This is a genomic window from Pseudoalteromonas sp. A22 (assembly GCF_018141345.1).
GTDB lineage: Bacteria > Pseudomonadota > Gammaproteobacteria > Enterobacterales > Alteromonadaceae > Pseudoalteromonas > Pseudoalteromonas maricaloris.
This window is the reverse complement of sequence record NZ_CP047237.1, coordinates 944,043-1,001,713: the sequence shown is the minus strand read 5'-3', so window position 1 is coordinate 1,001,713 and position 57,671 is coordinate 944,043. Positions and strand designations below refer to the sequence as shown.

55 protein-coding genes and 1 pseudogene (2 of these 56 cut by a window edge) are annotated in these 57,671 nt (G+C 43.2%); 34 read left to right on the top strand and 22 right to left on the bottom strand.

Features of this window, described 5'->3' with window-relative positions; translation table 11 throughout:
- The 3 genes in view from GSF04_RS04010 to GSF04_RS04000 are tightly spaced (at most 27 nt apart) and all read right to left on the bottom strand, a layout consistent with a single transcriptional unit that may run on beyond the window.
- A protein-coding gene (locus GSF04_RS04010; protein WP_211856745.1) for a class I SAM-dependent methyltransferase crosses the window boundary here: on the bottom strand, window positions 1–808 show its 5' portion. Its footprint begins 53 nt before the window's first position; the window shows 808 of its 861 coding nt (coding positions 1–808); the start codon lies at window positions 806–808; its stop codon lies off the left edge, out of view.
- Window positions 809–810: 2 nt separating this feature from the next.
- On the bottom strand, window positions 811–1,704 hold the full coding sequence (locus GSF04_RS04005; RefSeq protein ID WP_039496296.1) for a hypothetical protein: 894 nt from the start codon (window positions 1,702–1,704) through the stop codon (window positions 811–813).
- Between the two features lie 27 nt (window positions 1,705–1,731).
- Window positions 1,732–2,505, bottom strand: coding sequence for a DNA alkylation repair protein (locus GSF04_RS04000; RefSeq protein WP_099029832.1), 774 nt, complete (start codon window positions 2,503–2,505; stop codon window positions 1,732–1,734).
- Between the two features lie 323 nt (window positions 2,506–2,828).
- On the opposite strand from GSF04_RS04000, the gene GSF04_RS03995 reads away from it, so the two are divergent.
- Window positions 2,829–3,353 carry a MarR family transcriptional regulator gene (locus GSF04_RS03995; RefSeq protein WP_099029833.1) on the top strand — a complete coding sequence of 175 codons (525 nt, stop codon included), beginning with the start codon at window positions 2,829–2,831 and terminating at the stop codon, window positions 3,351–3,353.
- 3 nt (window positions 3,354–3,356) lie between these two features.
- Window positions 3,357–3,980 (top strand): NAD(P)H-dependent oxidoreductase, encoded by a 624-nt coding sequence (locus tag GSF04_RS03990; RefSeq protein ID WP_211856744.1) that lies wholly within the window; start codon window positions 3,357–3,359, stop codon window positions 3,978–3,980.
- Between the two features lie 181 nt (window positions 3,981–4,161).
- Here GSF04_RS03990 and GSF04_RS03985 read toward each other — a convergent pair whose 3' ends face one another.
- The gene (locus GSF04_RS03985) at window positions 4,162–6,180 is read right to left on the bottom strand and encodes a S9 family peptidase (RefSeq protein WP_211856743.1); all 2,019 of its coding nucleotides are present in this window, start codon (window positions 6,178–6,180) and stop codon (window positions 4,162–4,164) included.
- Window positions 6,181–6,347: 167 nt separating this feature from the next.
- On the opposite strand from GSF04_RS03985, the gene GSF04_RS03980 reads away from it, so the two are divergent.
- A complete protein-coding gene (locus GSF04_RS03980; RefSeq protein WP_211856741.1) occupies window positions 6,348–6,761 on the top strand; it encodes a VOC family protein in 414 nt (137 codons plus the stop codon).
- Between the two features lie 43 nt (window positions 6,762–6,804).
- On the opposite strand, the gene GSF04_RS03975 is transcribed toward GSF04_RS03980, so the two are convergent.
- From GSF04_RS03975 to GSF04_RS03950, 6 genes are all read right to left on the bottom strand, one after another.
- The gene (locus GSF04_RS03975; RefSeq protein ID WP_211856739.1) at window positions 6,805–9,516 is read right to left on the bottom strand and encodes an Ig-like domain-containing protein; all 2,712 of its coding nucleotides are present in this window, start codon (window positions 9,514–9,516) and stop codon (window positions 6,805–6,807) included.
- A 108-nt stretch (window positions 9,517–9,624) separates the two neighbouring features.
- Window positions 9,625–10,161, bottom strand: a complete 537-nt coding sequence (locus GSF04_RS03970) for a GNAT family N-acetyltransferase (protein WP_211856737.1) — start codon at window positions 10,159–10,161, stop codon at window positions 9,625–9,627.
- A complete protein-coding gene (locus tag GSF04_RS03965; RefSeq protein WP_211856735.1) occupies window positions 10,158–10,691 on the bottom strand; it encodes a GNAT family protein in 534 nt (177 codons plus the stop codon). Before GSF04_RS03965 ends, GSF04_RS03970 begins: the two co-directional genes overlap by 4 nt.
- Window positions 10,692–10,753: 62 nt before the next feature.
- Window positions 10,754–11,482, bottom strand: coding sequence for a 5-oxoprolinase subunit PxpA (locus GSF04_RS03960; protein ID WP_211856733.1), 729 nt, complete (start codon window positions 11,480–11,482; stop codon window positions 10,754–10,756).
- Window positions 11,483–11,491: 9 nt separating this feature from the next.
- The gene (locus GSF04_RS03955) at window positions 11,492–12,292 is read right to left on the bottom strand and encodes a DUF1445 domain-containing protein (protein WP_211856731.1); all 801 of its coding nucleotides are present in this window, start codon (window positions 12,290–12,292) and stop codon (window positions 11,492–11,494) included.
- 12 nt (window positions 12,293–12,304) lie between these two features.
- The gene (locus GSF04_RS03950; RefSeq protein ID WP_211856729.1) at window positions 12,305–14,101 is read right to left on the bottom strand and encodes a glycoside hydrolase family 3 N-terminal domain-containing protein; all 1,797 of its coding nucleotides are present in this window, start codon (window positions 14,099–14,101) and stop codon (window positions 12,305–12,307) included.
- Window positions 14,102–14,269: 168 nt separating this feature from the next.
- Here GSF04_RS03950 and GSF04_RS03945 point away from each other — a divergent pair, with 168 nt between their 5' ends.
- The 11 genes from GSF04_RS03945 to GSF04_RS03900 all read left to right on the top strand — a co-directional run bounded on the left by GSF04_RS03945 (window position 14,270) and on the right by GSF04_RS03900 (window position 31,580).
- Entirely contained in the window at window positions 14,270–14,614 is a 345-nt protein-coding gene (locus GSF04_RS03945; protein ID WP_010603872.1) for a VOC family protein, read from the top strand.
- Between the two features lie 348 nt (window positions 14,615–14,962).
- Entirely contained in the window at window positions 14,963–17,188 is a 2,226-nt protein-coding gene (locus GSF04_RS03940; protein ID WP_249122336.1) for an EAL domain-containing protein, read from the top strand.
- Between the two features lie 110 nt (window positions 17,189–17,298).
- Window positions 17,299–17,781, top strand: coding sequence for a Plug domain-containing protein (locus GSF04_RS23300; RefSeq protein WP_249122335.1), 483 nt, complete (start codon window positions 17,299–17,301; stop codon window positions 17,779–17,781).
- Window positions 17,782–17,876: 95 nt separating this feature from the next.
- Window positions 17,877–19,820 (top strand): TonB-dependent receptor, encoded by a 1,944-nt coding sequence (locus GSF04_RS03935; protein WP_249122334.1) that lies wholly within the window; start codon window positions 17,877–17,879, stop codon window positions 19,818–19,820.
- Window positions 19,821–20,170: 350 nt separating this feature from the next.
- The gene (locus tag GSF04_RS03930) at window positions 20,171–22,456 is read left to right on the top strand and encodes a family 20 glycosylhydrolase (RefSeq protein WP_211856727.1); all 2,286 of its coding nucleotides are present in this window, start codon (window positions 20,171–20,173) and stop codon (window positions 22,454–22,456) included.
- A gap of 142 nt (window positions 22,457–22,598) precedes the next feature.
- Window positions 22,599–25,343, top strand: coding sequence for a family 20 glycosylhydrolase (locus tag GSF04_RS03925; RefSeq protein ID WP_211856725.1), 2,745 nt, complete (start codon window positions 22,599–22,601; stop codon window positions 25,341–25,343).
- An 87-nt stretch (window positions 25,344–25,430) separates the two neighbouring features.
- Complete coding sequence (locus GSF04_RS03920) at window positions 25,431–26,006, top strand: RNA polymerase sigma factor (RefSeq protein ID WP_045988918.1); 576 nt, start codon at window positions 25,431–25,433, stop codon at window positions 26,004–26,006.
- Window positions 26,007–26,029: 23 nt separating this feature from the next.
- Window positions 26,030–27,073 carry a FecR domain-containing protein gene (locus tag GSF04_RS03915; protein ID WP_211856723.1) on the top strand — a complete coding sequence of 348 codons (1,044 nt, stop codon included), beginning with the start codon at window positions 26,030–26,032 and terminating at the stop codon, window positions 27,071–27,073.
- Between the two features lie 74 nt (window positions 27,074–27,147).
- On the top strand, window positions 27,148–29,820 hold the full coding sequence (locus tag GSF04_RS03910; protein WP_211856721.1) for a TonB-dependent receptor: 2,673 nt from the start codon (window positions 27,148–27,150) through the stop codon (window positions 29,818–29,820).
- 109 nt (window positions 29,821–29,929) lie between these two features.
- A complete protein-coding gene (locus tag GSF04_RS03905; RefSeq protein WP_211856719.1) occupies window positions 29,930–30,445 on the top strand; it encodes a hypothetical protein in 516 nt (171 codons plus the stop codon).
- Between the two features lie 553 nt (window positions 30,446–30,998).
- Window positions 30,999–31,580, top strand: a complete 582-nt coding sequence (locus GSF04_RS03900; RefSeq protein WP_211856717.1) for an NAD(P)H-dependent oxidoreductase — start codon at window positions 30,999–31,001, stop codon at window positions 31,578–31,580.
- Between the two features lie 1,235 nt (window positions 31,581–32,815).
- Here the strand turns inward: GSF04_RS03900 and GSF04_RS03895 are convergent.
- From GSF04_RS03895 to GSF04_RS03885, 3 genes are read right to left on the bottom strand one after another with little or no spacing between them, the layout of a single operon-like run.
- Window positions 32,816–33,178: a hypothetical protein gene (locus GSF04_RS03895; RefSeq protein ID WP_039496341.1), complete on the bottom strand. Its 363-nt coding sequence runs from the start codon at window positions 33,176–33,178 to the stop codon at window positions 32,816–32,818.
- Window positions 33,179–33,186: 8 nt separating this feature from the next.
- Entirely contained in the window at window positions 33,187–33,729 is a 543-nt protein-coding gene (locus GSF04_RS03890; RefSeq protein ID WP_211856716.1) for a peroxiredoxin-like family protein, read from the bottom strand.
- A 9-nt stretch (window positions 33,730–33,738) separates the two neighbouring features.
- Window positions 33,739–34,335: an NAD(P)H-dependent oxidoreductase gene (locus GSF04_RS03885; RefSeq protein ID WP_017217774.1), complete on the bottom strand. Its 597-nt coding sequence runs from the start codon at window positions 34,333–34,335 to the stop codon at window positions 33,739–33,741.
- A 143-nt stretch (window positions 34,336–34,478) separates the two neighbouring features.
- Here GSF04_RS03885 and GSF04_RS03880 point away from each other — a divergent pair, with 143 nt between their 5' ends.
- The 3 genes and pseudogenes from GSF04_RS03880 (at window position 34,479) to GSF04_RS03875 (ending at window position 36,294) form a co-directional block, all read left to right on the top strand.
- Window positions 34,479–34,835 (top strand): helix-turn-helix domain-containing protein, encoded by a 357-nt coding sequence (locus GSF04_RS03880; RefSeq protein WP_017217773.1) that lies wholly within the window; start codon window positions 34,479–34,481, stop codon window positions 34,833–34,835.
- Between the two features lie 11 nt (window positions 34,836–34,846).
- Window positions 34,847–34,996: pseudogene (locus GSF04_RS23295) on the top strand (DUF479 domain-containing protein); the annotation flags it as partial.
- Between the two features lie 404 nt (window positions 34,997–35,400).
- A complete protein-coding gene (locus tag GSF04_RS03875; RefSeq protein WP_211856714.1) occupies window positions 35,401–36,294 on the top strand; it encodes an alpha/beta hydrolase in 894 nt (297 codons plus the stop codon).
- Window positions 36,295–36,505: 211 nt separating this feature from the next.
- On the opposite strand, the gene GSF04_RS03870 is transcribed toward GSF04_RS03875, so the two are convergent.
- The 5 genes from GSF04_RS03870 to GSF04_RS03850 all read right to left on the bottom strand — a co-directional run bounded on the left by GSF04_RS03870 (window position 36,506) and on the right by GSF04_RS03850 (window position 40,455).
- Entirely contained in the window at window positions 36,506–36,817 is a 312-nt protein-coding gene (locus GSF04_RS03870) for a cupin domain-containing protein (protein WP_039496348.1), read from the bottom strand.
- A gap of 304 nt (window positions 36,818–37,121) precedes the next feature.
- Window positions 37,122–37,904 carry a hypothetical protein gene (locus tag GSF04_RS03865; RefSeq protein WP_211856712.1) on the bottom strand — a complete coding sequence of 261 codons (783 nt, stop codon included), beginning with the start codon at window positions 37,902–37,904 and terminating at the stop codon, window positions 37,122–37,124.
- A gap of 275 nt (window positions 37,905–38,179) precedes the next feature.
- Window positions 38,180–38,548, bottom strand: a complete 369-nt coding sequence (locus GSF04_RS03860; protein ID WP_211856710.1) for a VOC family protein — start codon at window positions 38,546–38,548, stop codon at window positions 38,180–38,182.
- 139 nt (window positions 38,549–38,687) lie between these two features.
- Window positions 38,688–39,500, bottom strand: coding sequence for a response regulator transcription factor (locus GSF04_RS03855; RefSeq protein ID WP_211856708.1), 813 nt, complete (start codon window positions 39,498–39,500; stop codon window positions 38,688–38,690).
- Between the two features lie 79 nt (window positions 39,501–39,579).
- Complete coding sequence (locus tag GSF04_RS03850; protein ID WP_240703421.1) at window positions 39,580–40,455, bottom strand: trypsin-like serine protease; 876 nt, start codon at window positions 40,453–40,455, stop codon at window positions 39,580–39,582.
- 400 nt (window positions 40,456–40,855) lie between these two features.
- On the opposite strand from GSF04_RS03850, the gene GSF04_RS03845 reads away from it, so the two are divergent.
- The 14 genes from GSF04_RS03845 (at window position 40,856) to GSF04_RS03780 (ending at window position 52,592) form a co-directional block, all read left to right on the top strand.
- Entirely contained in the window at window positions 40,856–41,350 is a 495-nt protein-coding gene (locus GSF04_RS03845; protein ID WP_211856706.1) for a hypothetical protein, read from the top strand.
- Window positions 41,351–41,557: 207 nt separating this feature from the next.
- Window positions 41,558–42,976, top strand: a complete 1,419-nt coding sequence (locus GSF04_RS03840) for an MFS transporter (protein WP_211856705.1) — start codon at window positions 41,558–41,560, stop codon at window positions 42,974–42,976.
- Window positions 42,977–43,086: 110 nt separating this feature from the next.
- On the top strand, window positions 43,087–43,725 hold the full coding sequence (locus GSF04_RS03835) for a thermostable hemolysin (protein ID WP_211856704.1): 639 nt from the start codon (window positions 43,087–43,089) through the stop codon (window positions 43,723–43,725).
- Window positions 43,718–45,193, top strand: coding sequence for an AMP-binding protein (locus tag GSF04_RS03830; RefSeq protein WP_211856703.1), 1,476 nt, complete (start codon window positions 43,718–43,720; stop codon window positions 45,191–45,193). Before GSF04_RS03835 ends, GSF04_RS03830 begins: the two co-directional genes overlap by 8 nt.
- Before the next feature lie 13 nt (window positions 45,194–45,206).
- Entirely contained in the window at window positions 45,207–45,890 is a 684-nt protein-coding gene (locus GSF04_RS03825) for an iron-containing redox enzyme family protein (RefSeq protein ID WP_039496368.1), read from the top strand.
- Window positions 45,890–46,681, top strand: coding sequence for an SDR family oxidoreductase (locus tag GSF04_RS03820; RefSeq protein ID WP_211856702.1), 792 nt, complete (start codon window positions 45,890–45,892; stop codon window positions 46,679–46,681). Before GSF04_RS03825 ends, GSF04_RS03820 begins: the two co-directional genes overlap by 1 nt.
- A complete protein-coding gene (locus GSF04_RS03815) occupies window positions 46,678–47,334 on the top strand; it encodes a hypothetical protein (protein ID WP_045963623.1) in 657 nt (218 codons plus the stop codon). Before GSF04_RS03820 ends, GSF04_RS03815 begins: the two co-directional genes overlap by 4 nt.
- Window positions 47,331–47,993 carry a response regulator gene (locus GSF04_RS03810; RefSeq protein WP_130165751.1) on the top strand — a complete coding sequence of 221 codons (663 nt, stop codon included), beginning with the start codon at window positions 47,331–47,333 and terminating at the stop codon, window positions 47,991–47,993. The genes GSF04_RS03815 and GSF04_RS03810 overlap by 4 nt, the downstream gene beginning before the upstream one ends.
- Window positions 47,993–49,324 (top strand): ATP-binding protein, encoded by a 1,332-nt coding sequence (locus tag GSF04_RS03805; RefSeq protein ID WP_211856701.1) that lies wholly within the window; start codon window positions 47,993–47,995, stop codon window positions 49,322–49,324. Before GSF04_RS03810 ends, GSF04_RS03805 begins: the two co-directional genes overlap by 1 nt.
- Window positions 49,311–49,670, top strand: coding sequence for a cupredoxin domain-containing protein (locus tag GSF04_RS03800; RefSeq protein ID WP_010603824.1), 360 nt, complete (start codon window positions 49,311–49,313; stop codon window positions 49,668–49,670). The genes GSF04_RS03805 and GSF04_RS03800 overlap by 14 nt, the downstream gene beginning before the upstream one ends.
- Window positions 49,660–50,391, top strand: coding sequence for a hypothetical protein (locus tag GSF04_RS03795; RefSeq protein ID WP_017217753.1), 732 nt, complete (start codon window positions 49,660–49,662; stop codon window positions 50,389–50,391). Before GSF04_RS03800 ends, GSF04_RS03795 begins: the two co-directional genes overlap by 11 nt.
- Complete coding sequence (locus tag GSF04_RS03790) at window positions 50,381–51,088, top strand: hypothetical protein (RefSeq protein ID WP_211856700.1); 708 nt, start codon at window positions 50,381–50,383, stop codon at window positions 51,086–51,088. Before GSF04_RS03795 ends, GSF04_RS03790 begins: the two co-directional genes overlap by 11 nt.
- A gap of 113 nt (window positions 51,089–51,201) precedes the next feature.
- The gene (locus tag GSF04_RS03785) at window positions 51,202–52,032 is read left to right on the top strand and encodes an alpha/beta hydrolase (protein WP_102058327.1); all 831 of its coding nucleotides are present in this window, start codon (window positions 51,202–51,204) and stop codon (window positions 52,030–52,032) included.
- A 350-nt stretch (window positions 52,033–52,382) separates the two neighbouring features.
- A complete protein-coding gene (locus GSF04_RS03780) occupies window positions 52,383–52,592 on the top strand; it encodes a cold shock domain-containing protein (protein WP_010603820.1) in 210 nt (69 codons plus the stop codon).
- A gap of 128 nt (window positions 52,593–52,720) precedes the next feature.
- On the opposite strand, the gene GSF04_RS03775 is transcribed toward GSF04_RS03780, so the two are convergent.
- A complete protein-coding gene (locus tag GSF04_RS03775) occupies window positions 52,721–53,164 on the bottom strand; it encodes a hypothetical protein (RefSeq protein ID WP_211856698.1) in 444 nt (147 codons plus the stop codon).
- Window positions 53,165–53,342: 178 nt separating this feature from the next.
- Here GSF04_RS03775 and GSF04_RS03770 point away from each other — a divergent pair, with 178 nt between their 5' ends.
- Window positions 53,343–53,684, top strand: a complete 342-nt coding sequence (locus tag GSF04_RS03770; protein WP_017217750.1) for a zinc ribbon domain-containing protein YjdM — start codon at window positions 53,343–53,345, stop codon at window positions 53,682–53,684.
- A gap of 366 nt (window positions 53,685–54,050) precedes the next feature.
- On the opposite strand, the gene GSF04_RS03765 is transcribed toward GSF04_RS03770, so the two are convergent.
- From GSF04_RS03765 to GSF04_RS03755, 3 genes are all read right to left on the bottom strand, one after another.
- Window positions 54,051–54,368 (bottom strand): RidA family protein, encoded by a 318-nt coding sequence (locus GSF04_RS03765; protein WP_349251734.1) that lies wholly within the window; start codon window positions 54,366–54,368, stop codon window positions 54,051–54,053.
- Window positions 54,369–54,575: 207 nt separating this feature from the next.
- Window positions 54,576–55,301: a transporter substrate-binding domain-containing protein gene (locus GSF04_RS03760; RefSeq protein ID WP_211856693.1), complete on the bottom strand. Its 726-nt coding sequence runs from the start codon at window positions 55,299–55,301 to the stop codon at window positions 54,576–54,578.
- 19 nt (window positions 55,302–55,320) lie between these two features.
- Entirely contained in the window at window positions 55,321–56,040 is a 720-nt protein-coding gene (locus GSF04_RS03755) for a transporter substrate-binding domain-containing protein (protein WP_211856691.1), read from the bottom strand.
- A gap of 267 nt (window positions 56,041–56,307) precedes the next feature.
- Between GSF04_RS03755 and GSF04_RS03750 the strand changes: the two genes are divergently transcribed.
- Window positions 56,308–56,982: a GntR family transcriptional regulator gene (locus tag GSF04_RS03750; RefSeq protein ID WP_010370199.1), complete on the top strand. Its 675-nt coding sequence runs from the start codon at window positions 56,308–56,310 to the stop codon at window positions 56,980–56,982.
- Between the two features lie 14 nt (window positions 56,983–56,996).
- On the top strand, window positions 56,997–57,671 hold the 5' portion of the coding sequence (prpB, locus tag GSF04_RS03745; RefSeq protein WP_010603812.1) for a methylisocitrate lyase. Its footprint extends 204 nt past the window's final position; the window shows 675 of its 879 coding nt (coding positions 1–675); its start codon is at window positions 56,997–56,999; the stop codon falls past the right edge of the window.

The following is a 57,671-nucleotide window of genomic DNA, read 5'->3' as shown; positions in this document are numbered from 1 at the left end:
ACTTTCTATCCTTTGGTAAACGCTGATACATTTTAGATATTGAATTATCTAAGCTATTATTTTTCTTTTTTTTCCCGTTTGTAATAACTACAGATACTGGACTGATTGGTGTGGAAAATACTTTAAAATCACTACTTAGGTTATCACTTACAACTTTTTTGAACTCTTCTATTGAAAATGCTGCTTTAAGTGAGTAATAGTAATCTTTTGCCAGTATAGAATTTTGTTCCAAGCCAGAGCGGGATACAAAATAATCTATAGATTTTTCTTTTTTTAATTTTCCGAAATCATTTATGTATAGGAATCCACCAGGTTTTAATACTCTAGATATTTGTTTGAAAGTTTCATTTAAATGATGTAAGTCGGGAAGGTGGTGTAATGCCATTGAAGAACATAAAACATCAATACTATTATCTTTAATAGTGCTCAATTGGCAAATATCCTCCTCACGAAAACTAATGTTAAAAATCCCTTTATCATTAGCTATCTTCTTTGCTTTTTCAAGCATCGGGAGTGATAAATCAACACCTAAAAATTGACATTGCGGATTTAACTGCGCAATCATGCTTAGCAAAATACCTGAACCACACCCTAAATCTAGCACTCTATCATTAGGGGATAGTAAAGAGCATGTTTTGGATAAGTGATATAAATAAGTGCCAGACAGAGTTCCTGAATCTTTGCCACCTTCAGTGTAAGCTTCCACAGCCGGTATATTATCCATAATTAATTCAGGTTCAGCCTCTCGAACAAAGTCTGAGTGTCCAAGTAGCTCTCTATATGCTGTTTTAATAAGCCCAATGTCCATTGTTATCCATTCCTATTCAATGATTTAAAACTTTCAAAATAAAAATCTTTTATTTTCGACATGTTTTCAAAATTAATTTGAAACTCACTTAGTGCGAGTTCAGTATCCTCTTTACTCCATTGTGGTATTTTTTGAAACTCAGGCTCAAATGGAGAGCTTTCAGGAATGAAAACGTTGTCAAACTTTTTCTCACAAAAAAATTCATAAAGATTTGTGTTGCTATTTATCATAAAACCTGAGCGATTATATATTTCTTTAAATTTCTGGATTGCATTAGGTACATCGAGAGTTAGAGCTACCGCTAGAGCATTATTATATTTAGGATGATTTTTTATTTTTCCTAGCTGACTGAATAACAACACATCTCTGAAAAATCTTAGACTGCTTGGGTGAACAGATATCGCGAGGTTATCAATATATCGAGAGCGCTTAGCCCAGCGAAACATAATGTTATACAGCATCAATGAAACGCCAAATCCTTTTTTAACTGCCAATGCACCTACTTCTGCAACTCTCCTTTCAGCTTGACGAATCGACAATATCTCTTGTTGGTGAATGCTCTCCATTGGTAATCCAATGTATGAGTCCTCTATTAGAGATAAAGTACCAACAACTTCATCGCCTTTCTTTGCGATAAATACAGTCGAACTTGAACTAAGATTGAAGGCTGTAAGCTCAGGCATAGGCTGGTTCTTAGGTATAATGCCTCTCTCTTTATACATGTAATCAATTAAGTTTATCGCTTGCTTTCTTTCGTCATAACTATTTGCAAGCTTATATATGACACCATTGTTTTCTTTTATTGATTTACATATTTTTTTAAATGCTAAAGAACGATAAACTGAAGTTGGTATTAAGTTTTCTAAAGACAGCTTTTTATATTTCAACGTGTCCATGTGATACTTCCTTTGGTATAAAAATATTTAGATTTTGATAGAGCGTGTAGCTTTTTCTAGTAATCTATGAGAGATAGGTGTCTCACTTTTCTGCCACTTATTACATATATTTAAAACCCAATTTGGATTATCTTTTGCACAGTCATTTAACCAGTTAGCAACAGAGTCTATGACATATTTGTCTTGGTCAGACTTAAGGTTATTTAGAATTACTTCTGCTAATTCAGGAGCTTTCTTTAATTCAGGTATATGTTTACACCATACACCGCGGGGCCTAATACTCTCTGATGCAAATCGCCTAATTCTAGGTGAGTCGGAATATGTTAATGGTTCCAGTACGCTAATTGCTGCTGTAATATCGGAAGCTATATCCGCCCTAACAGCAAGCCAAGACCATTCACGAACACCAAAGTGATGGTCATCAATCAATGGTATAAGTGAGCCTATTTTTTGTTCTAGATTAAGGTTGTTATCACAGCCAATAGCGTAGGCAACCCACCCTCGAACTGAGTCGGAAGGATGTTTCTGTAGCGCTAATTTATCTTGCGGAGACAGTTTTGAATTTAACAACACTCCCATGGCTGACATTCTTTTCGTGATCCCTAAGTTTCTCGATTCAGATATAGAAATAAGGTCATCGGAAGTGAACAGACGCAAAGATGTTGCTAACTCTGCAAAATCAACCTCCAAGCATTCGACTAATGTCTTAGATTCCGTAATCCCATGATTTAATTTATCTAATTCTAATTGGGTTAGTTGTCCTTTTCGGCTAGCCCCTTTTTCCCTTGTTGCCGTATTCATTTTTCATATAACCTATAACTGTTTAGCCATCTAATAACTTGACATCTAACTATTTGGTGCTACAGTAAATCAAATTATCAACTCAATGTAAATAAAAAACAAAAAATGTTTCTTTGTGTGAATTTTTGTTTTATTTGATGTTGTGTTTTCGGAGGCGCCTCATCTCTTAAGTTGATTTATGCTTTAGTGTTGGTTATCCGCCGATATTTTAGCTGTTTCAAGGCTTGAATCGACTCGACTCATGGTAGAATGGGTGGTTTGTTAAAAATTTATTCTCTTTGTGATGCTTCGTGTTGTGTAAAGTTAAAAAATTGAGGTGATTTATGTCTGAAAATAAAGAGTTCAGCTTTTCTGAAAAATATAAGCTACTCCTCTCATTAGAAGGTCGAAAGACTGACATTATAAATATGCAGTCCGTTTTTATTATTTTATCGATGGCAAACTTAATTAATTTAAGTTGCCAGAAAGAATTAGGTAAATACGATATGCAGGAGAATAGACTTGTAATACTTTTAAAATTATACAAAGAAAAAAAATCTTTACAGGTCAGTGATTTTTCAAAGCTACTAGATATTTCCTCTGCTACGGCGACAAGCTTATGTAAACGTTTGGAGAGAGATGGGTTAATAACAAAAGTTCGCTCTGAAAGTGATAATAGGCAGGTTTATACCACGCTAACAAAAGAGGGAATTAGTTTTGTTGAATCAATAGCTTTTTCTCATAAAGACTGGATCGTAAATTTACTTGATGGAGTAAATAAAGACGAGCTTAGTCAGTTTTTTACTTTGGCAAAAAAAATTAGTGTTGAACTCAACAGTAATATTGAAAATATATCAAAAAAGGAATGATAGATGAAGATTCTTTATATTTCTTCAAGTGTTCGAAGCGAACAGTCACTTACTAATAAGCTTGCAAATGAGTTTATTGCGAAGTTGCAAACTCGATTCCCTGAAAGTGTGGTCGTTTCTAGGGACTTGGGAGACCATCCGGTTAAAGGGCCTGATCTGCAATGGACTCAATCAAATACAACTCCAGATTTGGATAAAAGTTCACATGATTGGGATGTGTTGGCTCAATCAGATGCGCTTATTGAAGAAATTGTAAGTGCGGACAGAGTTGTTATTTCAGCACCTATGTATAATTTTTCCGTCCCATGGACTTTAAAGTGCTACATTGACAATATCGTACGAAACGAGCGTACTTTCACAATTGACCCAGTAGAGGGCTTTAAACCAAAACTATCAGCGGATAAAAAACTGGTATTAATTACCTCAAGTGCTGGTAGCTATGAGTCAGGTACGCCAATGGAAGCCTATGATTTCTGTACACCTTATATTCGTTCTGTATTTGGGTTCATGGGACTCACGGATTTTCATGCAGTATCAGCAGTTAATCAATGGGCAAGCGAAGAAATGAGAAATGAGGCGATAAACGAAGCACATGATGCTTTGGAGGCGTTGTCGGTCTCTTGGTAATATGGATGAGTTTTGACTAGAGAAAAATTATTTAAATCTATTCACTGCTTACTCTCTAATAACTAGGCTATGAAACTGTTCTAAATTAATATTGGAAGTTATCGATATAGGTCAGTTTATTCTGACAATATCGATAACTTTATCACCCTCAGAATTGTTATGCGCCTGAGGAATAATTGTTTTATTTCTTCGGGTCGTGCTTGTCGAACCACCACTGAATATAAGCTACTTTGTTTAGCAGGTTAGATGGCCTTTTGGTTATTCCGTGTGAGGCATCTGGAATTCTGACCATAGCTGTTTCTACACCTTGTAGCTTAAGCGCTTGATAATACTGCTCAGTTTCTGAGATTGGTGTACGATAATCCGCTTCACCTGTCAGTAGCATGGTTGGGGTTTTTACATTACCCACATAGCTAATAGGCGAGCGTTTCATATAATGTTCCATGTGCTCCCATGGTTTTCCTGGGAACCAGTAGTCCGCAAAAAATGGATAGAAATCTGCTGTTAATACAAAGCTATACCAGTTGATCACCGGTTTTGCTACGACTGCTGCTGCGAATCTATCCGTGTGACCGACAGTCCACGCGGTGAGCACGCCGCCACCTGAACCGCCCGTAACAAACAAGCGGTCTTTGTCTATATAGCCTTCGCCAATCAGGTGATCTACACCTGTCATTAGGTCGTCAAAGTCATGGCTTGGGTAGTTATGGTGGATAGTTTGAGCAAACTCTTTGCCGTAGGAGTCGCTGCCTCGTGGATTCATATAAAGCACTACGCTGCCTTGGGCAGCAAAAAGCTGTACCTCGGCGCTAAAGTGTGGGCCATAGTTTGCAACTGGGCCACCGTGGATCTCAAGTACGAGCGGATACTTTTTAGATTTATCGAACCCAGGAGGGTAGGCGACCCAAGCTTGAATTGGCAGTTGATCATGTGTCGACTTTAGCCAAACTTCTTCAACTTTTGCCAGTGTTTTATCGCCAAGGGCATCTTCGTTAAGCTTTGTAATTGGTCTTGGCTCGCCGCGTTTTACAATTGCGACATCGGCAGGGCGCTGGGTATCTGCGAGTGTAAAAGCCACTAATCCACGGTCACTGATGGCATAGTCACCACCTGAATAGGGGCGACCAAAACTAACACTACCAATGGCATCCGTTATCTGCTCAAAACGCCCTTTTAACGGCTGATAGCCAAGTGTGGTTTTCCCTTCACTGTCATAACTCACATAGACGCCACGGCTGTTGGCGGCCCAAGTGACAGAGGCAAGGCTTCTATCTAAATCGGCTGCATAGGTTTTGGTTTCGCCTGATTTGAGATCTTTGACATAGAGTAGGCTATTCTCGTAATTGGTTTTTTTATCATCATAACCAAGGTAAGCCAGATAGCGGCCATTAGGTGACACCTCTGGGTGATTATCTGGGCCAACTCGGTCAGTTACTGCTGTGATTTCAAGCGAGTTTAGGTCTAGCTTATAGACTTCGCTGTTGGTTGGGTTTAATTGGTTATCCTTGTGGCGATTAGCCGAAAAATACAGCGCCTTTGCGTCATCAGCAAAACTCAGTTCGCCGCCATGATCAAAATTGCCAGAGGTTAACTGTTTTGCGTTGCCACCGTTGGCGTCAATTTTGAAAATATGATTAAAGCCCGGTTCGGTATAACCAGCACCGTCGGCGCGATAGTATACCTCATCGATAAATACGGGGGGTTTTGCCCATTCTGCCCCTTTAGGTTTCCCTGCAACAGATACCGGTGGTGCCTTTTGGCTGGGAACAAACTGGCTAAAGTATAAGCTTTTACCATCTGGTGACCAATGTAGTCCTGATGGTCCATGGGCTAAATTGCTGATCTTGGCAATGGCACCGGTTGCTAACCATTTCACATAAATTTGGCTGCTACCGTCGCGAGTAGAAACAAAAGCGATGCGATCATTACTAGGCGACAGCACAGGAGAATAATCCATGTGCAATCCAGAGGTAACTGGCTGCATTGCATTGGTAGCAAGGTCTACAGACCAGATATTACCGACTTTTCTATCACTTTTGATATCCATGCGGTTGCGTACGAAGAAGACTTTGTCACCGTCATTGGTGATGTCAATTTGATTAGCATATTCAAGATTAAATATATCGGTTGGCTCAAGCGATGCGGCTTGCACAGCGCAAGCTGAGCTTGCAATCGCGACGCCTGCTAGAAAGTATTTCATGACTCATCCTGTTTCTAATTATCATTTCCACTATGCGCCATATTGCAGCTTAATCAACTCTTTGCGGTGAACAAATTAAAAATCCATAAAAAAAGTGCTTTACCTCAACTTAGCTTGCGGTTTTATTGTTGCTACCAGTTAGCGAAATTTATAATGAAGAGGATGATATGTACTTAGAACACGTAAATTTGGTAGTTAGCGACCTAGAAGAGGTGCTTCACTTCTATCGCGCCGCATTTCCTCACTGGAAAATTAGAAGCAAAGGGCAAGGCGAGTGGTATGGCAAAGCACGAACCTGGCTGCATTTTGGTGATGACTACCAGTATATAGCGTTTAGCGATCACGGTGAGGGTCAAAACAGATCACTCGAAGGTCACCAAGTCGGCTTGGCACATTTTGCCTATGTGGTTCAAAGTATCGAGCGTGTCGTCAATAGGTTAACCGAAGCAGGTTATGTAGTCGATAAAGTCGGAGCGCAGCATCCACACCGAAAAAACGTTTACTTTATTGATCCAGCCGGATATGAAATTGAGTTTGTGGAATATATGAGTGATCTGCCCTCTGAGCGTAATAGTGACTAATGTAAAAAATAGGCCCAAACTAGGGCCTATTCGTGCGTTATATCTATTGTTGATAGTTTGACCAATGTTTAATTTGTTCAAATACCGCTTTCGGTGGTGCCGTTTCCTCATGCACTAATTGAATGTCGGTATGCATGATGGACCGTTTAGGATGCATTTCAGTCGTTTGATGCGAATGACCGCTGTTCGCACCACTCCAGAAGCGTGTAAAATTCAGTATTAAGCTTGACCATTCATCGTAGTCAGTCAAAATGGATGTGTTTTCACTGTCATCATTGAGGTTAAAGTCCACTAAAACATCAGAAGTGCTGCCATTACAGTTGAAATCAATGGCTTCTGAGTTGGGATTATTAAGGCCTTTTGATTCGTCCAATTTGGCTTCGTCTAATGGCAGGTTTTTACCATGAGAGTAGTCAATAACAAAGTTCGTAATATCATCTGTCGGGCCGTTTAAAATTGCAGTGCCTTCCGGAAAGCAGTTTTCGTTTTTACGGAACCAGCGACGTAAGTATCGATCGCCTTCGTTATTGCCAATGGTTGATAACCCACTGAGTTGATACAAATAATTCATCACGCTAAAGTGATTTGGCTTAAAGTTAGTATTTTCATTGCCGCCGTGATACAAACCGAGATTATGCCCCAATTCGTGCATAATCGTTCCTGCTTGGTAGTTGTAGGTCACATTGGTCATGAGCTCAGACTCTAAGTTCAGTCCCCAATTCCCCAGCGAGATAATAAGGTCGTTGCCAAATAACTCAGCTAAGCCAGAAGATCCGCCACTGCCGTCTGCTTCTTGACTGTTTGCCATCAGCATATAGTGAAAAATTGGCCGGCGTTTAAGGTCAAAATGCTTGGCTTTATGATCAAGAATACTCGGCGCTTGCTCTGAACTTGCAAAGGTTGTGGTTTGTACAAAGGGGATCTGCTCGCCGCCACCCAAATCATGTTGTTCAGGTGATAAGCCTTCTGTTTGGTGATACAAGTTACCTACGTCAAAGTGCACTGCTATATCTTGAGCTGCAAACGCCGCTTTTACTTTGTCTAGTGCGGGTTTGTGAGGCGTAATACCTGCATCATTACTTTCCATATAGTCAACTTCTATGAAAATATCTCTGACGCCAGCTCTTGCACCCCATTCGTATAAAGGTAAGCCTGCGAATGTGCCACCAGGCTGCTCTGAACAATCAGGGATTCCATCTAAGTCCTCATCTTTATCACAGAGCACATCATTATTGCCGCCAGGTGTAAAAAAGGCGGCAGATTGCCAATCGCTAATCGAGTTGGTATCTGTTAATAGGCTTGTTCTGACAAGGCTTTGACCTAGTTGATTTGAAACTGGTAATAACTCGGCACTTTCTTGCCATTCTGAAGGCGTTGCTGGTGCTTTATCACTTTCACCAAAACGGACAAAATCAACCGTTTCACCTTGCTTGTTTTGTAATTCGACATACCCAGATATATACCATGCTGGCGCAAACTGTCCATCGCCGACTAGCATCAACTGATTAGAGCTTGTAACGCTGCGCTGCCATGTTTGAGGTCCATGTTCATTTTGCACTACGATATATTCGCCCGGTTCAAGTAGCTGTGACTTCAACGGAAAGACTTTAGTGCCGCCATCATCGTAGTTTTCCAACTCGATGCTTTCGGCAACAAGTTGATAATTACTCAAATCGATAGTTTCGTCTGTACCGTTGTAGATTTCTACCCAGCGGTTATCATCGATGTACCTAGACGATGAAATCTCGGTGATAAGTAAATCTTTCTGTCCAGTAACAAAAGTAAGCTTTTCAGCTTGGGCGATGGCAGTCCCATAAAAGTTGGTCACCGTTTCTGAGATGGTTAATTCATATTCAGTGCCTGCTTTAAGGGGCTCCATTGGTGTTAAAGAAAAAGCGTATCCATCTTCTTGCTGTGTTTGTCCTACTGAAAATTCTACGCAAGTTTGATTACCAGATTCTCTTATATGAATTGCGCCATTACACTCTGAAGTACCAATTTCACTTGACCAAGACGCGGACATATTGTCGTCAAAGTGCAGCTGGATCTCACCTGTTAAGCTAACCCGAGTCGCTGAGGACTCTGGCAAACTTGTCATTAGTCGTGGTGCTGTTGTATCGATAATTTCTATCTGAACTTCTGCAGAGTTTGTGAGGTCGCCATCGCTCACGCCGAAGTGCAAAATCTCTTTAGTTATGTTGTTATGAGTTGGGGTATAGCTGTATGTCTGCGTTGTTGCATTAATTAATTCAACAACACCCGAAAGTGCCGGCTCGAAAGTGACCTCCAGTGCATCGCCATCTTCATCTTTTACATCCAGAGTAAATTCTAAGGTGTTGTTATATTCAAGGCTGTGTTCTGACCCTGTAATTAGAGGGGCTCTATTTATTTGTTTGATGGTGACAGAAACTTCTTTTTCTGCCTTATCACCGTCATCATCTGTAGCAGTTATCAAGAAGGCTACTTTGGTATCTTCAGTGACTTCTGGTGCAGTAAAAGAAAGACTAGAATCGCCCAAGGTAAGATCGATGACGTCTGGTCCTGAGGTTTGTTTTATTGTGCGAGACGAAATTGATCCATCACTGTCTGAAATTGTAACCCCACCACTTAGGAAGCTCCGCTCCCCAATGCTTGCTTCGATTGCGGTTACGATTTCTGGTGGAGTATTCTTATCATCACCGCCAAAAAGGTCACAAGCACTCAGGTGTACTAATCCTAAGCTGATTAAAGAGAGTTGAAATATTTTTTTATTCATTATTATTTTCTCTGATTGTTACAATATACTTACTAAAAACTTACCCTTTTTAGGGTCTTTAAGTACAGAGGTTGATGTTAATGAATGTAAAAATAGTCAACGCGGGGTTTATTCTGCTCTCAGCTTGGCTGTTAAAACATGATCTTCCCATTTTCCAGCAATGCGTAGATATTGCTTAGCATAGCCTTCTTGTTCAAAGCCTAGTTTTTGCAACACTCGTGCGCTTGCCACATTGCTGGGCATATAATTTGCCATGATCCTATGCATGTTTCGCTGATCGAACATATGTGAGATTGCAGCTTCTAAGATCTCGGTCATATAGCCTTGACCCGCAAATTGTGATGCTATGGAGTAGCCTAAATAACAAGCTTGAAATGGACCTCGTGCAACTTGGGTGAAGCTACATAGCCCAGCTATCTGAGGCCGTTCTGGTAATAATGCAATAAAGTGATAAGCGGTATCGGATCGTGCGGCATGTTCGGCTTGCTCTGTGTGAGCCAACCAATAATCCATTGAGTAGTAGCTTTCTGGTCGAGACGGCTCCCACGGTGCAAAGTAATCACGGTTCTCTAGGTGATAAGTGACAAGCTTCTCTGCATACTCTGAAGTGAGTGCAACAAGTTTTGTTCTTGCTGTACGGATCATATCCTCAATAACCCAAACTTCTCGTCATTTACCCACTCGCCGTTAATTTGGAAGTTATGTTTTAGCGTGCCTTCAAGCTCAAATCCTAGTTTTTTGAGTAAATGGTGAGAGGCTTGATTTCCTTGCGTAACGGTGGCGATGAGCTTGTGGTAATTACATTCGTGCAAGGCAAAATCAATGACGGCCTTAGAAGCTTCAAAGGCGTAACCCTTTCCTTGAAATTTGGGTGAGAGCATAAAACCTAACTCAGCCTGTTGAAATGGTGTCCACATACTTAAAAATCCGTGTAGCCCGATAGGGGTCGCTGTGGCCGTTTCTTCAATCACTAAGGTGAGCCAAGTGTTATCTTCTTTGTGCCACTGCCCAAGTCCGGCGCTTAAACCATGGTTAAACTTTTCACGCAGTGTAGCTTCATCGGTGATCTCACCGACAAAACGCATGACATCTGGTTGTTGATGAAGTTCTAACCAAAGCGGCCAGTCTGTATTAAGTATAGGTCTTAAGGTAAGTCTTGCTGTGGTGAGCTGCATGTAAAGTCCTTTCGCTTAGTTAACTTTCACTTATTAAACATGTACGGCCAGACTATCACAAATTATTGATTTATCACGTTTCTTATTTCTTCAATTAAGACAATGCTCGCCTCATTGTCACCGTGAACACATAAGGTGTCGGCGCGTAAGGAAAGTGACTTCCCGCTTGCAGTTGTAACACTGCCTTGCTGGTGTAATTGCTTAACTTGCGCAAGTAGCGCTGATTTGTCATGCACTGCGCCCGGTTCAGAGCGGGGAGTAAGTAAGCCTTCATCGGTGTAGAGTCTATCGGCAAAGGCTTCAAAAATCAGTGATACATTATAGTCGTCGGCGAGTTGTTGGTGACTTGCTTGTTGCGCAGTGGCTAGCACCATCAACTTAAGCTCACTTGGATAGTGTGAAATGGCCTTGATAACACAGCTTAATATCCTTTGTGACTTCATCATATCGTTGTAAAGTGCGCCGTGTGGTTTTACATAATTTAGTGTTAAGCCTTGCACCTTTGCCATCCCTTCAATTGCGGCAATTTGGTAATGTAAGGCGTTGATTATCTCTTGCTCAGAGAGCTGCATTGAGCGGCGGCCAAACCCTTGGCGGTCTGGATAGCTTGGATGTGCGCCAAGCGTCACTTGATGCGTGTTGACCAGCTTTAGTGTTTGCGCGAGTACATCAGGATCTCCTGCGTGAAAACCACAAGCGACATTGGCCATGTCGATATGTGGCATTACGTGTTCGTCTAACCCCATTTTCCAAGCGCCAAAGCTTTCACCCAAGTCGCAATTTAATAACATGCTTATTTCCTACTTCGTTACTGCAAGCTCTAAATCTTGTCTATCTGTCACCAATAAATGGTGTGGACTATTCATAATACAAAACTCAGGTGCCGCTTTTGCTATGGCTAACTGAGCTGTCAGGCTGGAACCCCAAAAAACCGGAAGCTGCCCCTCTTTACAAATCAATGGCTCGCCAAAATTGGGCTTGCTAAGATCTTTGATCCCAACCTCATTAGGTTCACCAAAATGAAGTGGTAACGCATAGGGAAGTCGGCTCAGTGTTGCCGCTTGAATGGCACTAATAAGATTTTGCTTGATTAATGGGCGCATCGCCAATATTTGATTTGCCTCGTACTTATCCACTGAGTTGCAAGGCAAGTTACTGATGTAAAGTGGTAAAGGCGTGGTTGGATTCGCCGATGGCGGGTTTATTCCATACTGCGCGAGTAAGTTATCAAAAGAAAGATAACTGGCAAAAGCAAAGGTAACTAAATCGTCGCGCCAGTGCTCTTCTATATTATGGCATTCTTGGGCGAGCTGGCCATGCTTTAAAATCTGATACTTGGGGAGGTGGTAGCGAATGTCTATATCTTTCCCCAAAGTGTCAAAGTTAAAATTACCCGGCTCGCTGGGCGGAATAATTAGCTTGCAAACAGATTGATTACTCTCACAAAAGCGAAAGAATGAATATGCTTCGCTTTGCGGCAAAATAATCACATTACATTGTGTGAACCCAGGCACGAACCCTTTAGTAGGGCCCGTATAATCACCATCCTTGATCATTTTTCTTATTGCATGTGGTGCACTTAAAGAAGCACTGGGATCCATAGATTCCTCCAATTAGTGGTTTACTGTAACAGGCAGTGACCCTTCCGCTTTCGCTATTCCTAAAATCACTTTGGCCAGCGCCGTGTAGGCAGGCCCAGCTACTTTTTTATCATGATTTACGTCTACATTATAAGCATAACTTGCTAATACTGCGTTACTAAGCGGGCCAAAGGTACTAATTTCGTATGGTGCTCTTAGGCTGATAAATAGCTGCTTTTTACCCAGTTTCTGACCGTATTGCAGTAATGCTTTCAGCGCCTCAGGTTGCACATTACGCGCCACCCCATGCTCTCGTAACTTTTTCACATCGTCCATGCCGCCAATCTCTACCGCACTTTGCGGTGGTGATGCATGTGCGGCGATTATCATGTCGGCCTGTTTAATTGCTTCATGTGCAATGTTTGGGTCGTAGGCTTGTAGGCTTGTACAAGAAAGTGTGAGCGAATTTTTGCTGTATGTTTGTAATGCTTGTTCAAGCGCAAAACATTTTTGCCTATCAGGCATGATAAGGTGAACAACTTGAGCGTTACCTCTGAGCGGTAATACACCATCGTTTTTTACTTCGGTGATAGCTGCTAGTGCAAGCTCTGCTTCTAAGCGACGATGGCTTGGATTACCCAGTGTTGAATTGGCAATGGCCAAAGAAGCGCTCGATTGTGGCAGCTTTGTCTTGAGCTTAGCGATACGCGCCATAGAACAGCTAAGTTGTTCTTGGTTTAGTTTATTGGTATCAAGCGCGTCAGCTAGCTGAGCCATATATTGCTCAAAGCGTTTGATGTCTGCACGATTGCGAATAGCAATAGGCATTAGCGCGATATCCACGCCGGCGTTAAACGTTTCAATTGTTGCATCGACTGGATTAAAAAAGTCGCTGATCCCAGCCATATCTAACGCATCGGTGACGGTCACGCCTTGGTATCCCAACTCGTGTCTTAGAAGTTGTGTCATGATCTGATAAGACATAGTCGCGGGCCTTATCATGCTCTCACCTTGAGAGTTAACGACTTTACTGTTGTCGAGCGCCGGATATTGAATATGGGCAGTCATTATCATGCCAGGAGGCGATGCTTTGATTATCTCGGCAAAGGGCAATAAATCTTGCTGGTTAATTTTTTCGCGGTCGTGATCAACGCGAGGTAGTCCCGTGTGGCTATCGACATGTGTATCACCGTGGCCAGGAAAATGCTTTAGCGCAGAGAGAACGCCTGCGGCCTCAAATGCTTTTACCTGCGCAAGACCTAATTTGGCGACCACTGTTGGATTTTCCGAGAATGAACGCACATTGATCACCGGATTGTTCGGGTTGCTGTTCACATCTACTGTTGGGGCGAAGTTTACGTTGATCCCTAAGCTATTTAGCTCCTTTCCAATTGCGCTTGCCACTTTGGTTGCGTATGTATCACCCTGTTTTGGATAGGTTGCTCCAATACTCATATTGCCGGTAAACGACGTTGCTTGTTCACGATTTATTCGCGCAACTCTGCCACCTTCTTGATCGATGGCAACAAATAAAGGAAGTTGACTTTTACTTTGTTGTGCCGCACTTTGCAAAGCATTGGTTAGACTGACGATTTGCGCGGTGTTTTGCACATTTTCGGCGAACAAAATAGCGCCGCCGATGTCGTATTTACTAATTAATTCGGACAGCTCAGGCGGTAAAGTTGTCATCGCTGCTCTACAATCTCCACTTGGCTTTTTGCTTTCACCGCAGTAATAGCGGAAATCGAGCATAAGCTTTTGTCCAAGCATTTGCGAAGTGGTCAGTGGCACTTGTGCTGCTGTTGCGTGAGCTGAAGTGATGAAACTCATGAATGTGATAGTTCCTAAAGTAGTGAGCAGAGATAATAATCGCACAATCAATAATAAACGCTGAATAAAATTGCCTACACTTTAACATTGATTTAGAAGCGACTACAAAATGCTTTCTATTAGGCGATAACAGCATAAATGAAGCACAGATTTTAAAAGGAATAAAAAATGAACAACCATATAAACTATGTAGAATTAGCAGCAAAAGACTTAGTAGCAACACAAGCTTTCTTCGAGCAGGTGTTTGATTGGCAATTTGAATCTTACGGGCCAGATTATATTGCGTTTGCAAATTCAGGCCTTGATGGCGGCTTTTTCCGAGCCGATGTGTCTTCTAAACAAGCGCAAGGTGGAGCGCTCGTAGTGTTATACAGCGATGAGTTGGAAGCCGTGCAAAGCAAAGTAGAGCAAGCGGGCGGAGAGATAAGCAAAGCTATATTTGAATTTCCTGGCGGTCGTCGCTTTCACTTTATTGAGCCGAGCGGCAATGAATTTGCAGTGTGGTCTAAATAACCTGAGCTTAAAAATAATTGGTTAACACATTCCTTATTCAAACCTCAGCTTAAATAACCAAACGATGTGTTGTAAAGCCCCTTTACAGCACACGTAAATACTGAGGTTTTGCTGCAATAATCTTTCGTTTTCAGAACAGATAAAAACTTGAATTCGTTGCTATTGTGAACAATAGTTATTAAACACTGATGCAAACATCTCTTTGTGTTTGATACCTACTTATTGCGTGATCAGCCAATAGACTTATCTAATGGGTTTAGGTTTAGCGTAGAAGTGCAGGTGGCAAGGGCAATCATTGTACAAAACACCGCTAAATGCATCATCACCATACTTAGGTTTGATTAGGCAATGAGACGGATATTCTTAGTTGTTGGTATTTTACTCTCCTTAACCATGCTTATGGCCGATAAATTGGGCCTATTCTTATTGTTGCCTATTACTTTTATTGCCATCAGCGCTTTAGTTTTTTTGTTTGTAGCACTGCTTTGGTGGCAAGTACAAGATACTAAAAAAATTATGGTTGATGATGGCTCTAGCGTGCCACAAATGGTGTTAGACAGCGATGGTGTTATTCTACAAGCCAATGAGCAAATGCAATCCATACTGGGTGTTGGCAGCTCAGTAATAGGGTTAAAACTTGAAAATTTAATCGCGGTGAGCGGTAACATCCATAGCGAGGGCAAGAGTGGTGCAATAAGCATGTTCGAAGCGCTTGTTATGCAAAGTTATGGTAATTGCACGACCAAACACAGTGGCAAAGTTATTACTCCTGTTGCTTTACCAATTAAAGTCGCGGATACCGTTACAGGATATCTCTGTTATTTTAATACTAGCAGCAGAGAAAACCGCCTCGCTCAGGCACTAGAAGAAGAAAAAGAATTGCTCGAAGTGACGCTGAGCTCTATTGGTGATGGCGTGATCTGTACAGACGTAAATGGCGTGATCACTTATATTAATCCAGTCACAGAAGCCATTCTCGCGATGTTAAATGAAGAAGTGGTCGGGCGGCGATTTGATGATGTTATGTCTATGTATCACGAAGAAACCAAAGCTTCGGTGAATAAATTCCCTGAGCTTTGTCTAAAGCAAGGTCATACCATTTGTTTACCTGAACTCACTTCCATTACTAATCATCTTGGCCTTACCTTTGCTATCCAAGATTCCTTCTCTCCTATTATAGCTAAAGACGGCAGCTACCTTGGCACTGTAATGGTCTTTCAAGATGTGACAGAGTCGAGATTAATGGCGAAAAAAATGAATCACCTTGCCCATCACGATGCATTGACCGGGTTACCCAATCGCTTATTGCTGCATGACCGTTTAGTGCAGGCTTGTAAACGAGCCAAGCGCATGAGTCACCAGTTTGCTTTGGTATTTATTGACGTCAACAAGTTCAAAAAAATCAACGATTCACTGGGGCACGATTATGGCGACTTATTGCTCAAAGAAATTGCGAGTCGATTAACTCAGCAAATTCGAGGATGCGACACCGTTGCCAGAATGGGGGGCGATGAATTTGTGTTACTCATTGACGGGATCCAAGATAAAAAATATGTACGTAAGGTGGTGAGTAAAGTATTGAGTAGCGTTAATGGACAATATTGTTTGCGCCAAGTTAGCCTAAAAGCCACGGTGAGTGCTGGCGTTGCAATTTATCCTGATGATGGTGACAACACGGAAGCTTTGTTAAAGCATGCTGATACCGCAATGTATCGAGCTAAAAAAGCCACACAAACGGAATTTCAATTTTATAACGCACGCCTAGATCACGAATCGGAGCAGCGTTTAGTGCAAGAAAGTCGGATCATTCAGGGGTTAGATAATCGAGAGTTTATTCCTTATTATCAGCCTATTGTCGATGCGCATACCCGCAAGATTAAAAAACTTGAAGTGCTCGCAAGGTGGCAGCAAGATGAACAATTGTTGGTACCTGAAGACTTTTTTGAAGCGGCATGTGATGGCGATCTGATGGTAGAAATTGGGCAACAGCTCAGAACACAGGCCTTTCAGGCGATGAAAACATGGTTTTACGAGTACGATAATCTCGTGGTTAGCTTTAATTTTTCGCTTGCTGAACTCACCAATAAAACCGTAATAAAAAACTTTATGGAGCAGGCTGCGCAACATCAGTTGCCATCTCGGCAAATTGAAATAGAAATCAAAGAAGTTGACCTGATAGAGCTACTTGATAAAGCACCGGAAGTGATGGCGGAATTAGAGCAAACAGGTATGCGGATCTCAATTGATCATTTTGGTGTTGGGCATACCAGCATGCTGTACTTGCAGAAGCTCACGTTTGAAACCATTAAAATTCCACCGGCTTTCCTTGCGACCCCGCAGTCGGTTGCCTCACAAAATGATATCGCAAAATTGATTGTACAGATGGCAAAGAGCTTGGATGTAGAATGTGTAGCGGTAGGTGTTGAGACCGCGTTGCAAGCTAAGTCTCTTAATCTCAATGGCTGTCACCTTATTCAAGGCAACCACCTTTTCGCTCCCGCTACAGAGTCCGAGATCACCCCAATTCTCAGTATCCACATGAGCGTAGAGCGGCGCAGATTAGGTCAAAACTAGTATTGATAAATTTATCTAAAAAATATTCCTAAAACTTTCCCTTCGTTCGTTTATAGATTTACAGAGCTTCACTCACTCGCTCTGCCAACAACAAGAATGAAGGGAATACCATGAGCAATAATACATCTCGTTATAACAAACATCTTATTGCGCTTGCTATCAGTGGCGCGTTATTGGGTTCGCACACTGCGGTTGCACAAGCAAAAGAAACGCAAGAAACTACAGAAAAAAAGAAACTACTCGACCTTGAGCGAATTGTCGTGACTGGCAGCGGTGGGCGCGGCCAAACTAAGTTGGAATCATCGGTCTCAGTGACCACATTAAACGCCGAGCAGTTGGCGCGAGAAGCACCGCTAGGTACGGCGGATCTACTGGAAAGCGTGCCAGGCTTTTGGGTTGAAGATTCAGGTGGTGAAACCAACAATAATGTTGCGCCTAGAGGACTACGTGGCGGTGAAGGCTTCCGTTACATTGGCGTTGAAGAAGACGGGCTACCTGTGGTGTACGACGGCGTATGGGTTGATTTTTATCAGCGTCAAGATATCACGATTGAACATATGGAAGCGGTTCGTGGGGCACCTCAGGTCTACTGACCACCAATGGCCCTGCGGCATTAGTAAACTTTATTACCCGTAAACCGGATGATATTGAAGAAGCGACGATCCGCCTAACTGCTGCCGATTACGGCATGTATCGCGGCGAGTTCTTTTATGGCACACCCATTAGTGACAACTGGAAAATGTCAATAGGCGGCTCTTATCGTCGTTCTGATGGCGTGAGAGACACAGAGTTTACCGCTGATCATGGCGGTCAACTTCGACTCAATTTAGTACGTGAGTTTGACAAAGGCCAACTCACGCTGACTGCCAAACACCTCAATGACCATACCACTTTCTTTGTGCCTATTCCGCTAAGAGATCAAAGCGACCCTAAAGGCATTGCTGGTGTTGACCCACAGCATGGCACCTTAATTGGTAATGGTCAGCGCTTTTTACACTATTTACAGCTTGATGGCAGTTATAAAACACGAGACCTTAAAGATGGGCAGCATACCAAGTTTAGTACGCTGGGCTATCACTTAGATTGGGAGTTAAGCGACCGTTGGCTGCTAAATACAGCTGGCCGTTACTCACAGTTTGAAAACGACATGTATATTTTGCTTAACTTCGATAACTCGACGCTCGTCAATGCCAATACCCGACTTGGGCAGCAAGATGTGCAAAATATGCTGGACCAGTTTGCCAGTGATGGCGCCGTTGCCGCACGGTATCGATACGTCGATAGTGGTGAAATACTGACAGATGTCAGCAATTTAAACGGAAACGGCTTAGTCACCACAAGCTACCCGCTTTACTCGCGCTATGATGCCGAGCAGTTTGTTAATAAGCTCAATTTTACCTATGAAGGTGATCAGCACACGCTGACCATAGGGTGGTTATTTGCCTATGTAGATGCGGACTCTTTGCCAGTTGATAAATGGGAATCGCAGTTTTTAACGGAAGTAAAAGACAATGCTCGATTACTCGATATTGTTGCAGTTAACAGCAATCAGCAAGTGGTTGGTCAATTAACCGACCACGGTTCAACAGGTTATGCTCCTGGTTGGGGACAGGCAACCGCTTTTGGTACCAGTACTTCCAACTCTTTATTTATTAATGAACAATATCAAGCAACCGATAACCTTCGTATTGACGGTGGGGTTCGGGTTGAGTGGTTGGAGCTAGATAGCACCGCCTCAGCGACCACATTTGCACAGCCTGTAGCGGGCGCTTTTGACAGCGCTGGTAATGACATAGATAACAATCTTGCCAACAATTACGTCGATATGCCGTCAAACAAATTCCTGTCAAAAACACGTAGCGAAACCGAAACTGCATGGACGGTAGGATTCAATTATACCTTCTCGGATGATGTGTCAGTATTTGGTCGTTATGCCGATGCCTTTGAAATGCCAAGGTTAATGAGCTTTGGTCAGAATATTCCCTCAGGGGTTGATGCCGACTTTAATGACAGCGTTAATCTAACCTTTAGCGAGTTGGGTACTCGATATGCTGGTGATTCAATTGGCGCATCACTGACCTTGTTTAGAACTAAATTTAATGACTTAGTGGAACGTAATTTTACCGGCAGCGATGGTGAGGTGGCGAATCAAACCATAGATACAGTCACCGATGGTCTTGAGTTTGAAACAGTGTGGCAGGCGCATGACAATTTACAGCTTGAGCTGACAGGCGTGTTGCAAGACCCAAAAATGGAAGGATTTACCGGAGCATTTGCACATTGGGAAGGCAAGCAAGTGAAGCGCACACCCAAAGTGCAGCTTAGGTTAACGCCAACCTACTACTTTGACGATGGTGATATCTATTTAACTATTCACCATTTAGGAGAGCGTTACTCAGATGGGGAGAATAAGTTTGAGCTCCCTGCCTACACCACAATCGATATGGGGGTGAATTATCGCTTTACCGACGCGGTTGCGCTGCATGTGAAAGCGACAAATATCAGTGATGAGCTCGGGTTAACCGAAGGAAACCCGCGGGCCATCAACGATGTTCAAGCAGGATACGACTATTACTATGCTCGGCCGATCTTAGGACGCACCATCAGCGCCTCGCTGACGCTGAATTTTTAGGACCTAATGTTCTTTCAAGTTTGTTTTTGCAGCAGTTTGATTGGTATTTATACAAGGCGGAGCCTGCGTAGCATAGTTATTCTATGTGAGTCTGGCGACAACATAGTAGAGATGCCAATCAAGCGCTGCCCTTCGGGTTCACCTGAGTGCGCTTAGTTCATTGTTGCTTAACTTTTTGCTCAGCCCACTATGTAGCACGTCGAGCGTCGCGACCAAAACTCACTCAGGGGAACAAAAATTAAATAGCAAAGGTCATTAGGCCCTGTATTTCCCTTGCTAATTTGCACACTGCCCAGTGCTCATTAGTTCACTCAAGCCCGCTAAAAGCGGGCTTTTCTCAGGAAGTTATTATGAACCAGAGTGTCTTTTATACATTTTTGCAAAGCAGTTTATTACTGTTTTCTTTGTTGCTCACACCACTTTGTGCAGCGCTACAGATCACCCCAAAACCACTGAGTGCTAGTGTTGGTAACGGTCACTTTAACCTTACCCATGACAGTAAAATTACCTTTAACCAGCAGCAAGCTCAAAGCGTTGCGCAGCAATTAGCGACCTTGTTACGCTCGCCTACGGGCTATCAGTTGCCAGTGTCTCAGGCTGATAGCACAACTAAAAATAGTATTGCCTTTAAGATTGTCGATATACCGCTATCTCAAGAGGGATATGCGCTGAGCGTGACGCCTGAAGGGGTTGAAATACAAGCGAATACTGCGACCGGATTATTTTGGGGGATGCAGTCGCTGCGACAATTACTCCCTGCTGAGATTGAGTCGCGTATGCCTATAAATCAGGCGAGTTGGGCAATACCTGCGGTAGAAATAAAAGATCAGCCCCGATTCTCATACCGTGGCATGCATTTAGATGTGAGTCGGCATTTTTTCGATGTGGCGTTTGTGAAGCGTTATATCGATTGGCTGGCGATGCATAAATTCAATGTCTTTCAGTGGCACCTAACCGATGATCAAGGCTGGCGAATTGCCATTGATGCATACCCTAAATTAACTGAAATTGGGGCAACGCGGCCTCATACCGTGGTTGGCCATACCTATGATTATCAACCTTTGTTTGACAATAAAACGGTGTCGGGCTTTTATACTAAGGCGCAAATTAAGGAAGTGATTGAGTACGCGCAGGCGCGACATATTGAAGTGATCCCTGAAATCGATATTCCGGGGCATAGCAGTGCGATGCTTGCCGCATATCCCGAGTTATCTTGCCACCAGCGCGCAGTAAAGGTGCAGCCGCAGTTTGGGATTTTTGAAGATGTGTTATGTCCCCGTGAAGACGTGTTTGCGTTTCTTGGTGTTGTATACAAAGAGGTTGCCGAGCTATTTCCGAGCCAATATATTCATATTGGTGGCGATGAGGTGATAAAAAAGCAGTGGTTAGAAAGCCCCGAGGTGAAAAAGTTGATGCAACAGCATCAGTTAACCACACCTGAGCAAGTGCAAAGCTATTTTATTAAACGGGTCGCTAAAATCGTCCAAAATCTTGGCAAAACGGTAATTGGTTGGGATGAAATATTAGAAGGAGGGGTGGCGGATGACGCCGTGATCATGTCTTGGCGGGGCACGGAAGGAGGCATCCAAGCTGCAAAAATGGGCCATCAGGTGATCATGAGTCCTTATCAATATATTTATTTTGATGCCTATCAATCGCGCAATCTTGATGAACCCAAAGCCATCCACGGGCTTTCAAGTCTAAAAAACGTTTATCAATATGAGCCACAGCCCAGCCACTTAAGCGCTGAGCAACAAGCCTTTATTATTGGTGCGCAAGGTGCACTTTGGACTGAATATATAAAAACACCTCGTCATGCCGAGTATATGCTGTTTCCACGCTTGAGTGCGCTGGCCGAAACATTGTGGTCGAATAAAACACAAAAGTCGTGGTCTGATTACAGCCAATATCGTTTACCCGCGCTTTTAAAACGCTACCAGCAGATGCACCTCAATACCGCTTATAGTAGCCATAAGCCTATTATTTCAAGCGAGATTAATGGGCAGCAGCTCGTCGCCACCATTACCTCTGAAATTGCCGACACGGCTATTTACTATACCTTAGACGGCAGCGAGCCAACGCTACAATCGCAGCAATATCAAAAGCCACTAGTGATAACTGACGAAACGCAGCTTCGCGCCCGCAGTTATGTAAGCGATTTGGGGCAATTGGTAGGCGATGCGCGTTTAACGCTTTCACCTCATTTAGCGCTTGGAAAAGAAATAACGCTTGCCTCGCTAGCCGCCGAAGGCTCTGCGATTAAGCTGCAGGATGGTCAATTTGCTTATGATCAATTTTACAGCGTTGATGATTATGCGATTTTTTACGATACCGATCTTGAGGCGGTTATTGACTTAGATGCGTCAACGCAAGTGCAGCAGGTTAAGCTGGGCTTTGATAGCGGGCGACATAGACAACTGCACCCGCCAACACATATTCAAGTGCTGGGTTCAAGTGATAAACAGCAGTGGCAAACGTTAGCTGAGGTTAACAATCCGCGTGGGCCAATGTCAGTGTTGTCGTTTGCTCCTGTAAGTGTGCGCTTTTTAAAGGTGGTGGCCATTAATAGTAAGCAATCTGACGATATTCAAATCCCCAAACTTCCCCTGTATATCGATGAAATAGCGGTATATTAATCACACCAGCCCTAATACTAAATACGTAATTAGGGCATTATTTATGATTCCATTCCCAACTTCCTCGGCTCAAACGTTTACATAGATAGAGTGGCAGCAGTACGCGCTCTATCCGAACAATAACAATATTTTAGGAGCCAACATGTTTGCAAAAAAACAGATAATTACTGTCTCACTGTCAGGCTTAGCCTTGTTGACTGCGAGCCACTACAGCGTCGCACATCCTCATCCAGATAACTTAGCATTACGCTGGCAAGTCGTGGATCATGGCATTGGAGAGAATATCTTTCTTGGCAGTTTGACGATTACTAATAATGGTCTTGAGCCGTTGGGTGAGTCTGGCTGGGCGCTTTATTTTAGCTCGGTAAGGCCGCCTGCAAGCGTACTACCAGACTCAGATCCAAATGGTCAGTATGCGCGCCAACATATCGCCGCGCAGAATCTAAGTTTAGAAAATGCCGATGACGCAAAAAGTGGTGATTACTTTGTACTTAAGCCCACAGCGGGTTTTGCCCCCATTCAACCGGGTGAATCTCGTACTATTGAAATCGTTGCACAGTATTGGCAAATGCTGAAAAACGACTCACCGTCGGGTTTTCACATTAGCTACAATAATCAAGCGCCTGAAGCTGTGCTGGTGGACGTGATGATGGATCCAAGCGATCCAAAACAAACAAAGCAAGCGGTTAACGATAATATGCCGGTGCAAACGTCCGCCATCCGATTCGCCGAAAACAGCGCGACGCACATGACATTGCCGCTGAAAAATCGCTTGGTTCCGCAGCCCCATTCAGTGGTCACACCGAATGATGAATTCTTAACTTTGATGAGCCAATTAACCAGTATTTCAGCGCCGACTTCATTGACCAAAGAAGCCTCCTTCTTACAAACTGCGCTGCGCGATATTCTGAGTGGCACATTTGCGATTAATAGCACTGTGCAAAATGGCCCGAACCTTATCAAGTTGCAGCTAGACCCAAATCTCGATACCAATCAAGACAATCAGCCGGACTCAAGTGGTTATAAGCTTGAGGTCGATGCATTTTCGGGGATCACCATTACTGGAAGTGACGCCCAAGGGGTGTTTTATGGCATTCAAACACTTCGTCAAATGATCCCTACCGCTGTGTATAAAACGGCTAAAAACTCAGCCACTTTGTCCGACAATGCCGTACTACCCGCTAGCACTATTTTGGATGCACCACGGTTTGAATATCGAGGCATGATGCTGGATGTGTCGCGTAATTTCCAAAGCAAAGAAACGGTATTTAAGTTGTTAGACTTAATGGCTTTTTACAAGTTAAACAAATTTGAAATTAACCTTGCCAACGATGAAGGTTGGCGACTAGAAATTCCCGGTATTCCTGAACTCACAGAGTTTGGAGCAAAGCGGGGATATGACCTGAGCGAAAGTACGATGCTGCATACGTTTATGGGAGCTGCCAATGGATTTGCGCTAGGAGATGGGATTGAAAATAAACCCACGGATGAAACAGCTGCAAACTTAGGTACCGCGCCTAGTTATCAGGGTTTTGAAATTGCTCAGCAAAACTTTCTCGGTAAAGGCTGGGGCTACTACACGGTGAATGATTTTAAAGAAATTCTTCAGTATGCCGCTGACCGTCATATTGATGTGATCATCGAATATGATTTTCCAGCCCATGCGCGCGCAGCAATCAAAGCGATGGAATATCGCTACAACAAATACAAAGATAGCGACCCAGTTGAAGCAAATCGTTTTAGATTGATTGATCCGCTCGACCAGTCGCAGTATTACACCCCACAATTTTATACCGACAACTTTGTGAACCCAGCACTTGAGAGCACCTTTACTTTCCTCAACCATGTAGTGAAAGAAACACGCGCCATTTATGATGCCGTGCCCGATGCGACATTGACTCGGCTGCATGGCGGTGGTGACGAGCTGCCACATTTAGGTCCGAATGAATGGTGGGCGCAATCTCCAGCGGTCGATCAAAACCCAGCTACAGCAGGCAAAACCGATGCAGAGCTGTTTGACTACTTCTTTTTACGCTGGAAGCAGATAGTCAATCAGCATGGTTTTGATATGGCAACTTGGGGCGATGTGTTGTCGCACAATGGTACGGGTAATGTTAGTTACGGTGAGATATTCCCCGTGTTTTGGAATAACGTGTGGGGTTGGGGTAATGAGCATCAGGCCTACAAATTTGCGAACCAAGGTCACAAAGTCGTGCTGGCCCATGCGACAAACTTGTATCTTGACCTTGCGTATAACAAACATCCTGATGAAATAGGCTATCATTGGGCAGGTTACACTGATACCAAAAAGGCGTTTGAATATCGTCCGTTTAATATGTACGCCAATGCAGAGCGTGACAAGCTGGGCAATCCAGTGCCGTGGGATCCAAAATGGGTGTTACTGAGCGAAGCGGGTAAACAAAATGTTCAAGGTATTCAGGCGCAACTATTTGGCGAAAACCAAAAGTCACCAGAAATTCTTGATTATATGACTTTCCCGAAATTACTGGGTGCTGCTGAGCGTGCATGGGTGCAAGATATGCCAGCGCAAGGCGCAGCGACTACCGAGGCTTGGCACACCTTTACCAATACCTTAGGACAATACGCTCTACCACTATTGGACTATTACCAAGTGGTCGATATTAATGCTCAAATACCACAGCAGGTAGGGGTAAATTATCGTATTCCATTACCTGGAGGCGCGATTGAAGGTGGTAAGTTAATCGTCAATACCCGGTTTGTTGGCATGGCTACGGAGTATTCGGTTGACCAAGGCGCAACATGGCATCGCTATGAAGGGCCTGTGACATTGACCGCGTCATCTAAAGTACAACTCAGAACGGTGAGTGATTCGGGCAAAGTAAGCCGAGTCGCAACGGTTAATTAAGCAAATTGGTTTAAGCAACGCCAGCGAACCTATTAATTTATGGGTTCGCTGCACGCTAACACAAATGGAAGAGTAGGATGCGTATTCATGCCACCGTTATTATCTTTTAAGCGTAAAGCCGTTGATACCACTACGGCAGCTGCAAACGACGACCTTGCACGTCGTCAGCAGGTAGAGGAGTTGTTTTTAAAACAACAGCAAAAGCTGATCCGCCACATTATGGGCAAAGGGTTAGACAAACGTGAGGCGGAAGACGTTGCCCAAGAGGCGTTTGTGAAATTGCTTGGACTTGAGCAGGATAATGTCAGCAACTACATCGCCGCGTACTTGTATAAAATTGCAACCAATTTGGCCATTGATAAGCTGCGGCGTAAAGCGCGTAGCCCGTTTGATGATCGTGAGCACGATAGCGATCAGATGCCACAGCCTTACGCAAGTGCTAACCCTGAACAAAACCACCACAACCAAGAGCTACTTAAAGAAATGGAAAAGTCTCTCGCAAGCTTACCCGACAAATGTAGGCTGGCTTTTTTGTTGTATAAAATACGTGGTCAAAGCTATGAGGAGATAGCTTTGACCTTACAGATATCCCCAAGTATGGTAAGAAAATATGTATTACGTGCAGTTCGTCATTGCTACCAGCAGTTACAGCATGAGCTATGATCATGAGTGTTAAGGATATAAACATGACTCCATTATCTGACGATTTAGCAATAATTGAAGAACAAGCCGCTGATTGGTTATTAATCTTAGACGAGCAGCAGATCTCACCTCATGACAGCACTCAATATCCACAGCCGCTTAACGTGTGGTTAGCTGAAAATCCGCTTCACAGTGATGTGTTCAACAACATGTTGGAGCTTTGGACGCTTTCAGCCCAACTTGACGATGACTATGTTACTCAGCAGCTTGCACAGCTGGATGCACAAAACGCCAAAGCTGCAACAGGCATTAAACCACAATCCAAACGCCGCGCTCAGCCTTGGTATCTTGCGATTGCCGCGACTTTACTGCTAGTTGGTTTGGTGACTTTTATGGCACCAGAGCAGCCACTACAGCAAGCACCTGTTGCCAGTGCTAAGCCAGCCCCTGTCGATACAGTGTACAGCGAGTTCTTTCAAACTAAGGTCAATGAGCATCGCACCATTACCCTTGATGATAATAGTCAGGTTGATTTAGGGGCCAATAGCCAATTAGCTGTTCGCTACAGCAACACTTCAAGAGAACTGCTGTTGTATCAAGGTGAGGCGCTGTTTAGCGTGAATAAAGACAAGCAGAGACCGTTTATCGTGCGCTACCAAAACAGCCAAGTCGAGGCGTTAGGCACAGTGTTTAATGTTCGCGCCAATCCGGCTTCAATTAGAGTCGATGTGCTTGAGGGCCGTGTGGCTGTGACTCAGCAACAAGCCATTAAATTGACCCAAGGGCAAGCGGTAGAAGTTACACAGCAAGGCGAAGTTACCCGTAGTAAAGCCCAAGGTGAAGCGTTGACCATGGCGTGGCAAAAAGGCTACTTAGTGTATCAAAACGCAGAATTAGGCAATGTGCTTAATGATGTGTCGCGATATAGCGAAATCAAAGTGAAGTTAAGCGATCAACGCCTAGCAAAACTGACCTACAACGGCACCTTTTTAACCACTGAAATAGGCGATTGGCTCAACAGTTTAGAAAAGATTTATCCGATCACCGTGATGCAAAAAGGCGAGGAATACACCCTAATCGCAAATTAGCTAAAAGTGTCATAGCAAAGTCACAATATAAGTGGTACAAAGTTTATACAATAATAAATACATTGATTTAAACTATGTTATTCAAGCTATTAATCCCGCTGTTAGCGTGGTTAATATGGTTTGGTGGCGTTGCATTTGCTACCACGGATCATCAATTTAACTTGCCTAAAGCGACTTTGCAGCAGCGTTTACTCGATATTGCTGCGCAAAGTGGCTGGCAGTTAAGTGCAGCCGAAATCCCAGATAACATTAGCGTTGAGCAGATAACTGGCCGCTACACGCTCGAACAAGTCTTGCTTACCAGCTTTCAACAAGCTGCCTACGACTTTTCCCTAGACCAAGAGCAGCAGCGTATTTTTGTGACTCCTAAAAAACTTGATTCTGCACAACACTTTGAGCGCATTATCGTAACGGGTGTAAGCGGCAAAAACCGTAGCATTTTAAACTCGTCTATTTCAATCACTCAGCTTGCAAGCCTACAACTTGAAAAACAAACGCCGTATTCCAGTGCAGAAGCGCTTAAAAATATCACCGGCTTTTGGGTTGAAGACTCGGGTGGCGAAACTAACAATAATGTTGCGCCAAGGGGACTCAGAGGCGGCGAGGGGTTTAGATTTATCAGCCTGATGGAAGATGGGTTGCCCGTGAGCTATGACGGCATTTGGGGGGACTTTTTTTTACGTCCAGACTTAACCCATCAAGCCATTGAAGCGGTGCGGGGCGGCAGTAGCGGTATTTTTACGGTGAACGGGCCTGCGGCAATGGTGAACTATATCGGCAGGCGAGGCTCAGAAAATCCTTTTAATTTAGTGAAAGTGAGTCAGGGATTGAGTTATGACTACACTCGTTTTGATGGCGTGTTTAGCGGAGCGTTGAATGATGAATGGTTTTATACGGTAGGCGGGTTTTATCGTACTTCCGATGGTATTCGGGAGCCGGGTTATCAAAGCGACTTAGGCGGCCAAGTGAGTGCGCGCATGAGCTGGTTAACCGATGCATTTGAGCTTGATTTTAGCTATAAACATTTAAACGATAAAACCAGTTTTTACGCACCTTTAGTGATGCAAAATAGCGGCGAAATTCGAGAGCTGGCGAGCCTGCCTTATGACGATGGAACGCTACTGAGCGACGATCTAAGGTCGCTCACCTTCTTCACTCCAGAAGGACGCGTGCAGCGTGACTTAGAAGATGCTCAGCAAACACGCCTAAATAGCTACACTTTACTATTTAATACGCCGCTTTTTGAACATGTTAACCTGAGCAATCGTACGCGATTTTCAAGTTTAAACAATGACTTGTATACCTTAATGAATTTGGGCAACCAAACCATAGTCGACGCCACAAGCCGATTACAACACGCCGATATCACCGAATTTAAACGCCATTTCGCAAATAGCGCATTGCGCCCTCGATACTTACGGTATTCAGATAACACCTTAGTTGCCAACCCTGCAACGCTTAATGGTAATGGTCTCGTGACCGCTAGCTATCCTTTATATTCACGTTACAAGCAACAGCAGCTGGTAAATCATTTTAGTGTGGATTATCTCGACGCGCAGTGGTCACTGACCCTCGGCCATATTTACGCTCGAAGTGATTTCGACGAGTTACCACTAGATAAATGGCTTGGCGCGTTACTAACGGATGTAAAGCATCAACCAGAACGGCTGGACATCGTACTGGTTGATGGGCAAGAAAATGTGATTGCCAATTTTACCGATCAAGGTTTTTTATCTTACGCCGGTCCCGTTTATTTAAGCGGTAGCGGCTTGTCTCAATCACATTCGCTGTATGCCAATATAGACTGGCAGCTCACTGAAAACCTTAGAGTTGATTTGGCACTTCGTAATGAACATCTGAATCTCACCAGCACGCTACTTGAAGGGGTAAAGTCGTACACAGACTCATCAAAGGCCACTTATTCTCACTACCTCCCGGCTACCACTTTACGTGATTCCTTTACGCAAAATGCGCTCAGTATTGGCGCAAATTACCAAATCGGCGACGCTATGGCGATATTTGCACGTTATTCCGACGCCTTTGAAATGCCACGGCTCATTAATTACGGCAATGGCCTCGGGTGGGCTAAAAGTGAAGAAGAGCGCGTACAACAAGACTTTGGTCAACCCATTCGCTTGGCGTTAGGTGAAGTTGGACTGCGTTATCAAACCGCTGATTGGCAGTTTAGTGGCGCGTTATTTGAAACCAAGTTTGATCCGCTCCCGCTTACGGTATATCGCGGCGCGGCTACGACTCAACAAGCCGTTTCAATCAATACCCAAACACGAGGGCTGGAGTTCGAATTTGACTATCAATATAGCCCGGCCTTGCAATTTAGAGCGATAGGTGTGTGGCAAGACGCTGGGTTTTATGGCATTCCTAAGCAATTGCCACAAAGCGAATTTAATGGCAATCAAATAACGCGAACGCCGGAGTTACAACTACGACTGACGCCGGAATACAAAGCAGGACCTATTACCGCGGCTATCACCTGCTCGTATGTTGGTAAGCGCTATTCGGATATCGCCAATCGGTTTGCCTTACCAGCCTATCAAACATGGGACTTATTTACCGAGCTGGCAATTAATGAACAGCTCAGCGCACAGCTTGAGGTTAAAAACCTCACCAATACTTTGGGATTGACTGAGGGCAATCCTAGGGACGATTTAAGCCATCAAGAGGCCATCTTTTACGCTAGACCCATTTTTGGTCGCACCATCAAACTTTCGTTAAGTTATCAGTTTTAAACAAAACCGCTATTATTCGAGCAATTCTATTCCTTGACTTAAAGCGAACTTGAAGTTGTATGCTCCTCTTAAATGAATGACAGTGAACAAACGATAAGAGGTAGAGGCAATGCAAAATAGCTTAGATAAAATCGTCAATGACATTAAAGCCAGCTGGAGCGGGTTAAATTCAAGCACCACAGTGACAGTACGTGAATTGTTAAGCGAACTTACTCAGTCTCCACCGCACGAGCCTTGGCTTGTGAGCATTATGCGTGAAAGACTAGCATCAAAAACACTCTACCAAGACCCTGACCATGGTTTTATGCTGCTAGTCCATGCCGAGGAAAAGGGCACGTACCGCCCGCCCCATGATCATGGCGCAGGTTGGGTATTTTATGCTGTGCAATCTGGCGAAATGGAAATGACAACTTACAAACCCATCACCACAGCAAACGGCGAAACCCACCTTGTATCCCGAGGAACAGACACGCTCACAGCCGGCGATTGCCGAGTGTTTCTACCCGGCGATATCCACGACACCCGCTGCTTAACAGACAACTTCGTTCAATATCGTTTAACCAGTTGTGACTTTAAAGAAGAGAAACGCTCAGGACGGATGATCCAGTATTTGAGTGAGGTGTAGTGGTTTGCCAAAACTCAAGGCGATAGTGGGTTTAAGTGTCTTCGCTGACATTTAATCAAGCTGTTTTGAAGGAGCTATAGCTGCTAAAAGCGAGGAACAGACGGTCGGCTCTGTGCCAAACTCGGATCTTCAAGGCGTGAACATGAAACTTTGTAGGGTGACGCCATCCGACAAAAATGATGAATTTACTTAGAAACAGCCCGATTTACAACGTTGAAAGTCATCGGCAGACGTTAGTGGCATCAAAACTTAACGGTGCGGCGTACTTTCTAAATTTACCTTGTCAAGTTATGCGTTGGCTTATTAGCGAGTATCTCTTTGTTGTAGGAAAAAATAAATTACGCCCTTCACTATTAGCAATGACCTATATTTTGGCGGGCTTAGAGCTGATTTAAATGATAGTGCAGACCTAAAAATGGTGCGTTCAAGCAAAGCTTTGAAAGCTAAAAAATGCTGCGAGAGGGATAGCAAATGCGTTGGTTTTTTGTGAAGCGGAAAGTAAGTAGTAGCGTTGTCTGCCTTTTAAGCAGGCGTGAATTAAAGGAGTAGTTTCATGAAATGTTTGGTTGTAGTGGCACATCCAATTAGAGATAGCTTGTGTCATTACTTATGTTCTCAGGTTGTTGAACACCTCGAATCAAAAGAGTACGACATAAGTATATTAGACCTGTATCAGCGTGAATTTGAGCCTGCTCTAACACACAAAGAGCGGCAGAGTTACTATAATAATTCATTCGATAGCAGTTTAGTTCAACAGGATATTGCACTTCTTACAGAAGCAGAGTCTCTGGTGTTGGTTTTTCCAACATGGTGGTTCGGTTTCCCTGCTATTTTAAAAGGTTGGTTTGACAGAGTTTGGGCTCCCGGACATGCTTATGACCACGACAAAGACTTGGGGGCGATTAAGCCACGACTGAGTAAACTAACAGAAGTTAAAGTCGTGACGACGCTAGGCTCCCCTTGGTGGGTGGACACTTTTGTACTTTGGAAGCCTGTCAAGCGTGTACTCAAAATAGCTTTGCTTGGAGCGTGTGTTCCCAAGTGTAGTTTTAAGTATTTATCTTTGTATAAAAGTGAAAATGTATCAAAACAAAAAGTGGAACAGTTTGTACAAAAGATAAAAGCAAGTTTCTGAACACACAGCTTTAACAAGGTGCTACGGAACAGCTCTAAGAGAAAACAAGTGACACCCATTACTATAATAATTAGTGGTAGGTGTCAGCGATTTACAATCCCTAATCAAGCATTCCCTCCTTGGCTAATATCAAAGCGCATCCATGCGCTTCTCGTTCATTCTTTTTAAACGACGAAAAAGAACGAACCAAGAAAACGTCGCCCCAGCATCACACTTAATCCTCAAATCCTAAGCCGATATAGTGCAACCGTCTTGTAAGGCACGTCCTTGTGCCTGACAAGACTTAGCCAACATCCTGTCGGCACATTGCATATCGGCTTATGCTTTTCGGGTGTGATGGAGGGGAAATCGCGCTGTCTGTTAGTTCTGGTTTTATCTCCTGAAGCAGCTAAGTCGCTTACAAGCACCACAAGAATTTATCAGCGCCTTGTGTCTCCCTCATCACACCCGAAAGTAAAGTGCCAATGAGTCATCTCAACGCATGGATGCGTGAAAAGCTGTGACAGGGACAGGGATGTCCCTTACACAGCGGTGACGTTCATATTGGCGATTTGCTTGAGGAGTCAGTGTGATGTTGGGAGTGCCCTTTCTTTTGCATACTTGTTCTTTGGGCATCAAAGAAAAGTATGTCGTAGCCCATGGATGGGCGTCGAAACCAGTCAGGAGGACGGGCTGACTTCACGATACATTTCGAGCTACCAGCCGTTAGCAACATAAACCTCCATGTTTAATATCAAAGCGCATCCATGCACTTCTCGTTCATTCTTTTTAAACGACGAAAAAGAACGAACCAAGAAAACGTCGCCCCAGCATCACACTCAATCCTCAAATCCTAAGCCGATATAGTGCAACCGTCTTGTAAGGCACGTCCATGATGCCAGACAAGACTTGGCCGACATCCTGTCGGCACATTGCATATCGGCTTATGGCTTTTCGGGTGTGATGGAGGGGGAATAAGTTGCTTGTAAGATCTTCTACGATTTTTACGATGAAGCTGTTTGCAAGGGTTACAAAAACTATCAGCATAGCCTCCTAATTAGCAGTGCGGATAGCTTTGTGGGAGATGTATGGACTCCTCCCCCTTATCGGGAGCAAGAGAAAATAAGTGACCCCCATCACTATAGTAATTAGTGGTGGGGGTCAGCGGTTTGCTTTTAAGCGACCATAGTCAATTACACGCTAAGGACAAACCACATCAGAAACGATATCAATGTTGATTTGTGTCTTTGACATGATTATTTCTTCTCCACGATAATTGCAGTGATTGTTGTATCACCAACATTTTTAACTTGATGTTCCCATTGGTCATGCCACATCACGTAGCCATCCGGGATCTCCAAGGTCATGTCTTTTTCACTCGTTGTTATCGTCGCCTTGCCACCTTTTTCGAAGTAAACAGTCTCAGCATTGTGTTTATGCCAGTTATCCTGTTCCCCTGGTTTGAGTGTCATTTTAAGTACAGTAACCTCTTCGTTCTCTAGCAGTAGTTGATATTGGTTTGGAGATGCAATGTGTGCAGCCTCGACCTTCGTGTCTTGTGCAAACGCATTTCCAAACAATAGGACTGAAGTAACAGCAGTAAATACAACCTTTTTCATAGGAATTCCTATTTATGCATACCACGAATAGGGTAGTTGTTTGCAGGATTTCGTATCCAACCTAAGCCACTAATCAATGACTGAAGTTCAGGTCTTACAAACGGGTTGTTTGAAATATCTACTACATGAACTTTTCCTTCATTATTGACAACAAATAGCCCCGGCTCAGCAAATGGATGATCAGTTTCTTCAGGCGATCTTGGAGCTGATATAAACAACCCAAGTTCTTGCATTTGTTCAACAGTAAGACCGTATGCGATAGGGAAAGTCACATTAAGTCTTTCCATATGACTTTCGAGTTGTTCTTTACTGTCACCAGAAACGGCTATCAAATCTACGCCTGTTTGAGCGAGTTGGTCTTTCGCACTTTCTAACTGGTTTAAGTAGCGAGTACAAAGTGGGCAATGCTGCCCTCGGTAAACAACAACCATCTTCCAATCCAAACCATTTTCAGGCGTAGACAACTTTTTAATATCACCATTTAGAAGTTTGGTTTCAATTGCAGGAAAGTCTGAACCTGCATGAAGTTTATTGGTATAATCAATGCTCATGACTGTTCCTTAAAAATGCTTGTTAATGTGCGTTTCGAAACGTTTGAAGTCGTTTTCAACATCTGCGTTTTTCATCACATCAAAGCACGCAAATGTTTCCATTGGCTTCATTCCAAAGAACTTGAAGTTCATGTGCATAGGGAACATTAAATCGTCGATTGATTTCCCATCGAAGAATTCTTCTGGATCATTAAAGGCTTCTTCCGGCGCATTAAAGGTGAGAGACATCATGTATTTGGTGTTGGTTAACGTGCCGCCCTTACCATAGTTTTTCTTTGGTGATTCTGCTGTGCGACCGTCGCCAACGCATAAAGCTCCTCCCATGCCTGCTGTGTATACTTCATCCATATACTTTTTGAATGACCAAGACACGCCCATCCAATTGCTTGGTGTTTGCAAAAATACAATGTCTGCCCATTGATGAAGTGCTAATTGCTCCTCCACATCGTACCCGTCACTCATTGTTACTACGCGCGTGTTATAACCTTTATCTTCCAGCATGGTTATTGCCTTATCAATCAAGGCTGCATTTAGCTTACCTTCAGAGAATGGGTAATATTGGTGGGCATTAATAATTAATACGTTTTTAAGATCAGTAGTGCTCATAAAACAACTCCAAACTAAATTTCAGCAAAAATAAGTAAGAGAGACACTCTCCTACTCAATCAATGTGTGGTATATTTTAGTAACCTGATTTAAGTTATCAATTAGTATACTTTTAGTAACCTAGTTGTTTTTTAGGAAAACTGATGGAAAGTGTCGTAAAAACAGACAGTAAAGGTAGAAAAAAAGTTTTAAATGCATGCACTGAACCCTGTGCTATCGAAAAAGGCATGCGTTTAATTGGCGGAAAGTGGAAAGGTTCCATTATTTATCACCTTAAAGATGAACCTGTAAGGTTTAATGACTTAACCCGTATGCTTGGCGGTGCCAGCAAAAAAATGGTCGACCAACGCCTAAAGGAACTAGAAAGTGAAGGGATGGTTCGTAGAAAAGTGATAAGTGACAGACCTGTCGCTGTAACTTATGAATTAACCGATTTTGGCAAAACCGCACTGAGTATTTTAGATGAACTCAGGATCTGGTCAGAGTCCCATCAAATTTAACAGTAGCTACTTTGAATTATTTAGCACAGCCCAATGCAGATTCTTATTTTGGAAATCTGCTTGGCGATTTTGGCGGAACAAGGCATGTAAAAAACTTGCCACTCACAGTGAAAAAGGCATTGGATAATCATTATCTAGTCGATAAATTTATAGATAACCATACAAAAATAACTGACACCCATCACAATTAGCAAGCGGCGATTGCCGAGTGTTTCTACTTGGCGATATCCACGACACCCGCTGTTTAACAGATAACTTCGTTTAATATCGTCTAACTCATTTATGCTACAAAATCCGTTAACATAAATGAACTAAGGGTCAGATTTGAGCAATGAACGGGCATTCAAAATATCCCTTCGTGTAGTTCACTTAGGCATGGGCTTACATTTTCAAAAAACGACCAATTTCAGACGGGTTTTCAATAGATGGTCAGTATAACTAATTAGTGGTCATATTGAGTACTCTAGTCGAAAATGAGAATATTAAAGAACTGAAATCATTGGTTTTTATGTTGGCGCAAACCTTGCTGTCTCAAGGTTTCTTTAATTTCATAATGGATTAAAAAATGAGAAACCTCGGATATTTTTTGTTTTTACTAATTTTTGCGTCAGGTTGTACTACAAACAATAGAGACCAAAGTCACACTCTCAACGAAGAAAAACACCAACCAAATGACGTTACTATTGTAGAAGAGGTCGTTTTTGAAAGCGAAGGTGTACAATTATCAGGGAGCATGTATATACCTAAAGATGCGCGAGCTGCAGTAGTATTAGTGCACGGCTCTGATCCTGTCCCACGAATGACTAAGTTAGCACAGTCACTGGCTAAGAGAGACTTACTAGTTTTGACGTATGACAAGCGTGGAGTTGGTGAATCTGGTGGCGTTTACGTAGGGCCTCAGGTGGGAACCAATAATATAAGTGTTGATAATTTAACTTTGCTTGCGAAAGATGCAAGTGCTGCGGTAGATGTGGTTCATGGCTATGACAAAGAGTTATCGATTGGACTTATTGGCGCGAGTCAGGCTGGCTGGATTATTCCAATTGCCGCACTCAATAATCAATCAGTAGAGTTTATGGTTCTCTTCAGTAGCCCTACAATCACAACTCTGGAACAACTTAGATTTCAGTTTTATACAAATGGTAGAGAAGACTTTTGGGAAACTCATACTGATGAAGAATCGCGTGAACATACGTTAAATGATCCTGACAGATATGATTTTAAAGCAACGGACCCGAAAATTTCTTTGAATTCTTTATCGATACCTGGGCTCTGGCTCTTCGGAGAGCAGGACATACAGGTCCCAGTCAAAATGTGTATCGAGCAACTGAATAGGATGAAAGCTAAAGGCAAGCCTTTTGAATATGTATTATTTCCATCGCTAGGCCACAATACTAATAAAGCAGAGCCTCTAGATATTGCGATACAATGGATAAAGCAAAATAATTTTTCCCGCTAATTCGCAATTGTTGTTTTGCTGATGTTGATCAAATAGAAGAGCGTAGTTAACTAATGGCTCAAATGTGACGAAGCGGCTATGCCGAGCGTCACTGAGCTCTCTTGCTGCTAGGTCGACTTTATGAGCACCCTAAATGAATCTCCGCTTCTGACAGTTCAAGTTTAGACTTGTCCAGTTTAACGGATATCGGTGTTTAACACCGACCCAAACCTTATACGCTACCTTCTGATTCTATGACCAAAATTCTCGCCTCGCCACGAGGATGGGCAACATGCTCAGTGCCAATTGAAGCATAAAAAATATCACCAGTTTGCAACAGGGCTGATTGCTCAACGCCATTCTCTTTGTAAAACATGTCAACCTCGCCGTCTAACACGACAAAGACTTCTTCACCGTCATTAACATGCCACTTATAAGGTTGATCAGTCCAATGCAAGCGGGTTGTAATACCATTCATATTGGCGATGTCTTTTGCGCCCCAAGCGCGTTGAGCTGTGAATGTTTTGCTTCTAATTATTTCCATGATGCTTCTTATTTTTGAATTGCTAATATTCTCAAATTTTTGCGTTTATAGGCTTTGTTGCGTTTGATGAATAGACGGTTACGTAAGGTAGTGCTCAAAAAATCAAGAGCAGTATATTGCTTGGTGCTTTATACAATGTCCAGTTAAAGGGCTCACAAACTATAAAGTTATTTTATCCAGCATAAGCGCAAATAGTGTTGGACGTTACTGTGATCATTCAACTGAGCGATCGTTTTATCCTCTTTCTCATTGGCTAATGCCACTTTGGCTTTAAATTTAGGTGAGTGGTTTCTACGCTTTCATGTCATGGGCATACAAAAGCACTAATGTACCACCTTGTTTTTTGGCTAGTTAGTTGCTGCTTGAACACTGCAGGATAACCTTTTTCTAATAGAACATTTTCGGCCAGTGTTTCTAAAGCATTAGCTTGGACTATTTCATTTTCACTACGTCTAATTGCATAACCTGAGATTTTGTATCCCGATCGAGCATTTACGGACGAAAATAGCTCTCTAACTCTGACTCTGCCCTTTGCTCCTTCCATCTCAAGTTGTTGCTTTATAAACTCTGCTTGTTCTTTAGCGCTAGCTCCAGATGTCGTACACCAAAAGATATCATAATCCCAATCTTCCCAATCAAAAGAAGGTTTAACGCTTCTGTCTGTTCTTAAATTACTATCTTCTTCTATTTGAAATTCTTTCTCTTTTGCAATTATTTTTGCAGTTTCTTGCTTGATCATTGGTGTCCCGCCTGCTTCTAAAACGCCTAACAAGCGGCTTCTTAATTCACCATCCACCATAACTAAAACAAACTGCTTCGCTACTTCCTGCTTTCGCTCGTTTTTTTCTTCTAAAGATAGCTGAACGAGATCATAAATTTTGAAATTAAATTCTCGTTCGGCATTTATCCTCTCACGCTCATCGCGCGCCTCTTTAATTGCAATATCTACGGCAGCAACCTGCTCCTTTAACTCTCGATCTAAATTTGAGACCGAAAAATTTAAAATAGCTACCATCGCAGCTATTGTGACCGTAATAAGAGGTATAAAAACGTTTTGTAAAAATGCACTAAAAGGTTTCCAATTCACCTTTAAATCCTCCAAAAATCCCGTGTTCCTGTAGTGGGTTCTTGTTTGCGTCCTTTCGAATATCCAATCCTGACGGTACTCTTATTGGCACTTGAATACACCGAGTCAATTAGTTGAGTCAAGGTTATGCTTGTTGTCGGTTGCTTCGACCAAACACCGTAAAGCAAATATAGCCACTCTTTCGTAGTTCCGCTGTCATTCGGTGCCGACGATACTTAATTTATTCGCTTTCGGTCGTAGCAGTCTGGTTGTGCACAGCGAAAATATCACCGAATTCACTTTGGTGAGTGCAGACCTAACCTATTGCCTTCTGTATCTAAAAATAACGCGAAGAAACCGCTTTCGTCTGCATGTGGGGTTTTGGGGGTCAGTATTTTCCCACCACTTTCTTCTACTTTTGATAGGACTTGCTGTAAGTCTTCACCCGCGTTTAAATACAGAGTAACGCCAGTGCTGGAAGGTGCGTAACCTTCACCTTGAACAATCACACCTACGGTAGGTTGCCCTTCGTACGGGAAGAGTGCCATTGTCATTTCAAACATATCTATGGTTTCCATGGAGACCACAAAAATACGGCTGTAGAAATTTACGGCGCGGGTTAAGTCGGTTGCTGGAATTTCAAAAATTGATGCAAAGCTGTGCATGTTATCGTCCTTATTTTCTATGTGGGTCGGCTAGCTTTTGGTGATTAGGTTAGTGTTTACTGGGCTCGTTTAAGGCTCAACGAGTTCGACTTTAAGATAGTGTGGGGAGACAACAATTAATTGTAAAAAAGCGACAGGACTATTTATAGAAAAGCCGTGAAAGCGTCATGCCTTCGTCATCGAGAAACGCTCGCGGGTTTACCCCTGTGAGTGCTTTAAAGTCCTTAATAAAGTGAGACTGATCATAATAATTGCTTTTGTACGCGATGTTGGTGAGATTGTCTTCACGATTTATGAGGAGTGTTAAAGCGCTTTGCAAGCGTACAAGTTTACTTAAATGTTTTGGACTAATACCGACAAGGTCTAAAAACTTCCGCTCTAGTTGGCGCCTTTTGTTGGGATTTGATTTGGTGATTGCATTAACCGATATATCGCCATTTTGTGCAAAGATAATGTCTACCGTTGTTTTTACAATGTGCTCAATTGTCTGCGGGTCGCTCAGCTTGTGAAGGAGAAAGGCCTCTAAAATCTCAATCCTTTGGTTTGTGTTTCGCGCTTGGATGATATCACTTTCAAGCTTTGCGGCCTCATCTGGCTTAAATAGCTCGTAAATCGATGTTTCTTGATTTTTTAAGCTCTTTATCGGTTTCGAAATAAAGTGGGAAAAGGCATAAGGAAAGAAGCTGGCTGCAAAGGTGTGAACGTATCCGGTTGGTTGAATATAAAAAGGTGACACGGTTTGTCCAAGCACCATTGCGCGCGGTTGCAGTATGTAGTCATGTTCTGATGTATAGCGTTTAATATCGTCGCCCAATATAAAGGCCAGTTCAATGCAGCCGTCGGGGACAATGCGTTGCTTTGCGGCATCTTTATCTGCTGTAATTTCCAATGTCCAAAAGCAATTGATAAATGAGGATAAATTTTCACTAGGTAAAAATTTTTTGTAATCCATAAAGTCTCCGTATCTAGCTATGGACACTGGTAAATTTAGCAACCGTTTTATGATCTGCTTTTTAGACGCGCTATACTTGCTACTGACCTTTATTGATATGCTTATTTATCCAATCTTGGTAATAAGATACACGCGTTAATACTGCTGTTGAACCGTATTTTCCTAAAGTATAATTTTCCAAATCGCCTTCAATTTCTCGCCACGCTGCCAATCCAACCAATACTGGTGTTGAGCCTTGATAAATGATTGCTGCGCCGCCGCTATCTCCAGAGCCTATGGTGCCTTCCAACGGTAGCGCATCGGCTCCTTGTTCGAAGGTAAATCTGAGCCAGTGGGCTTTTGCTTCTGTGATCACGTTGTTGTAAACATGCATTTGATAGTCGTCTTGAGTGAAAGCCCAATCTGAGAAAAATTTGGTGACTTGATACCATGCATAGGTCGTTAGGCTTGGTCCCTCAGAGTCGTGCTCTTCACCCGTTATCCCCGTTCCGATAGCGCCGCGACCAAACCCAGTTATTTCCATGCCTAACTCTTCATTTCCCTCATATATAGCGATGGGTTGAATGTGTGTCACAGGCTTACTTAAGCGAATTAATGCAATATCTTTGGCGTTATTTAGCTGCTCCATAAGCGGTGTCGGGTCGCCTTCACTCCAATCACCTTCTACCTTTTTGTAATCCGGATGAATAATGATTTGTGCAATTTGATTTTCAACACCATGCACCATGATAGGTTTGTCTTGATAGTCATACATAAACGTATAAATGACGTGAGCTGGTGCCAACAACCAATGCTTATCAATTAACACCGAACCGCCTTGGAATGGCATATCAACATAAAACTGCGGGATGCTGTTAACCTTATACAAGTCAGGGTCAACATCATGTCTTTTGACAACCGCATGGTTCTGAAAAGAGGCAAACATGAGCAAAAAAATGGCAAGGTATTTCATCATTATTCCTTATTTATTATATTGTTATTATTTCCAAAGTGGCCAATAAATCATCATACTGAAACTTTCTTTTCAATGCATCAATAAATGTACCTATTTTCATACGGCACTCCCTCTCAAAAATATCTGCACGCTCACCAGATTAAAAGAAATAAAAACAAATGGTTATTGTCATGCTATGACGCCAAAAATAGTGCAAATTAGTTGGGAAACATGATTGATAAGAAATTTGACTGGTGCAATCAAGTTTGTGAGGTAACAGCATTAAGGTAAAGTTAATTTATGTGCTCTAGGCCAGGCTATTTGCCGTTTATGCAATCAAAAGCGAGTTGCTTGCAAGGAAATCTCTGAAAGCTAAATCGCTTTGCGGCAACCACATAAAATAAATTGAAAGGAACAACGCATGATAAGGATGATATTTGCAACTTTTCTATTGCTTTGGGGCACGCAGGTTAGCGCTCAAGAGCTTATCTTATCGAAGGTCGTCAAGTTAAAGGTTGACTCACCAATCACTATTTCGCATGTGTCTGAAACGTTAGTGTTGGCGTTTAAATACAGTAAGTTGCTTCACGAAACGTTAGATCCGAAAAGATTTATACCTGCTGTTGATTTATCTGGGCATGAACATCAATTTGTACGGAGTTTGTTTGAGGTCGATTCAAGAATGAAATTGCCAGCTTGGCTCCAGATACTTTCAGAAGAGGTCGCAAGCACCTATCAAATACAGAATGTCCAACAAAAATCTATTCAAGAAATTACGATATTTAGTAGTTACAACAAAGAGGAAACACACGGGATAGTGTTTGTTCTTGAAGCGCAAGTAATTCATAAAATAGAGGTTTTTGGACAACAATCACAGTTTCAAAATGTGATAAATAACATAGCGGCAAGGTTTTAGGGATCTAATAATCAAAGTGCTGTGGCGGAGGTCCAATCACTGCTGCTCAGCACGTTAAGTTACTGGCTTTCGATTCGCTAAAACTATCTAAGGCTTTGCTGTTAATCCAATCAATCTTCTAACCTAACCACACACTTGACCTCAAGTTCACTTGAAGTAGTACAGTCACCACTTATTGGCATGGCGCAATGGTAGGAGTGGTAACGCATGTTAGAAGATACGGTAAATACAGAGGATCAAACTGCTCTGGGAGCCGGACAAAAGCGGGTGTTGTTCAGCTTGGCTGTGGTACTCATTTTGCCAACGCTTGGCATGAGTAGTATCAATGTCTTGTTGCCAACACTTGCTGAGGAGTTTGGCGTGGGGCAGGCATTGGTGAATTGGGTCGTTGTGGCATATTTGCTTTCGCTTACCGCGTTTATTCTTGGTGCTGGCGCTATTGGAGATAGCGTTGGCCGAAAAAGGGCACTTCGCATTGGGATCAGCGTCTTTTGTGTGGGCTCCATTGTCGCTGGGCTGAGCGTAAATCTTTGGATGTTGATTGCTGCTAGACTGTTTCAAGGCATTGGCGCTGCGCTGTTATTATCTCAAGTATTTGCACTGGCAAGCGTTGCGATGCCAAAGCGTAAAGTTGGACTTGCAATGGGGCTACTCGGTACTACCGCTGCGATTGGCACGGCACTGGGGCCATTGCTAAGTGGCGCAATGCTAGAGTGGTTATCATGGCAGTTCACTTTTTGGTTGATGATATTGCTTGGAGGTGCAGCTTACTTTTTAATAGCAAGATTTCTGTCTGATGATGTCGCAAATCCACCTGAGCCACAGCGTTTTGATGTTATTGGAAGTGTGTGGCTGTCGGCGTCATGCCTATTTTATGTGTTGGCTATGCCATCGAGTAGTTCGTTTAGCCTTGTCTTACATAGCGTATTTTTCTTCTTTTCTGTGGCTTTTATCTACTGTTTTGTACAAAGTCAAAAGCGTGCTCAGTTTCCACTTGTGAGTTTGGCTTTTCTGAAACACAAGCTACGCAACACCTCGTTAATCGTAAGCTTTATAGTTGACGCCATCGCGATGTCGACATTAGTTGTCGGACCTTTTTATCTCACTTATGCGTTAGGGCTGAGCCCGGTCACGGTTGGTCTTATTGTGTCTATTGGACCTTGTATTGCTGCTGTCGCTGGTTATCCGTCAGGCGAGGTGGTTGATCATTTTGGTATCGCGTTTGCTATGTTTTTGGGCTTGCTGATGATCCTTATTGGGACAATTAGCTTTGCAATCCTACCTTCATTATTTGGACTTTATGGCTATGTTGTGGCGTTATTTGTGTTAACTCCCGGAAGGCAGTTGTTTCTAGCGGCTCACCATACCTTTGTGATGATGACAGTAGCCGAAAAAGAAAAGGGCATGGGATCAGGGCTCATTAATTTATGTAAAAACTTAGGGCTAATGACTGGAGCCTCATTACTTGGTGGTGTATTTAGCCTGTTGTTGCAGGTAAAGAGTGCGGCCTTGGCAAGCTCTGCACAACTTAATATGGCATTTTCACTGACCTTCTTACTCGCTGCACTGTTTATTTTGGTATCGCTCGTTGCTGTATTTGTGATTAGCCGAAAGCAAGCGTTTTAAAAGTAGAATGCGTATCTCGAAAAATTTTTTCGTCCTTTTTTCAAACTTAAGGTTTTCTTAATTTTCGCTTTTTAAAGTTTTTACATCAGAACAGGAAAGGTGTGAAAACGATGGGCGAAGCACTACAAGCAACAAACTCACAAAGTCGTCTTAGATGGGCAAACAAGACTTGCGGCGCGCGCGCTGAATTGGAGCACGCTATCCACAGTGGTTTTGCCCATGCTTTTGGCGCTGACATTCATGAGTATTATCCCCTTTTAAGCCATTTAAACTACCGTCAAAGCGATTGCTTTTTAGGTCTTAGATTTGCAGCCAAAGACGCATTATTTGTGGAGCAGTATCTTAATCGTCCGGTAGAGCTGTGTCTCTCAACGGTTTCAGAGCGTAATCATATCGCGGAACTTGGCAATTTGTTCTCAACAGGCCGAATGGCAACGTTAAGCCACTTTATTGTACTGACTCAAGCACTGCTTGAGAGTGACATCCGCTACTTGGTGTTTACGGCAACCAAACAAGTGCGTGCATTGATGAAGTTATGCCAAGTCGAGGTTAACAAGATTTCTTTGGCACACGGCACTATCGCCTCAGCTAAAGATTATGGCAGCTATTACCAATGTGCTCCGATGGTTTGTTCGGTCGATTTACATCAAGCCCAGCAGGTGATCACAAACACTGAAATGTATCAACACTTACTACAAGGACTCGAGGTCGAAATCGCGAGCTTAAAAGGGGCATTTTTATATGTGTGATTTCTTAAAAAAACTGCCACATCAAGACAGTGATGTGATTTTACAACAAGGGCAAACTCGTCTCACTTTTGCTGAGGTAAAGTCTTACACGCAAGCTTTGGCAGAGCGCTTTATTGTGATGAGTGGCGAGAGTGTTGCGGTTTCGTTAGACAACTCTATCGCTTGGTTATTGGTAGATTTTGCACTATTACAAGCAAATAAAGTGTCTATTCCAGTACCTCATTTCTTTACCACAGCGCAAGTTGAACACACCCTTGAGCAGTCAAAAGCAAACTGGTTGATCAGCGATACCAAGCTTGAAAATAGCGCTGAATTTTCGGTGTTGGATGTCTATGGTCAAGCAATCTATGTATATCAAACTAGGTGCGAAAGTACGGGAACCTATTTTCCTAAAACGCAAAAGATCACTTATACCTCAGGTTCAACAGGCGCACCAAAAGGCGTATGTCTGTCGGTTGAAAACCAGCTTGTCGTGGCGAGCAGTTTATGCGAAACCATCGCACTTAATCGCCCTAAGCACTTGTGTTTATTACCGCTACCTGTGTTGCTAGAAAACATCGCGGGTGTGTATGCGCCGCTGTTGAGTGGTGGCATGGTTGAGGTAACCGAACTAGCGTCGCTAGGCTTTTCGGGCAGCCAGTTGCTATATCCACAAAAGTTGCTGCAAAAGATAAGTGAAGTACAACCAAATAGCTTAATTTTAGTGCCTGAGCTGCTGCGTTGCCTGCTAAGTGCCACGCAGCAAGGATGGCAACCCCCTGCAAGTTTACGCTTTATTGCAGTCGGTGGCGCGAAAGTTGACACTGAACTGCTACAGCAAGCTAAACAGCTGGGCTTACCTGTGTTTCAAGGGTATGGACTTTCCGAGTCAGGGTCTGTTGTTGCACTGAATACTGGTGAGCAAGATGGTAGCGTCGGTAAGTTACTGCCTCATATTCAGGCACGTATTGTGGCAGATGAGTTAGAGATCAAAGGGAATAACTTTTTAGGTTACTTGGGCGGCGAAGCGATAGCCCAAGATGCGTGGTTAAAAACCGGCGATAGAGTGTCGAAGCGTGAGCAGCATTTTGTCATTGAAGGCCGGCTAAAAAATCTTCTGATCAATAGCTTTGGACGCAATATTTCTCCCGAGTGGCCGGAGTCCGTTTTGCTTGCCTATGTACCTTTACTGCAATGCGTTGTGGTGGGTGATGGCAAGCCATTTTTAACGGCGCTTATTTATACCCCGACACAACTAACAGCAGCTGTGATTGACAACGCCATTGAACTTGCCAACCAGCAACTCCCTGATTACGCAAAAATAAAACGTTATGTGCGCGTAGATGAAGCCTTTTCGGTAGGTAACGGCATGCTTACCGCGAACGGTAGACCTAAACGCGACGTGATTTTAGCTAATTTCGCACAGCAAATTTCAGCGCTTTACTCCCAGAATCAATACGAAGCGGCAGAGTCCGTAGCTTCGGTTTAAAAGGAAAACGACAATGAGCAACTTTTACCAAACCCTACAATCAGAAACGGAACAAGCGCGCCAATATCTACTAAGCGCACCCATTATTCATGATGTTTTTCATGGTCAGATCACCAAAGGCCAATACGTTTCATTTTTACAGCAGGCGTTTCATCACGTAAAGCACACAGTACCACTCCTTATGGCGTGTGGCGCAAGGCTTGATGACAGTAAAGAATGGTTGCGAGAAGCAATAGGGCATTACATCGAAGAAGAAATGGGACACCAAGAGTGGATCCTTAATGATATTGCCGCCTGTGGTGTGGATAAAGAGGTAATACGTCATAGCATGCCAAGCTTCGCAACTGAAATGATGGTGTCTTATGCGTACGACAGTATCGCTCGTAAACATCCATTGAGCTTTTTTGGCATGGTTAATGTGCTTGAGGGCACTTCCATCGCACTTGCCGATGATGCAGCTCGTCAAATTGCGAATAAACTTGGTCTGCCTCGTAGCGCATTTTCTTATTTAACATCTCATGGCGCGTTAGATGTTGAGCATATTGACTTTTTTGCAGGGCTGATGAACAAGATCAGCTGTGAAAAAGAGCAAGCGATCATTATTCACAGCGCTAAACAGTTTTATCGCTTGTATGGCGACATATTCCGCAACATTGAAGCGGTGCCTGCAGGTGTTGAATTTGCGGAGGTAGGCTGATGAAAGCAACAAAACTTGCCGTTATCACTGGGGCCTCTCGGGGGATCGGCCGAGCCATTAGTAAACAGTTGGCCATGCATAATTGGCGTTGTTTGCTGATTGGTCGGGACAGCGAAAAATTAAAGCAGGTGATAGCGGGGTTATCCGGAGAACACGATTATCTTGCTTTGGATATCACCGCTGAGGACGCTGCGACACAAATCGCGAGAAAAGCGGCGACTATGGGTGGGGTTGACTTACTCGTCAACAACGCGGGCATTAACACCATGGCTGGGTTTGCTGAAATTTTACCAACTGACTTAAAAAAGCAGATGGAGACGAATTTATTGGCGCCCATGCTAGTTAGTCAAGCCTGTTTACCACAGCTGATTTCCAGTCATGGCACCATAGTTAACCTAGGTTCGGCGTTTGGTTCTATCGGCTTTCCATATCAAAGCAGTTATTGCGCAAGCAAGTTCGGTTTGCGTGGTTTTACAGAGGCACTGACGCGGGAACTCGATAACCAAGTTGCGGTTAAATATCTCGCGCCACGCGCAACCACAACAGAAATGAATGACGATCGCGCGACAGCTGTAAACCATGCACTAGGCAATCAGATGGACTCGCCAGAAGTCGTCGCACAAGCCTTTATGAAATTGCTCCATAGCAACACCAAACGTGCTGCCATTGGTTTTCCTGAAAGATTTTTTGCGAGACTTAATGGCTTGTTACCAGAGCTTGTTGATAACGCATTAATCAAAAAAGTGAAAACCATCCAAACCATTTTTTCCACTAAGGAGTCATTACGATGAACGCACTAAAAACCTTGTTAGCTTCAGCAACATTACTGGTATTCAGTCAAGGTGCTTGGGCAGCATTTGACGATGATCTTAGCCAAGTCCAAACTAAATGGGCAATGGTAAATTATGAAACCGAGGGCGATGCCCAAGAAAAAGCATTTGAAGAATTGGTTAAGCAGTGCGTGGCATTTGTTGAACAATATCCAGATCGCGCTGAAGCTTACATCTGGCGAGGTATTGTGCAGTCGAGCTTTGCAGGAGCGAAAGGTGGCTTGGGGGCGCTTGGTCTTGCCAAAGATGCGAAAGCTTCATTCGAAAAAGCCATTGAACTTGATAAAAACGCACTGTCTGGTTCTGCATTAACGAGTTTAGGCACGCTCTATGCTCAGGTCCCAGGCTGGCCAATTGGGTTTGGCAGCGATAAAAAGGCGAAAAAGCTGTTCCAAGAATCATTAGCGATCAATCCGGCAGGAATTGATGTAAACTATTTCTATGCACAGTTTTTATATGACGAACGTGATTATAGTGCCGCGCTTGCACACTTGAAAAAAGCGCAGAATGCGCCAAGTCGTCCGGGTAGAGAAAAAGCCGATGAATACCGTCAAGAAGAAGTGGCACAGCTACTGGCGAAAGTCGAAAAAAAGCTAAAAAGAAGGAATAAATGAGGCTATTACTTGTAGAAGACGATGAGCTACTGGCACAGGGGCTCATCGCATCACTCAAAAAAGAAGGGTATGCCATCGAGCATGCGCCGACGCAAAGACAAGCAATCAGTTTTGTTGAATCTGGTGAATTTGAGCTGGTGGTGCTTGACCTTGGTCTACCCGACGGAGATGGTTTGGCGGTACTCAAGGCGCTGAAAAAAAACAAATCGCAAACCGCTGTGCTCATTCTAACCGCGAGAAATAGTCTTGATGATAAAATTGCAGGGCTGGATTTAGGGGCTGATGACTATTTGGCTAAGCCGTTTGAGCCAAAAGAACTGTTTGCGCGTTTGCGGGTAATTGGTCGACGCTTCACCAAACAAGTGAGCAGCACGTTGAGTTGCAACGATGTCGTGTTAGATCTTGCCAGTCACGAGGTGCTTGTAAGTGGTAGCGCTCAAGAATTACCTCGTAAAGAATATATGCTACTCAAGGCGCTGATGGAAAATAGCGGCCGTGTGCTGTCTAAAACTCAGTTAGAATCTAAGCTCTATGATTGGGGAGAAGCTTTAGGCTCTAACGCTATTGAGGTACATATTCACCACCTCCGCAAGAAAATGCCCGATGGATTTATCAAAACGCTGCGTGGCATTGGCTATGTGGTTGGCAAGGGGGCTTAGTGGGCACGAAAAGCTCGCTTGGAGGTGCTTCAATAACGAGAAAGTTGACCCTAATTTTAGTGTCAGCTTTGGTGCTGACTGCATCCATGGCGCTACTACGGGGTTATCACTCCAGCATGGCGATGGCACAAGCACAATTAGACAGCCATTTAGAGTCCATCGCAACACTCGTTAATACTCAAGTTACTGCGACTACCTTGCCCAGTGGTGCGGGTAACAACGCATTTTACTTTTTAGTGCTTGAACACAATCAAGTTGTTGCGGGTAGTGAGCTACTTGCTAAGTACAAGAACAAGCTTAAATATCATGCTGGGTTTAGCACTCAAAATGTGGGGGCGACTAGACTCAGAACTTTCAGTGAAGCGTTTGGCGAAAGGCAAATACTGGTAGCAGAGCCGGTACAAAAGCGTTTTGCACTTGCTGAAGGCATGATTGTCTCAGCAATGACGCCATTGGTGGTGATTATGCCGTTTCTTGCGGTGTTTATTGCATGGATTATTTATACGGCGTTAAAGCCTTTACGAGATCTTTCTAAAGAGCTTAGACGACGTAACCCCAAAGACTTTACACAGCTGGCAGTGCAAAGCGACAAAGCAGAAGTGGCAATCGTTATCGCGACGCTAAATGACCTCTTTCAAAAGGTTGAAGTCGCGTATCTCAAAGAGCGTTATTTTGCTTCCGATGCCGCTCATGAGTTAAAAACGCCGATCGCAAGCTTAAAAATTCACCTGCATAATTTAACGCACGATACTAAGCATCCCAGTGCCATTGCTATGTCAAAAGGGCTTGAGCAGCTAAACCATGTGGTTGAGCAAATGCTGACGCTAGCGCGTACAGAGCCAGAACTGTGGCATAAGCAATTTGCGCAGCTAGACTTAGTGGCATTAACTCAAGACCTGATTGCTAACTGTTACCCGAGAATTGAACAAAAATCACAAAATATCAGTTTAGAAGCGTCAGAATCGACCATAGAGGGCTGCGAGTTCACATTAACCACACTATTTTCTAATCTAATTGGTAATGCGATTAAATACACGCCAATTGAAGGTGACATAGAAGTAAAAATTCAGCAGCATGCGCAGCGGATTGTGTGGCAAATCGATGATTCGGGTTGTGGTATGTCGGATGCGGAAATAGAGCGAATTTTTGACAGATTTTATCGCGTTGGTGGAGATAAACACCCTTCAGGGGAAAAAGGGGCTGGTTTAGGAATGGCGATAGTCAATCATATAATTGCAATTTATCATGCAGATATCTCTTTTGCTCGCAGTCATTTAGGTGGGCTTAGAGTTTGTGTAAATTTACCGAGGGGGCTGGATGCTAAGGACTAAGGTCTCTTCGCTGTCTTTCGCGCTTGGTTTGCCTTTGGCGACCTGTAGTTTCGCCTTGTGGGCGGAAGAAAGTTATACCATTATTCTTAAAAATCATTTGTTTACACCTGCACAAGTTGAGGTTCCTGCAAATCGTAAAGTAAAGCTCATCATCGAAAATCAAGACCCTCAAGTTGAAGAGTTTGACAGTTTTGATCTTAATCGTGAAAAAGTGCTTTTTCCGAACCGTAAAAGTGTGATTTATATCGGCCCGCTAGCACCCGGTGAATATAGTTTTTTTGGTGAATTTTCACCAAATACAGCACAAGGTATCGTTATCGTGAAGGAGCCAAACAATGCTTCTTAATGCGGTGGTGGTGAGCGTGAACCAATTATTACCAGTAACTGTACTTTGGGTACTATTAGCACAATGTACCAATGCTGCTTTACCACTTAAAACGACACTCATCGCGTTGAGTGCGGGGCTAGTCGGCTGTTTTGGCATATGGTTTTTGGGTGGAGAAATAGCCTCGAGTTTTGATTATCGCGGGTTCGAGTTATTGCAAATAGGACTGCTACTCAGTTTATTTTGCTTAATGATTGCAACAAAACGCACCGGACATACGGCACTTGCAGCCTTGGCCTTTGGACTAGCCGTGGTATTGTACTTGCACCATTTGGCAAGCTTTGCGTTCTCTTATTCAAAGCCAGCGGATGGTCAAACCCTCGCTATTGGCACCTCGCTTGGTGTGGGGATCTGTTTGAGCTTTTCTATTCTACTCTTCTTTTTCCTTGATTGGCTGAAGAGTAAGCACTTACCTTGGTTGTTGCTGTTGTTATTGGCTTTACACGGTGCGAGTAAGGTGTCGATTGCATTGGACTTGGCGCTTCAAGTGGACTTAATTAGTGCCGCCAGACTTGAAATAGACTTGCGACAGATTGTGGACGAACACAGTGTTGTTGGTCGAGTGCTGAGAGTATTAGTGGGGTATGAGGCAACACCAAATGCTGCGACGCTTGCAGGGTTTGGAGGCGCGTTGATTACGTTCTTGGGATGTACATATTGGAGAACAGCGCATGCGAAATAATGTTTTACTCGCGCTGCTGGTGAGTTTTTTTTGGATTGTGGCGTTTAGTGCAAAGGCGGATGGTATGGTGGTGGACAAAGTTTATCATCCATACGTTTTACCGCTTGAACGTGAGTTGGAGTGGCGACTACTATCTCGCCAAACCGAGCAAGGGAATGTGTTGGCACAGCGTTTAGGACTTGGTTGGAGCCTCACCGAGACAATGACCATCGAAGGTTACGCAATAGGTGAGCGTGACGATGAGGGCAATTTTGACTTGGCAGCTTACGAGCTAGAGTCGCGGTGGCAATTTGTAGAGCAAGGGCGCTACTGGGCGGATATAGGCATGTTGTTCGAGCTTGAAAAACGCCATAAATTCGATGCCTATGAAGCAACCGCAGGGTTTTTATTTGAGAAGGAATTTGGCCGCACGAGCCTTACCATGAATGCATTTTTGGTGAGGGAGTGGGGTAAGGACATTGAGGATGAATGGGAATCTGAGTTTAGAGCGCAACTGCGCTACCGCTTGTATAGTGCTTTTCAGCCTGCAATTGAAGTCTATGTCGGAGAAGACTTTTTTGGTGTTGGTCCGGGGTTTATCGGATTGCATCGATTCGAAGGTCAAAAACAGCTGAAATGGGAAGCGGGTTTTATTTCGGAGATCAGCCAATCCGGCAAAGATCATAGCTTTAGACTCGCATTGGAATTTGAGTTTTAAGCGCCGCTTTTACTTTGTTTAAATAAAGGGGGAGATGCAGCAAAAATGTCATTAGCTTATGGTGCATCTAGCTGCTAACTTTAGAGTCGAACTATAGATATCAAGGAAACGATATGTATCGCACGCTAACTTTATTGGGGTTGTTGTTCGTTAATAGTGCTTATGCACAGATTGCACTTGAACGCGATATTCAAGAGCACATCGTGGTTGCGAACAAAGTATCTTTGCAGGTTTATCATGTTGCGGGCAATGAACCTGCCGTTGTTTTTGAAAGTGGCTCTGCAGCGCCTGCCATTTATTGGACACCAGTAATGATGGGTCTCGCGCAGCAAGTACCCAATGCATTGGTGGCCTATAACCGTGAAGGTTATGGCAAAAGCGAGCTTAGCCGCAGAGCTTATAGTATTGATACGGATAATCGTAATCTTCGTGAAGTGTTGAGAACGCTTGATATTCGGCCGCCATTTATTTATGTCGGTCATTCATACGCATACTATGTAATGCAAAACTACATCACCTATTATCCAGATCAAGTTGCAGGCTTGTTATATGTTGACCCTGTGACCGTTTACTTCATCGATAAAACCCATGCCTTAGCGCAGGATAAGCTACTAAAACCCTTGAGTACTCTGCCAGAAAATACCTTCGGTGAAGCTCTGCGCCGGGAAACTCAAGCGCTAAGTGAAACCGTTGCAAGTGTTCGGGCGCATCAAGCACCTGATCATATACCGTGTCGTGTTATCGTTGCCCAAAGACCATTTGATCCAACTCAGCGCGATGTTAAAGCATGGCGAGAAGGACAAGAAGCGTTGGCATCACATTGTGATTCTGAGCTAATTATAGCCAAGGGGAGTGACCACACGGTACCTATGAATGCCCCGCAAGTGGTTGTCGAGCAAGTGGTGCAATTAATTCGGGAATTAGAGTCAAAAAAGCCTCTCTAGCTTTATGAATATTTTATTGCAATCTCTATTATTTGCATAGGGTTAGGGGAATAATGTGTTTAAAAAATAGGGTGTTGAAAAAGCCGTGAAAAAATATTGATATTTGTCATTAGCAAGTCATATTGATGATTAAAAATACATTGACTTAGGGCGGAATCCCTATATGATGTTCATAGACAGAATTTGAGTCAGTGTTTTAAAATCTCCATTACGTTGTTGTATAAGTGTTTGCTTGTAGTAGTACCGTCCTGAAGTTTTATCCACTCTACAAATTTAGGTCTATGCGCCCACATGGGCATAGCTCATCAATGCGCAGCATTGGTTTTTGTTTTTATATCAGGATTAGTATTATGTCTAACACTCTTACAGGTACCGTTAAGTGGTTTAACGAGTCTAAAGGTTTTGGTTTCATCGCTCAAGAAAATGGCCCTGACGTGTTCGCACACTTCAGCGCAATCAAAGGTGACGGTTTCCGTACACTTGCTGAAGGCGAGAGAGTAGAATTCACAGTTACTGACGGCCAGAAAGGTCCTCAAGCTGAGAACATCGTTAAGCTTTAATCGCTTAATTGATGAAGAAAAAGCAAGCTAAGGCTTGCTTTTTTTGTGCCTAAAATTTTGCTATTTGCTCCCTCGGGTTGAGTGAATAATGAACAAGCTTGTATAGCGCGGCTAGACAGATTAACCCCTCAAATTAGCATTGTATTTCTGTGTGTCTTGGCGAGATGTTCAAGCGTATTGATCGCCGAAGCATAAATCTCTCGCGATGTTTTATTGAGCCCGCCGCTAGCTGCTGAGATTTCAAATGTACGCTTCATATCACCAAGTAAATTGATTTTTTCGTGAGGATTTTCAGTTATTGATATTGGCGCGCCGATAGCCATCATTTGGCCTGAATCAATAAATCCTCCTTCGAATAGTTCTCGGGACATAGCCCGTACTTCCGCAGCTGAAATGTTGTGAACGTTGTAGTTAGAGGCAATAGTTTGCCAATTATGTTCGGCACAGTTTGCGGTTTGGCTAATGGAAACTTGGGTGTCTTTCTGTACTGCTTCAGCCTCTTTTGGTTGATGCGGGCTATGGCCGCTATAAATTGTTGGTGATCCAACCCTTTGGGTTTGACTAACAAGCATAGGTAATCCTTTATATGATGAAATGCAGATTAATAACTAAGCAATTGTCGTGCCGTACCATTTTGGGTGGCCATTCTTAATTCAATAGCGAGTTAAAGAAGAATATAGAGGACGCCCTACTCACTTTTACAGTATCATATGCCCATGATACACAGTCTTAAAAGTGATACGGTTAATTATGTCTTTACCTGCTTGCCCCAAGTGCAATTCTGAATATGTTTATCAAGATCAAAGTCAGCTAATATGCCCTGAATGTGCTTACGAATGGGATCCAAACGCGACTGCTACCGAGGACGACATTCAAGTAAAAGATGCCAATGGCACACTATTAGCGGATGGCGATAAAGTCACTGTGATTAAAGATCTTAAGATTAAAGGCAGCTCACAAGTCATTAAGATTGGTACTAAGGCTTTGGTAAGACGTGTGCTAGATAAAAAAGACCATGAGCTTGACTGTAAGGTTGATGGCGTGGGTGAAATGATGGTTACGGCGAAATTTGTCAAAAAAGCAAATACTTAAGTGGATAAGTGTTCAGAGGTTATGGAGTTTTGAAACGCCATTGACCTCCGCGAAAGTTAGCGCTCATAAGGTCACTGGAGTCACATACACGCAAAGCAGAGAAGCCATAGATAATGACGGAGCAACGGGGACACCCATCACTATTTTGACTTTGGAACATAGCGAGCATAGTTTTACGGTGTGTAAACGATGTAATAAAGGGGCATAGTGTTGTGGTTCAATAAATCTGGACACTACTTTAGGTGGTATCATTACCACCTGACACTGCTGCGTCAAATACGGCTGTCAAATTTGATCAATATCTAAAAACCAAATCTGACAGATTAACAGTCAGCCTTGTCTAAACTAGGCTTATATTTTTTTCGACTAGATTTCTGCAGCGACCACCGAAATCTCAACAAGCAATGCATCACGGGCCATGCTCGCTTCTACACAAGCGCGAGCTGGTGCAAAACCTTCAGGCACCCAAGCATCCCACACTTCGTTCATTTCTACAAAATACTTCATGTCTTTAATATAAATTGTCGCAGAAAGAATGTGTTTGCGGTCGCTGCCTGCTTGAATAAGTAGCTCATCAACTTTCTCAAGCATGGTTTCGGTTTGTTCCTTAATTCCTTGTTCTGCGTCTTTACACACTTGGCCACATAAATAAATAGTACCATTATGTTTTACAATACGGCTCATTCGTTGTTTGGTGTCAATTCGTTCAATCACTGTTTTTCCTTTCTAATTGTTACTGTAATCGGTAGGTATAGGCTGAAATGTTATCTTTTTTTAATAAGATGAGCTACATGCTTGGTACTGGTTTTTATGAAAAGCAGTGGCGGTTAAGTACTACCCATACAAACCAAGATACATGGGAGAATTTTGAATTAAAGCAATTGGGTTTAGCTAGAGTTCCAATACCTTACGATAACTTTCTGTTTTACTTACTTTCGCAAACGCAATACGTAATCGTTCGACAATGTCGGCTGGTAACTGGTTGTTCGTTGCAAGGTAACCTTTTACCGAGAGTGCTTCCACATCGTATAAAAAGGTAAAGTGGTCGGCTGGAAGGTTAAGTTCCGTGGCCATGGTTTTGATATAACGCGGATCATCAATCACTAAATCAACGCGATTTGCAACGAGCAATTCATATGACTTTTCGATGTCGCTGGTTTGAACAAAGTTAAACCCTAGTGCTTTAAGTGTGCCTTCGGCGATATCACCACGCTGAACTGCTATTTTGTATTGTTTAGCATCCTCAAGTGATTGAATTTTTATGTCCTCACGATAGCGATTGGTAACAAACCCTAAATGAAACACAGCAACAGGACCAATCCAATGAAAGCTGTCTTCTCTCGCGGGGGTCTTTGCGATGCTATAAATCAAGGTATGTTTGTCATGCTGCGCTAATTTAAAAGCTCTAGCCCAAGGGTAAATAGAAAACTGTCCCTCGAGTTCCGCCGCTTTTAAAATCGCTTTGACCAGATCGGTACTTGAGCCTGCAACTTGGTGATTTTCTATGGTTTGATTGGGTGGAGAAAGTTCCGTAACAATCTGTAATTTCGCCCATAAGGGCAACGGGCTAATCAGCAAAATAAACAGTAGTAGACGTCCAACAACAGCATTCGTCATTACCAAAAAACTCCACACGTTAATGCGTTAATCTATATTTAGCATAGATGGATTTTATTTTTCCGTCATTAACCATTCGTCGCAAGGCGATATTTATTTCCGTTTGTAACTCAGTTAAATGAGGCTGCAAGCGCATATGTACAGGTAATCGGCTGATTTCATAGCAAGACTGAAATTTGCGATACTTTGGTTGTTGTGAAATATAGTAGTCAGCTGTCACCGAACCAATCATGATGTAGTCTAAACGCTCATGTTCAAGCTGTGCTAGCAGTTCTTTCTCCGATACATTTTCATAAACAACTATCTTGTCTTCACCCAAGTGCGCTTCAAAATTATCGTAACGATATCCTCTTACTTTGCCGACTAATGCGCCATAAAACTGCTCGGGCCTATGCTTGCCCACACAGCGAGATTGATACCCAAGCAGTACTTCGGTTGAGAAGGCATAGTCGATGCTGTAAATCCCTGGGACGTCTGCTTCGGCCCGCCACGCTTTATTGATCCCAGGTTCAATATCTATTTTTCCTTGGTCGAAATAGCGCTGTCCTCTGGCGACAGAGAGCGGCATAAACTCAAATTGGTGTGAAGTCAGTTTTGCCAACTCTTGAAAAATGTCGACAAAAATACCTTTGGGTTTTCCTTGCTCTTCAAAATAGTAAGGAGGATTTGCACCGTGATAGACCAGTACGGTATAGGTGTTCGCCTGTGCTAAGCCGGTTATTAGCAGCAGGGAAAGCATTACTATTTGAAAACACCGCATCGTAATCTTCAGGCTAAAGTAAAGGTATCTTCATAATATGCATGATTTTTAAGCGATGCAATTACTCCTTTCCTGATACCGTATCGAGATAAATACATGAGACTGATTATTTGTCACAAACTATAAATATGGTGAATACTGCTTATATTGAAAATTGTCGACAATTTACAGCGGGGCTGGTTGACGTGCGCGTCAACCAGCACTATATTGTCTACAACTTAAATTACTAAGACTGGCTAACTAATGATGAGCTTTTTTGACGAGCAAGCGGTTACTTCTTCTGATAAAGCATTCTTTCGTATGCGAAAGGAAATTGTAGAAGGTGAAATAACGGCAGGTTCTAAGCTCAGTGAAATGGAATTGTCGACAAAGTATGAAGTCAGCAGAGCGGTTGTTCGCGAGGCAATTAATCGCTTGGAGTCATGTCACTTAGTTGAACGTAAAGCCAATGTCGGGGCGCGCGTTGTTACTCTCACACCGGAAGGGTTAATGGAGCTTTATCAGATCCGTGAAGCACTAGAAGGTATGGCGGCAAGGCTTGCTGCGCAGCACATGACTGACACTGAAATTCAAGACCTAGAAGGTTTGTTGTCGAGTCAATTCGATGAAGTCAAAAACCAACATTCTTATTATCAAGAAGCGGGCGATCTCGATTTTCATTACCGCATTATTCTTGGCAGTAAAAATGCGAGTCTTATCTCTATGCTAGTCAATGGACTGTACCACTTGGTACGTATGTATCGTGTGCAGTTAGGGATGGCCGGTCCCCGCGTCACCACGGCATTTGACGAGCATAAACATATCGTTCGTGCGATCAGTAACCGCGACCCAGAACTGGCAGAAATACTGATGCGTCGACATATTCAATATTCTAAAAATAATATCGCAACCAAGTTAGCAAGCAATCAATCACACTTTTAAGAGAGAGCATCATCATGAGCGCAGGAAAAAAATTTCGTGAAGCATTAAAAGCCAACAAACCGCTTCAAATCGTCGGTACTATCAACGCATATAGCGCGATGATGGCAAAGAAAATCGGTCATCAAGCTATCTATCTTTCTGGTGGTGGCGTTGCTAATGCATCTTATGGTTTACCTGACTTAGGAATGACATCTCTAAATGATGTAATTGCAGATGTAAGTCGCATTACCTCGGCTTGTGATCTACCTTTAATGGTCGACATTGATACTGGATGGGGTGGCGCATTCAATATTGCAAAAACCATCCGAGATATGGAAAAAGCAGGTGCAGCCGCGGTACATATGGAAGATCAAGTAGCGCAAAAACGCTGTGGCCACCGCCCAAATAAAGAAATCGTGTCAACCGAAGAAATGGTTGACCGTATTAAAGCAGCAGTTGATGCGCGCACCGATCCTGACTTCTTCATTATGGCAAGAACAGATTCGTTTGCACAAGAAGGGCTAGAAGCGGCAATTGAGCGTGCGAAAGCCTATGTGGCGGCAGGCGCTGATGGCATTTTTGCAGAAGCAGTACAAACTGAAGAACACTATCGTGCATTCAGCGAAGCACTTGATGTGCCCATCCTAGCGAATATCACTGAGTTTGGTAAGACAGAACTTTGGAACAAAGCTGAGCTGGGTGAGTGGGGC

Coding starts and splice junctions, on each gene's coding strand:
- GSF04_RS04005 (WP_039496296.1), bottom strand. CDS start 1,704: ATGGACACGTTGAAATATAAAAAGCTGTCTTTAGAAAACTTAATACCA.
- GSF04_RS04000 (WP_099029832.1), bottom strand. CDS start 2,505: ATGAATACGGCAACAAGGGAAAAAGGGGCTAGCCGAAAAGGACAACTA.
- GSF04_RS03995 (WP_099029833.1), top strand. CDS start 2,829: ATGTCTGAAAATAAAGAGTTCAGCTTTTCTGAAAAATATAAGCTACTC.
- GSF04_RS03990 (WP_211856744.1), top strand. CDS start 3,357: ATGAAGATTCTTTATATTTCTTCAAGTGTTCGAAGCGAACAGTCACTT.
- GSF04_RS03985 (WP_211856743.1), bottom strand. CDS start 6,180: ATGAAATACTTTCTAGCAGGCGTCGCGATTGCAAGCTCAGCTTGCGCT.
- GSF04_RS03980 (WP_211856741.1), top strand. CDS start 6,348: ATGTACTTAGAACACGTAAATTTGGTAGTTAGCGACCTAGAAGAGGTG.
- GSF04_RS03975 (WP_211856739.1), bottom strand. CDS start 9,516: ATGAATAAAAAAATATTTCAACTCTCTTTAATCAGCTTAGGATTAGTA.
- GSF04_RS03970 (WP_211856737.1), bottom strand. CDS start 10,161: ATGATCCGTACAGCAAGAACAAAACTTGTTGCACTCACTTCAGAGTAT.
- GSF04_RS03965 (WP_211856735.1), bottom strand. CDS start 10,691: ATGCAGCTCACCACAGCAAGACTTACCTTAAGACCTATACTTAATACA.
- GSF04_RS03960 (WP_211856733.1), bottom strand. CDS start 11,482: ATGTTATTAAATTGCGACTTGGGTGAAAGCTTTGGCGCTTGGAAAATG.
- GSF04_RS03955 (WP_211856731.1), bottom strand. CDS start 12,292: ATGGATCCCAGTGCTTCTTTAAGTGCACCACATGCAATAAGAAAAATG.
- GSF04_RS03950 (WP_211856729.1), bottom strand. CDS start 14,101: ATGAGTTTCATCACTTCAGCTCACGCAACAGCAGCACAAGTGCCACTG.
- GSF04_RS03945 (WP_010603872.1), top strand. CDS start 14,270: ATGAACAACCATATAAACTATGTAGAATTAGCAGCAAAAGACTTAGTA.
- GSF04_RS03940 (WP_249122336.1), top strand. CDS start 14,963: ATGAGACGGATATTCTTAGTTGTTGGTATTTTACTCTCCTTAACCATG.
- GSF04_RS23300 (WP_249122335.1), top strand. CDS start 17,299: ATGAGCAATAATACATCTCGTTATAACAAACATCTTATTGCGCTTGCT.
- GSF04_RS03935 (WP_249122334.1), top strand. CDS start 17,877: ATGTATCGCGGCGAGTTCTTTTATGGCACACCCATTAGTGACAACTGG.
- GSF04_RS03930 (WP_211856727.1), top strand. CDS start 20,171: ATGAACCAGAGTGTCTTTTATACATTTTTGCAAAGCAGTTTATTACTG.
- GSF04_RS03925 (WP_211856725.1), top strand. CDS start 22,599: ATGTTTGCAAAAAAACAGATAATTACTGTCTCACTGTCAGGCTTAGCC.
- GSF04_RS03920 (WP_045988918.1), top strand. CDS start 25,431: ATGCCACCGTTATTATCTTTTAAGCGTAAAGCCGTTGATACCACTACG.
- GSF04_RS03915 (WP_211856723.1), top strand. CDS start 26,030: ATGACTCCATTATCTGACGATTTAGCAATAATTGAAGAACAAGCCGCT.
- GSF04_RS03910 (WP_211856721.1), top strand. CDS start 27,148: ATGTTATTCAAGCTATTAATCCCGCTGTTAGCGTGGTTAATATGGTTT.
- GSF04_RS03905 (WP_211856719.1), top strand. CDS start 29,930: ATGCAAAATAGCTTAGATAAAATCGTCAATGACATTAAAGCCAGCTGG.
- GSF04_RS03900 (WP_211856717.1), top strand. CDS start 30,999: ATGAAATGTTTGGTTGTAGTGGCACATCCAATTAGAGATAGCTTGTGT.
- GSF04_RS03895 (WP_039496341.1), bottom strand. CDS start 33,178: ATGAAAAAGGTTGTATTTACTGCTGTTACTTCAGTCCTATTGTTTGGA.
- GSF04_RS03890 (WP_211856716.1), bottom strand. CDS start 33,729: ATGAGCATTGATTATACCAATAAACTTCATGCAGGTTCAGACTTTCCT.
- GSF04_RS03885 (WP_017217774.1), bottom strand. CDS start 34,335: ATGAGCACTACTGATCTTAAAAACGTATTAATTATTAATGCCCACCAA.
- GSF04_RS03880 (WP_017217773.1), top strand. CDS start 34,479: ATGGAAAGTGTCGTAAAAACAGACAGTAAAGGTAGAAAAAAAGTTTTA.
- GSF04_RS03875 (WP_211856714.1), top strand. CDS start 35,401: ATGAGAAACCTCGGATATTTTTTGTTTTTACTAATTTTTGCGTCAGGT.
- GSF04_RS03870 (WP_039496348.1), bottom strand. CDS start 36,817: ATGGAAATAATTAGAAGCAAAACATTCACAGCTCAACGCGCTTGGGGC.
- GSF04_RS03860 (WP_211856710.1), bottom strand. CDS start 38,548: ATGCACAGCTTTGCATCAATTTTTGAAATTCCAGCAACCGACTTAACC.
- GSF04_RS03855 (WP_211856708.1), bottom strand. CDS start 39,500: ATGGATTACAAAAAATTTTTACCTAGTGAAAATTTATCCTCATTTATC.
- GSF04_RS03850 (WP_240703421.1), bottom strand. CDS start 40,455: ATGATGAAATACCTTGCCATTTTTTTGCTCATGTTTGCCTCTTTTCAG.
- GSF04_RS03845 (WP_211856706.1), top strand. CDS start 40,856: ATGATAAGGATGATATTTGCAACTTTTCTATTGCTTTGGGGCACGCAG.
- GSF04_RS03840 (WP_211856705.1), top strand. CDS start 41,558: ATGTTAGAAGATACGGTAAATACAGAGGATCAAACTGCTCTGGGAGCC.
- GSF04_RS03835 (WP_211856704.1), top strand. CDS start 43,087: ATGGGCGAAGCACTACAAGCAACAAACTCACAAAGTCGTCTTAGATGG.
- GSF04_RS03830 (WP_211856703.1), top strand. CDS start 43,718: ATGTGTGATTTCTTAAAAAAACTGCCACATCAAGACAGTGATGTGATT.
- GSF04_RS03825 (WP_039496368.1), top strand. CDS start 45,207: ATGAGCAACTTTTACCAAACCCTACAATCAGAAACGGAACAAGCGCGC.
- GSF04_RS03820 (WP_211856702.1), top strand. CDS start 45,890: ATGAAAGCAACAAAACTTGCCGTTATCACTGGGGCCTCTCGGGGGATC.
- GSF04_RS03815 (WP_045963623.1), top strand. CDS start 46,678: ATGAACGCACTAAAAACCTTGTTAGCTTCAGCAACATTACTGGTATTC.
- GSF04_RS03810 (WP_130165751.1), top strand. CDS start 47,331: ATGAGGCTATTACTTGTAGAAGACGATGAGCTACTGGCACAGGGGCTC.
- GSF04_RS03800 (WP_010603824.1), top strand. CDS start 49,311: ATGCTAAGGACTAAGGTCTCTTCGCTGTCTTTCGCGCTTGGTTTGCCT.
- GSF04_RS03795 (WP_017217753.1), top strand. CDS start 49,660: ATGCTTCTTAATGCGGTGGTGGTGAGCGTGAACCAATTATTACCAGTA.
- GSF04_RS03790 (WP_211856700.1), top strand. CDS start 50,381: ATGCGAAATAATGTTTTACTCGCGCTGCTGGTGAGTTTTTTTTGGATT.
- GSF04_RS03785 (WP_102058327.1), top strand. CDS start 51,202: ATGTATCGCACGCTAACTTTATTGGGGTTGTTGTTCGTTAATAGTGCT.
- GSF04_RS03780 (WP_010603820.1), top strand. CDS start 52,383: ATGTCTAACACTCTTACAGGTACCGTTAAGTGGTTTAACGAGTCTAAA.
- GSF04_RS03775 (WP_211856698.1), bottom strand. CDS start 53,164: ATGCTTGTTAGTCAAACCCAAAGGGTTGGATCACCAACAATTTATAGC.
- GSF04_RS03770 (WP_017217750.1), top strand. CDS start 53,343: ATGTCTTTACCTGCTTGCCCCAAGTGCAATTCTGAATATGTTTATCAA.
- GSF04_RS03765 (WP_349251734.1), bottom strand. CDS start 54,368: ATGAGCCGTATTGTAAAACATAATGGTACTATTTATTTATGTGGCCAA.
- GSF04_RS03760 (WP_211856693.1), bottom strand. CDS start 55,301: ATGACGAATGCTGTTGTTGGACGTCTACTACTGTTTATTTTGCTGATT.
- GSF04_RS03755 (WP_211856691.1), bottom strand. CDS start 56,040: ATGCTTTCCCTGCTGCTAATAACCGGCTTAGCACAGGCGAACACCTAT.
- GSF04_RS03750 (WP_010370199.1), top strand. CDS start 56,308: ATGAGCTTTTTTGACGAGCAAGCGGTTACTTCTTCTGATAAAGCATTC.